This is a genomic window from Neobacillus sp. 204 (assembly GCF_046562815.1).
In the GTDB taxonomy this organism is placed as follows: domain Bacteria; phylum Bacillota; class Bacilli; order Bacillales; family Cytobacillaceae; genus Neobacillus.
In genome coordinates, this window is record NZ_JBJORY010000021.1 from 1 (window position 1) to 55,219 (window position 55,219).

The 55,219-nt window shown below is 35.3% G+C and carries 69 protein-coding genes, 4 pseudogenes, 1 riboswitch and 1 other annotated feature (1 of these 75 cut by a window edge); of the genes and pseudogenes, 54 read left to right on the forward strand and 19 right to left on the reverse strand.

The window, feature by feature from the left end:
• Positions 1-209 precede the first annotated feature (209 nt).
• Positions 210-1,103, reverse strand: a complete 894-nt coding sequence (locus ACJ004_RS27085) for a DMT family transporter (protein ID WP_410896195.1) — start codon at positions 1,101-1,103, stop codon at positions 210-212.
• A 442-nt stretch (positions 1,104-1,545) separates the two neighbouring features.
• Positions 1,546-1,701 (reverse strand): hypothetical protein, encoded by a 156-nt coding sequence (locus ACJ004_RS27090; RefSeq protein ID WP_410896196.1) that lies wholly within the window; start codon positions 1,699-1,701, stop codon positions 1,546-1,548.
• A gap of 336 nt (positions 1,702-2,037) precedes the next feature.
• Here ACJ004_RS27090 and ACJ004_RS27095 point away from each other — a divergent pair, with 336 nt between their 5' ends.
• The 7 genes and pseudogenes from ACJ004_RS27095 to ACJ004_RS27125 all read left to right on the forward strand — a co-directional run bounded on the left by ACJ004_RS27095 (position 2,038) and on the right by ACJ004_RS27125 (position 7,551).
• Positions 2,038-2,457: a nucleotidyltransferase domain-containing protein gene (locus ACJ004_RS27095; protein ID WP_410896197.1), complete on the forward strand. Its 420-nt coding sequence runs from the start codon at positions 2,038-2,040 to the stop codon at positions 2,455-2,457.
• A 143-nt stretch (positions 2,458-2,600) separates the two neighbouring features.
• Positions 2,601-2,699: pseudogene (locus ACJ004_RS27100) on the forward strand (GNAT family N-acetyltransferase); the annotation flags it as partial.
• A 366-nt stretch (positions 2,700-3,065) separates the two neighbouring features.
• Positions 3,066-3,506 carry a cell wall hydrolase gene (locus tag ACJ004_RS27105; RefSeq protein ID WP_410896198.1) on the forward strand — a complete coding sequence of 147 codons (441 nt, stop codon included), beginning with the start codon at positions 3,066-3,068 and terminating at the stop codon, positions 3,504-3,506.
• 708 nt (positions 3,507-4,214) lie between these two features.
• Positions 4,215-4,457 (forward strand) — a binding site (T-box leader).
• Positions 4,458-4,527: 70 nt separating this feature from the next.
• A complete protein-coding gene (locus tag ACJ004_RS27110; RefSeq protein ID WP_410896199.1) occupies positions 4,528-6,231 on the forward strand; it encodes a 2-isopropylmalate synthase in 1,704 nt (567 codons plus the stop codon).
• A gap of 375 nt (positions 6,232-6,606) precedes the next feature.
• Positions 6,607-7,083, forward strand: a complete 477-nt coding sequence (locus tag ACJ004_RS27115; protein ID WP_410896200.1) for a hypothetical protein — start codon at positions 6,607-6,609, stop codon at positions 7,081-7,083.
• A gap of 61 nt (positions 7,084-7,144) precedes the next feature.
• Complete coding sequence (locus ACJ004_RS27120; protein ID WP_410896201.1) at positions 7,145-7,402, forward strand: YncE family protein; 258 nt, start codon at positions 7,145-7,147, stop codon at positions 7,400-7,402.
• On the forward strand, positions 7,402-7,551 hold the full coding sequence (locus ACJ004_RS27125; RefSeq protein WP_410896202.1) for a hypothetical protein: 150 nt from the start codon (positions 7,402-7,404) through the stop codon (positions 7,549-7,551). Before ACJ004_RS27120 ends, ACJ004_RS27125 begins: the two co-directional genes overlap by 1 nt.
• 43 nt (positions 7,552-7,594) lie before the next feature.
• On the opposite strand, the gene ACJ004_RS27130 is transcribed toward ACJ004_RS27125, so the two are convergent.
• Positions 7,595-7,750: a tyrosine-type recombinase/integrase gene (locus tag ACJ004_RS27130; RefSeq protein WP_410896203.1), complete on the reverse strand. Its 156-nt coding sequence runs from the start codon at positions 7,748-7,750 to the stop codon at positions 7,595-7,597.
• A gap of 230 nt (positions 7,751-7,980) precedes the next feature.
• Between ACJ004_RS27130 and ACJ004_RS27135 the strand changes: the two genes are divergently transcribed.
• Positions 7,981-9,000: a patatin-like phospholipase domain-containing protein gene (locus ACJ004_RS27135; RefSeq protein ID WP_410896204.1), complete on the forward strand. Its 1,020-nt coding sequence runs from the start codon at positions 7,981-7,983 to the stop codon at positions 8,998-9,000.
• Between the two features lie 530 nt (positions 9,001-9,530).
• Here the strand turns inward: ACJ004_RS27135 and ACJ004_RS27140 are convergent.
• Positions 9,531-9,746 (reverse strand): helix-turn-helix domain-containing protein, encoded by a 216-nt coding sequence (locus tag ACJ004_RS27140; RefSeq protein ID WP_088087392.1) that lies wholly within the window; start codon positions 9,744-9,746, stop codon positions 9,531-9,533.
• Positions 9,747-9,756: 10 nt separating this feature from the next.
• Complete coding sequence (locus ACJ004_RS27145) at positions 9,757-10,239, reverse strand: DUF2975 domain-containing protein (protein WP_410896205.1); 483 nt, start codon at positions 10,237-10,239, stop codon at positions 9,757-9,759.
• A 588-nt stretch (positions 10,240-10,827) separates the two neighbouring features.
• On the opposite strand from ACJ004_RS27145, the gene ACJ004_RS27150 reads away from it, so the two are divergent.
• The 4 genes from ACJ004_RS27150 to ACJ004_RS27165 all read left to right on the forward strand — a co-directional run bounded on the left by ACJ004_RS27150 (position 10,828) and on the right by ACJ004_RS27165 (position 13,955).
• Complete coding sequence (locus tag ACJ004_RS27150; protein WP_410896206.1) at positions 10,828-11,037, forward strand: DUF7878 domain-containing protein; 210 nt, start codon at positions 10,828-10,830, stop codon at positions 11,035-11,037.
• A gap of 31 nt (positions 11,038-11,068) precedes the next feature.
• Complete coding sequence (locus ACJ004_RS27155) at positions 11,069-11,899, forward strand: alpha/beta hydrolase (protein WP_410896207.1); 831 nt, start codon at positions 11,069-11,071, stop codon at positions 11,897-11,899.
• A 131-nt stretch (positions 11,900-12,030) separates the two neighbouring features.
• Positions 12,031-13,227, forward strand: a complete 1,197-nt coding sequence (locus tag ACJ004_RS27160; RefSeq protein WP_410896208.1) for an ATP-grasp domain-containing protein — start codon at positions 12,031-12,033, stop codon at positions 13,225-13,227.
• A complete protein-coding gene (locus ACJ004_RS27165; RefSeq protein WP_410896209.1) occupies positions 13,218-13,955 on the forward strand; it encodes an esterase family protein in 738 nt (245 codons plus the stop codon). Before ACJ004_RS27160 ends, ACJ004_RS27165 begins: the two co-directional genes overlap by 10 nt.
• A gap of 220 nt (positions 13,956-14,175) precedes the next feature.
• Here ACJ004_RS27165 and ACJ004_RS27170 read toward each other — a convergent pair whose 3' ends face one another.
• Together ACJ004_RS27170 and ACJ004_RS27175 are read right to left on the reverse strand one after the other, a co-directional pair.
• Positions 14,176-14,820 carry a hypothetical protein gene (locus ACJ004_RS27170; protein WP_410896210.1) on the reverse strand — a complete coding sequence of 215 codons (645 nt, stop codon included), beginning with the start codon at positions 14,818-14,820 and terminating at the stop codon, positions 14,176-14,178.
• Positions 14,821-14,835: 15 nt separating this feature from the next.
• Positions 14,836-15,630: a hypothetical protein gene (locus ACJ004_RS27175; RefSeq protein ID WP_410896211.1), complete on the reverse strand. Its 795-nt coding sequence runs from the start codon at positions 15,628-15,630 to the stop codon at positions 14,836-14,838.
• Positions 15,631-15,938: 308 nt separating this feature from the next.
• Here ACJ004_RS27175 and ACJ004_RS27180 point away from each other — a divergent pair, with 308 nt between their 5' ends.
• Together ACJ004_RS27180 and ACJ004_RS27185 are read left to right on the forward strand one after the other, a co-directional pair.
• The gene (locus tag ACJ004_RS27180) at positions 15,939-16,571 is read left to right on the forward strand and encodes a hypothetical protein (protein ID WP_410896212.1); all 633 of its coding nucleotides are present in this window, start codon (positions 15,939-15,941) and stop codon (positions 16,569-16,571) included.
• 147 nt (positions 16,572-16,718) lie between these two features.
• Positions 16,719-16,862, forward strand: a pseudogene (locus ACJ004_RS27185) (tyrosine-type recombinase/integrase); the annotation flags it as partial.
• A 31-nt stretch (positions 16,863-16,893) separates the two neighbouring features.
• Here the strand turns inward: ACJ004_RS27185 and ACJ004_RS27190 are convergent.
• Positions 16,894-17,235 carry a hypothetical protein gene (locus tag ACJ004_RS27190; RefSeq protein WP_410896213.1) on the reverse strand — a complete coding sequence of 114 codons (342 nt, stop codon included), beginning with the start codon at positions 17,233-17,235 and terminating at the stop codon, positions 16,894-16,896.
• 551 nt (positions 17,236-17,786) lie between these two features.
• On the opposite strand from ACJ004_RS27190, the gene ACJ004_RS27195 reads away from it, so the two are divergent.
• The 9 genes from ACJ004_RS27195 (at position 17,787) to ACJ004_RS27235 (ending at position 24,918) form a co-directional block, all read left to right on the forward strand.
• Positions 17,787-18,812, forward strand: a complete 1,026-nt coding sequence (locus ACJ004_RS27195; RefSeq protein ID WP_410896214.1) for a DUF1835 domain-containing protein — start codon at positions 17,787-17,789, stop codon at positions 18,810-18,812.
• Positions 18,813-19,062: 250 nt separating this feature from the next.
• Positions 19,063-19,506, forward strand: a complete 444-nt coding sequence (locus ACJ004_RS27200; RefSeq protein ID WP_410896265.1) for an NUDIX hydrolase — start codon at positions 19,063-19,065, stop codon at positions 19,504-19,506.
• Positions 19,507-19,962: 456 nt separating this feature from the next.
• Positions 19,963-20,046, forward strand: a riboswitch (cyclic di-GMP riboswitch).
• Positions 20,047-20,067: 21 nt separating this feature from the next.
• Complete coding sequence (locus ACJ004_RS27205) at positions 20,068-20,643, forward strand: hypothetical protein (protein WP_410896215.1); 576 nt, start codon at positions 20,068-20,070, stop codon at positions 20,641-20,643.
• A gap of 1,057 nt (positions 20,644-21,700) precedes the next feature.
• Positions 21,701-22,171 (forward strand): hypothetical protein, encoded by a 471-nt coding sequence (locus ACJ004_RS27210; protein WP_410896216.1) that lies wholly within the window; start codon positions 21,701-21,703, stop codon positions 22,169-22,171.
• Between the two features lie 174 nt (positions 22,172-22,345).
• Positions 22,346-22,810 carry a DUF3291 domain-containing protein gene (locus ACJ004_RS27215; protein WP_410896217.1) on the forward strand — a complete coding sequence of 155 codons (465 nt, stop codon included), beginning with the start codon at positions 22,346-22,348 and terminating at the stop codon, positions 22,808-22,810.
• 235 nt (positions 22,811-23,045) lie between these two features.
• Positions 23,046-23,378 (forward strand): ArsR/SmtB family transcription factor, encoded by a 333-nt coding sequence (locus ACJ004_RS27220; RefSeq protein WP_410896266.1) that lies wholly within the window; start codon positions 23,046-23,048, stop codon positions 23,376-23,378.
• A gap of 46 nt (positions 23,379-23,424) precedes the next feature.
• Positions 23,425-23,880, forward strand: coding sequence for a DoxX family protein (locus ACJ004_RS27225; protein WP_410896218.1), 456 nt, complete (start codon positions 23,425-23,427; stop codon positions 23,878-23,880).
• Positions 23,881-23,909: 29 nt separating this feature from the next.
• Entirely contained in the window at positions 23,910-24,428 is a 519-nt protein-coding gene (locus ACJ004_RS27230) for an SRPBCC domain-containing protein (protein WP_410896219.1), read from the forward strand.
• A gap of 109 nt (positions 24,429-24,537) precedes the next feature.
• Complete coding sequence (locus tag ACJ004_RS27235; RefSeq protein ID WP_410896220.1) at positions 24,538-24,918, forward strand: VOC family protein; 381 nt, start codon at positions 24,538-24,540, stop codon at positions 24,916-24,918.
• 214 nt (positions 24,919-25,132) lie between these two features.
• Here ACJ004_RS27235 and ACJ004_RS27240 read toward each other — a convergent pair.
• Positions 25,133-25,408, reverse strand: a pseudogene (locus ACJ004_RS27240) (tyrosine-type recombinase/integrase); the annotation flags it as partial.
• 50 nt (positions 25,409-25,458) lie between these two features.
• The gene (locus tag ACJ004_RS27245; protein ID WP_410896221.1) at positions 25,459-25,560 is read right to left on the reverse strand and encodes a YjcZ family sporulation protein; all 102 of its coding nucleotides are present in this window, start codon (positions 25,558-25,560) and stop codon (positions 25,459-25,461) included.
• Between the two features lie 490 nt (positions 25,561-26,050).
• On the opposite strand from ACJ004_RS27245, the gene ACJ004_RS27250 reads away from it, so the two are divergent.
• From ACJ004_RS27250 to ACJ004_RS27260, 3 genes are all read left to right on the forward strand, one after another.
• The gene (locus ACJ004_RS27250) at positions 26,051-26,266 is read left to right on the forward strand and encodes a hypothetical protein (protein WP_410896222.1); all 216 of its coding nucleotides are present in this window, start codon (positions 26,051-26,053) and stop codon (positions 26,264-26,266) included.
• Positions 26,267-27,001: 735 nt separating this feature from the next.
• Positions 27,002-27,385 (forward strand): YkvA family protein, encoded by a 384-nt coding sequence (locus ACJ004_RS27255; protein ID WP_410896223.1) that lies wholly within the window; start codon positions 27,002-27,004, stop codon positions 27,383-27,385.
• 1,061 nt (positions 27,386-28,446) lie between these two features.
• Positions 28,447-28,887: a cell wall hydrolase gene (locus ACJ004_RS27260; RefSeq protein ID WP_410896224.1), complete on the forward strand. Its 441-nt coding sequence runs from the start codon at positions 28,447-28,449 to the stop codon at positions 28,885-28,887.
• Between the two features lie 246 nt (positions 28,888-29,133).
• Here the strand turns inward: ACJ004_RS27260 and ACJ004_RS27265 are convergent, their stop codons facing one another.
• On the reverse strand, positions 29,134-29,532 hold the full coding sequence (locus tag ACJ004_RS27265; RefSeq protein ID WP_410896225.1) for a YmaF family protein: 399 nt from the start codon (positions 29,530-29,532) through the stop codon (positions 29,134-29,136).
• A gap of 434 nt (positions 29,533-29,966) precedes the next feature.
• On the opposite strand from ACJ004_RS27265, the gene lepB reads away from it, so the two are divergent.
• From lepB to ACJ004_RS27285, 4 genes are all read left to right on the forward strand, one after another.
• Complete coding sequence (gene lepB / locus ACJ004_RS27270) at positions 29,967-30,506, forward strand: signal peptidase I (protein ID WP_410896226.1); 540 nt, start codon at positions 29,967-29,969, stop codon at positions 30,504-30,506.
• A 1,382-nt stretch (positions 30,507-31,888) separates the two neighbouring features.
• Positions 31,889-33,280, forward strand: coding sequence for a DJ-1/PfpI family protein (locus ACJ004_RS27275; RefSeq protein WP_410896227.1), 1,392 nt, complete (start codon positions 31,889-31,891; stop codon positions 33,278-33,280).
• A gap of 174 nt (positions 33,281-33,454) precedes the next feature.
• Positions 33,455-33,640 carry a hypothetical protein gene (locus ACJ004_RS27280; protein ID WP_410896268.1) on the forward strand — a complete coding sequence of 62 codons (186 nt, stop codon included), beginning with the start codon at positions 33,455-33,457 and terminating at the stop codon, positions 33,638-33,640.
• A complete protein-coding gene (locus ACJ004_RS27285; protein ID WP_410896267.1) occupies positions 33,633-33,698 on the forward strand; it encodes a putative holin-like toxin in 66 nt (21 codons plus the stop codon). Before ACJ004_RS27280 ends, ACJ004_RS27285 begins: the two co-directional genes overlap by 8 nt.
• 95 nt (positions 33,699-33,793) lie before the next feature.
• On the opposite strand, the gene ACJ004_RS27290 is transcribed toward ACJ004_RS27285, so the two are convergent.
• Entirely contained in the window at positions 33,794-33,997 is a 204-nt protein-coding gene (locus tag ACJ004_RS27290; RefSeq protein WP_410896228.1) for an alpha/beta-type small acid-soluble spore protein, read from the reverse strand.
• Positions 33,998-34,105: 108 nt separating this feature from the next.
• Positions 34,106-34,714 carry a YczE/YyaS/YitT family protein gene (locus ACJ004_RS27295; protein WP_410896229.1) on the reverse strand — a complete coding sequence of 203 codons (609 nt, stop codon included), beginning with the start codon at positions 34,712-34,714 and terminating at the stop codon, positions 34,106-34,108.
• Between the two features lie 116 nt (positions 34,715-34,830).
• Here ACJ004_RS27295 and ACJ004_RS27300 point away from each other — a divergent pair, with 116 nt between their 5' ends.
• The 10 genes from ACJ004_RS27300 (at position 34,831) to ACJ004_RS27345 (ending at position 40,974) form a co-directional block, all read left to right on the forward strand.
• Positions 34,831-35,283, forward strand: coding sequence for a MarR family winged helix-turn-helix transcriptional regulator (locus ACJ004_RS27300; RefSeq protein WP_410896230.1), 453 nt, complete (start codon positions 34,831-34,833; stop codon positions 35,281-35,283).
• Positions 35,284-35,308: 25 nt separating this feature from the next.
• A complete protein-coding gene (gene paiA, locus ACJ004_RS27305; RefSeq protein ID WP_410896231.1) occupies positions 35,309-35,827 on the forward strand; it encodes a spermidine/spermine N(1)-acetyltransferase in 519 nt (172 codons plus the stop codon).
• A 23-nt stretch (positions 35,828-35,850) separates the two neighbouring features.
• Positions 35,851-36,474, forward strand: coding sequence for an FMN-binding negative transcriptional regulator (locus ACJ004_RS27310; protein WP_410896232.1), 624 nt, complete (start codon positions 35,851-35,853; stop codon positions 36,472-36,474).
• A 210-nt stretch (positions 36,475-36,684) separates the two neighbouring features.
• Positions 36,685-37,152, forward strand: a complete 468-nt coding sequence (locus tag ACJ004_RS27315; RefSeq protein ID WP_410896233.1) for a GNAT family N-acetyltransferase — start codon at positions 36,685-36,687, stop codon at positions 37,150-37,152.
• Between the two features lie 526 nt (positions 37,153-37,678).
• Positions 37,679-37,957, forward strand: a complete 279-nt coding sequence (locus ACJ004_RS27320; RefSeq protein ID WP_410896234.1) for an ArsR/SmtB family transcription factor — start codon at positions 37,679-37,681, stop codon at positions 37,955-37,957.
• 103 nt (positions 37,958-38,060) lie between these two features.
• Positions 38,061-38,444 (forward strand): VOC family protein, encoded by a 384-nt coding sequence (locus ACJ004_RS27325; RefSeq protein ID WP_410896235.1) that lies wholly within the window; start codon positions 38,061-38,063, stop codon positions 38,442-38,444.
• Between the two features lie 335 nt (positions 38,445-38,779).
• Entirely contained in the window at positions 38,780-38,941 is a 162-nt protein-coding gene (locus ACJ004_RS27330; RefSeq protein WP_410896236.1) for a hypothetical protein, read from the forward strand.
• A 140-nt stretch (positions 38,942-39,081) separates the two neighbouring features.
• Complete coding sequence (locus tag ACJ004_RS27335; RefSeq protein ID WP_410896237.1) at positions 39,082-39,621, forward strand: DUF1572 domain-containing protein; 540 nt, start codon at positions 39,082-39,084, stop codon at positions 39,619-39,621.
• Positions 39,622-39,741: 120 nt separating this feature from the next.
• Positions 39,742-39,879: a hypothetical protein gene (locus tag ACJ004_RS27340; protein ID WP_165903271.1), complete on the forward strand. Its 138-nt coding sequence runs from the start codon at positions 39,742-39,744 to the stop codon at positions 39,877-39,879.
• A 903-nt stretch (positions 39,880-40,782) separates the two neighbouring features.
• Positions 40,783-40,974: a hypothetical protein gene (locus ACJ004_RS27345; protein WP_410896238.1), complete on the forward strand. Its 192-nt coding sequence runs from the start codon at positions 40,783-40,785 to the stop codon at positions 40,972-40,974.
• Positions 40,975-41,131: 157 nt separating this feature from the next.
• Here the strand turns inward: ACJ004_RS27345 and ACJ004_RS27350 are convergent, their stop codons facing one another.
• Positions 41,132-41,281 (reverse strand): hypothetical protein, encoded by a 150-nt coding sequence (locus tag ACJ004_RS27350; RefSeq protein ID WP_410896239.1) that lies wholly within the window; start codon positions 41,279-41,281, stop codon positions 41,132-41,134.
• Complete coding sequence (locus tag ACJ004_RS27355; protein ID WP_410896240.1) at positions 41,274-41,807, reverse strand: tubby C-terminal domain-like protein; 534 nt, start codon at positions 41,805-41,807, stop codon at positions 41,274-41,276. The genes ACJ004_RS27350 and ACJ004_RS27355 overlap by 8 nt, the downstream gene beginning before the upstream one ends.
• Positions 41,808-42,013: 206 nt before the next feature.
• On the opposite strand from ACJ004_RS27355, the gene ACJ004_RS27360 reads away from it, so the two are divergent.
• The 5 genes from ACJ004_RS27360 (at position 42,014) to ACJ004_RS27380 (ending at position 44,811) form a co-directional block, all read left to right on the forward strand.
• Positions 42,014-42,202 carry a hypothetical protein gene (locus ACJ004_RS27360; RefSeq protein WP_342043891.1) on the forward strand — a complete coding sequence of 63 codons (189 nt, stop codon included), beginning with the start codon at positions 42,014-42,016 and terminating at the stop codon, positions 42,200-42,202.
• A 322-nt stretch (positions 42,203-42,524) separates the two neighbouring features.
• Positions 42,525-42,926: a hypothetical protein gene (locus ACJ004_RS27365; RefSeq protein WP_410896241.1), complete on the forward strand. Its 402-nt coding sequence runs from the start codon at positions 42,525-42,527 to the stop codon at positions 42,924-42,926.
• A gap of 194 nt (positions 42,927-43,120) precedes the next feature.
• Complete coding sequence (locus ACJ004_RS27370; RefSeq protein ID WP_410896242.1) at positions 43,121-43,375, forward strand: hypothetical protein; 255 nt, start codon at positions 43,121-43,123, stop codon at positions 43,373-43,375.
• Positions 43,376-43,667: 292 nt separating this feature from the next.
• Positions 43,668-44,099 (forward strand): hypothetical protein, encoded by a 432-nt coding sequence (locus ACJ004_RS27375; protein ID WP_410896243.1) that lies wholly within the window; start codon positions 43,668-43,670, stop codon positions 44,097-44,099.
• A gap of 208 nt (positions 44,100-44,307) precedes the next feature.
• Positions 44,308-44,811 (forward strand): hypothetical protein, encoded by a 504-nt coding sequence (locus tag ACJ004_RS27380; protein ID WP_410896244.1) that lies wholly within the window; start codon positions 44,308-44,310, stop codon positions 44,809-44,811.
• A gap of 580 nt (positions 44,812-45,391) precedes the next feature.
• Here the strand turns inward: ACJ004_RS27380 and ACJ004_RS27385 are convergent.
• The gene (locus ACJ004_RS27385; RefSeq protein ID WP_410896245.1) at positions 45,392-45,910 is read right to left on the reverse strand and encodes a hypothetical protein; all 519 of its coding nucleotides are present in this window, start codon (positions 45,908-45,910) and stop codon (positions 45,392-45,394) included.
• A 349-nt stretch (positions 45,911-46,259) separates the two neighbouring features.
• Here ACJ004_RS27385 and ACJ004_RS27390 point away from each other — a divergent pair, with 349 nt between their 5' ends.
• Together ACJ004_RS27390 and ACJ004_RS27395 are read left to right on the forward strand one after the other, a co-directional pair.
• The gene (locus ACJ004_RS27390) at positions 46,260-46,406 is read left to right on the forward strand and encodes a hypothetical protein (protein ID WP_410896246.1); all 147 of its coding nucleotides are present in this window, start codon (positions 46,260-46,262) and stop codon (positions 46,404-46,406) included.
• 156 nt (positions 46,407-46,562) lie between these two features.
• Positions 46,563-47,108, forward strand: a complete 546-nt coding sequence (locus ACJ004_RS27395; protein ID WP_410896247.1) for a hypothetical protein — start codon at positions 46,563-46,565, stop codon at positions 47,106-47,108.
• A gap of 228 nt (positions 47,109-47,336) precedes the next feature.
• Here the strand turns inward: ACJ004_RS27395 and ACJ004_RS27400 are convergent.
• Positions 47,337-48,559 (reverse strand): annotated as a pseudogene (locus ACJ004_RS27400) (IS110 family RNA-guided transposase).
• 485 nt (positions 48,560-49,044) lie between these two features.
• Between ACJ004_RS27400 and ACJ004_RS27405 the strand changes: the two are divergent.
• A complete protein-coding gene (locus tag ACJ004_RS27405; RefSeq protein WP_410896248.1) occupies positions 49,045-49,338 on the forward strand; it encodes a hypothetical protein in 294 nt (97 codons plus the stop codon).
• A gap of 178 nt (positions 49,339-49,516) precedes the next feature.
• On the forward strand, positions 49,517-50,221 hold the full coding sequence (locus ACJ004_RS27410; protein WP_410896249.1) for a hypothetical protein: 705 nt from the start codon (positions 49,517-49,519) through the stop codon (positions 50,219-50,221).
• 178 nt (positions 50,222-50,399) lie between these two features.
• Here ACJ004_RS27410 and ACJ004_RS27415 read toward each other — a convergent pair whose 3' ends face one another.
• Both ACJ004_RS27415 and ACJ004_RS27420 read right to left on the reverse strand, forming a co-directional pair.
• Positions 50,400-51,623, reverse strand: coding sequence for an IS110 family RNA-guided transposase (locus tag ACJ004_RS27415; RefSeq protein WP_410896250.1), 1,224 nt, complete (start codon positions 51,621-51,623; stop codon positions 50,400-50,402).
• Between the two features lie 376 nt (positions 51,624-51,999).
• Complete coding sequence (locus ACJ004_RS27420) at positions 52,000-52,839, reverse strand: tyrosine-type recombinase/integrase (RefSeq protein ID WP_410896251.1); 840 nt, start codon at positions 52,837-52,839, stop codon at positions 52,000-52,002.
• Positions 52,840-53,053: 214 nt separating this feature from the next.
• On the opposite strand from ACJ004_RS27420, the gene ACJ004_RS27425 reads away from it, so the two are divergent.
• The 5 genes from ACJ004_RS27425 to ACJ004_RS27445 form a co-directional block, all read left to right on the forward strand.
• Positions 53,054-53,359 carry a hypothetical protein gene (locus ACJ004_RS27425; RefSeq protein ID WP_410896252.1) on the forward strand — a complete coding sequence of 102 codons (306 nt, stop codon included), beginning with the start codon at positions 53,054-53,056 and terminating at the stop codon, positions 53,357-53,359.
• A 138-nt stretch (positions 53,360-53,497) separates the two neighbouring features.
• A complete protein-coding gene (locus tag ACJ004_RS27430) occupies positions 53,498-53,833 on the forward strand; it encodes a hypothetical protein (RefSeq protein WP_410896253.1) in 336 nt (111 codons plus the stop codon).
• A 27-nt stretch (positions 53,834-53,860) separates the two neighbouring features.
• Positions 53,861-54,184 (forward strand): DUF6980 family protein, encoded by a 324-nt coding sequence (locus tag ACJ004_RS27435; RefSeq protein ID WP_410896254.1) that lies wholly within the window; start codon positions 53,861-53,863, stop codon positions 54,182-54,184.
• Between the two features lie 151 nt (positions 54,185-54,335).
• A complete protein-coding gene (locus ACJ004_RS27440; protein ID WP_410896255.1) occupies positions 54,336-54,752 on the forward strand; it encodes a DUF4304 domain-containing protein in 417 nt (138 codons plus the stop codon).
• Positions 54,753-54,891: 139 nt separating this feature from the next.
• Positions 54,892-55,219, forward strand: partial view of a hypothetical protein gene (locus ACJ004_RS27445; RefSeq protein ID WP_410896256.1) — the 5' portion only. It continues 86 nt past the right edge of the window; only the first 328 of its 414 coding nucleotides appear in the window; it begins with the start codon at positions 54,892-54,894; its stop codon lies beyond the right edge, outside the window.

The following is a 55,219-nucleotide window of genomic DNA, read 5'->3' on the forward strand; positions in this document are numbered from 1 at the left end:
AACAGTAGTGAGTGAATATTAATATTAAACTATAGGGTGCGATTCTTCAATATCGAAGGATTGTTTTTTCTTATTTAAGTAACGGGGCAAGTTAGTTCAACATGAAAATCAGGGATTTTCCAAGATTCCATACAAGATAGAGTGTTGTTTCTAAAAATACTCTATAATATAAAACCGTGGGGAACGAATGCTCCCCACGGTTTATTACATTATTTAGCTGGTTTTTTCATTAATGGTTTTGAAAATTTCATTGATTGATTCTCGCTAACAAAAGTGGAACCTAAAAGCAATGCCCCACCAAACATTTGAATAATTGTCATTTGTTCTTGTAAGATTACCCCTGAAATCAGTATAGCTACAAATGGATCTACATAGCTTAGCATAGCAATACTCTGTCCCTTTAACTGTTGCATACCAGAGAAAAATAACCAAAATCCAATACCAGTGTTAATAATTCCTAACAGTAGTATAAAGGGTATGGATGATCTTGATACTTCCAAGATACCGAATCCCTCCGTAAAAAGCACATATGGCAAGAGAAGTAACGCAGTTGTTCCAAGTTGAATGATTGTAATCTCTAACTTGGATATGTTTTGAATAAATTTATTCAATAACATTAATGCAGCGTAAAATGCAGCTGCAATTAACCCAAAAAAGATTCCAAGAAGATCACCTTTTCCAGATGCACTTATGCCATTTCCAACAATCAATAACATACCTAATATCGCTACACCAATACAAACAATCTTTTTGATAGGTAATTGTTCTTTAAGGATAATTGGTGAGAGAATCATGACAAATACAGGTGCAAAGTAATACGCTAATGTTGCGTTAGTGACTGTTGTATAGTCGTAGGAATGATACAGGAAAATCCAATTTCCTCCTAATGCAATACCAGAAAGAAATAAGACGGAAGCATTAGCTTTCACTAATTTCCACGGAATGGATTTTTTCATCACAAAAAATACGAATATTAAAAATAGGCATCCGATTGAACTACTTAGTAAAGCTGTTTCACTCGAAGATAAATCAATGTATCTTACAACTACACCAATTGTACCGAAAATAATCATTGATAATATAAACTGAATGTTAGATTTCATCGTCTACTCCTTCGAATCTACGAAACAGCTTATATTTCGCAGATTCTTAATCTGTTTTTAATATAAGCTTATTCAGTGCTGATTCAACAGCTGGAGTAAACGGTGGTGGTGGTGATGTTGAAAATGACTTCCAAGTGTATAAATTTATATTTGATAATGGCATAATAATCCCCCTATTTCTATTAGTATATTGATATTATCAATTATACTATATAAATACTTAGTGAACTAACGGCGCAGGTTAATTGAAGAAGGGATGAAAAAACAGAAGGACAGATTAAACTAATCAACCTGTCCTTTAACCATATTGACCAAAGTAAGGAGGCATTTGAAAACACGTTATTTAATTGAATTACCTCTTTCATATGACTGATGGTATAGAAAAGAGCTTTTCTTATCTAAAAATGGGCAATACGAAGGCACCGTTCCTTGATGACTAGCATTAAACTTCATCCTCACGCTTGGTGACTACTTTTTCATGACCACATTGGTTACATATAAACCAAGTCACAATATAACCCCATCCATCGGGTCTCTGATTTGTTTCTTCATAAACGTGATCTTTTAATTTACAGATGATTTTCGCTAAAATACCCATAATAAAAACCTCCTTCAATTAAAAGTTGATTTTTTATTTTTTTTATCTATATGCTCTAATGCTTGTAATCTTTGTTTTAAGTTTTCACTACAATCATTACAAAGAATTAAATTTAGTCGAAGATGAAATGTTTTAATTAACCTTATTTGGAAACGGTTTTATGGAGGGGTTAGTATTAATAATTGAATTGAACTTTCCTATTCTGAAGAAGATGCTCTATGGAAAAAGGTATATAAAGAATTTAAATTTAAACGGCATTTTTCGTTCTTTAACTATAGGTCAGGAAAGTTGAGGAATTGTAAATATTTCCATAACAATTTTAAGGAGCGATAACTTTTGGATATTAAAAAGAAGGCAGATTTACTTCTGGAAAATTTTAAGGAATGGTCTGAGCAACAAAAAAATATAAAAGGTGTAGCAGTTGTGGGTTCATTTGCAAGAGGTGACTTTCACTCAAATTCAGATGTGGATTTAACAATTATTTCTACAAATAAAGACCATACTTTAGAAATTATTAAAAACGAATTTAATTTCGGTAATATTGAGAGTAGTACACTTGAAGAATGGGGGATTTTGACCTCTTTAAGAATCTTCTATGGTTATGGCTTAGAGGTAGAATTCGGGGTTGTAACAGACCAGTGGGTTAAAGAGCCACTTGATGAAGGAACGAAGAATGTGGTTATAAATGGCTTTAAGATCGTAACTGAAAAAGAAGATATATTCTACAGTGTAAGAATGTTTTTGAAAAAATTGTAACTTTTTTAGGGATGAAACCAATGATAAATTACACTATCAACCTATTATTTTAATATTAGTTTTTTGAGGTGAAATTGATGAGTTTAAAACGAATAGAAATAGATTCTTTAACATATTTAGATAAATATGCTAGTGATGTTATAATGCGTGAGAAGTTATATCCATTATTTGATAGAGTTTTTGGTATTAACACAAGTACATTAACCGATTTTTCCAATAAGGGTCTGTGGAATGAAGATTATCTTCCATTTTATACACCATATGGATTTAGGGTAATTGAACAACATTACTTCAAATTTTAAAGTAGAAAAGGACAAGGGTTATATTTCTTTGTCTTTTTTACTTTTTGTTCTTCAAATAATAGCTTTTATGGTCTGATTAAAGAAACTAATTGTGAAGGATTGTACTTAAACTAACAGGTGCAAGAGTTAAAGAATGGAATTGCTCCGGCGATGCTTTTTTCTTATTCATCTAACGGTGCAGTATAGTTGAATAAAGGTATAAAAAGAATGTAATAGTTACATTTTACTTAAAAACTCAGCATTCTTATTATAAAACACTGACATGAATGTAGGCTTTTTTTCATAATATATTTTTGGGGTGATAAAATGCCAAGAGTAAATTACCGAAGTTCGGATGTTGACTTAATGGCAAGGATGATGAGAGCAGAGGCCGAAGGTGAAGGAAAACAGGGAATGTTATATGTTGGAAATGTAATTGTGAATCGTCTTGTAGCAAATTGTTTAGACTTTAAAGGTTTAAGAACAGTTAACCAAGTTATTTTTCAAGTACAAGGCGGAAATTTTTCCTTTGAAGCTGTTCAAAAAGGTAATGTATTTTATCAAAGATCAAGAACTTCTGAAAGAAGATTAGCAACTCAGAATTTGAATTATTGGAGAGACCACCCAGCGAAATTTGCTCTTTGGTATTTTAATCCACATGCTCCATGCCCTCCAACATGGTACGGTCAACCTCGATCTGGTCAATTTAAAGAACATTGTTTTTATGAACCAAAACCTGCAACATGTGATAGTGTTTATAGCGGTTAAGCTTACTCTTTGAGTAAGCTTTTTTACATATTTAGAATATTTACGCAAAAATCTAATAAACAGCTGATTTAGCTTATATTTACTTTTTATATCAGCATATTTGATTGATTTTCAATAAGATCACTCTTCTGCAAAAAGGCCATTTGATTGAGTAAGAGGTTGCATAAATACTTCAGAAGGTAATAACTTTATTTGTAAGGAACTGCTTTAAGGACGGAAGGTACGCTGCGTGCCGATAAAAAAGTACATGTATGTTCGAGATAAAAAGTTATATACAGGAACGAAAAAAGACACCTTTGCCGGAGTCTTTTTTCATTGTGATTAAAAGGGGTTCGTGTCATCCACATTAGTTCAACAAGCTTAGGTTGTTTCGGCAGCCTTTTCTTTATACCACTAACGGAGTTTAGAGAAGGCTTATATTCTCTGTATACACCTCTTTACGACCTTATCTAATTAATTGTATTGTTACCTTTTCTGAATAAGTATGAGGTTATTGAACTAACGGATGCAAGAGTTGAAAATGCAGAGCTGTCATTTTGGCAGCTTTTCTTATTGCATTAAAGAAGCAGAATACTTAAAAAGAGTTTTAAAATATTGGGGTAGATTGTTAAAAAAGAAGTAAAATAAATTAATAGTAATCTTTATTTTCAGTAAATTCAGTATTGACAACTCGAGTTTATCGATATATTATCGTATTTAATTAAATATTAATAAGCAAAGATTGGAAATAGTAAAAGTATTTATAAACTTGTCAGAGAGCCGATGGTTGGTGAGAATCGGTAGTTATAACCTTTGAACTCATCCAAGAGCTACTCCCTGAACATAATCAGTAGGGGATGTCGGTTTTCTTCCGTTATGAAGATAGGTGGTGATTGCCACCGAAAATGAGTGGGTTAATATTGTTATATTAATCAATTAGAGTGGTACCGCGAGCTATGCCTCGTCTCTATATTTTAATAGAGACGGGGCTTTTTTTATTTTTATATAAACGAACAATTATTATGAAAAGGTGGGATTCAGGATGAAAAATATCAATAAGTATTCTAGAGGTTACTTTATGCCCCCAGTGCAAAGCTTGAAATGGACGGAGAAGGAGTATATTACAGAAGCTCCTGCCTGGTGTAGTGTGGATCTTCGTGATGGGAATCAGGCTTTGGTCGTCCCGATGAGTCTAGAGGAAAAGTTAGAATATTTTCAGTTGCTTTTACAAGTAGGTTTCAAGGAAATCGAAGTAGGTTTTCCAGCTGCTTCGGAAACTGAATTTGCCTTTTTACGTACATTAATTGAGGGGAATTTGATTCCGGATGATGTGACAATTCAAGTTTTGACACAGTCAAGAGAACATATTATCAAAAAAACATTTGAAGCGTTACAGGGTGCGAATAAAGCAGTAGTACACTTGTACAATTCCACATCTGTAGCACAGCGTGAGCAAGTATTTAGAAAATCTAAGGAAGAAATTATCGATATTGCTGTAACTGGGGCAAAAATGCTTAAGAAATATGCTGCTGAAACCGAAGGGAATTTCCAATTTCAGTATTCTCCTGAAAGCTTCACAGGTACAGAAGTGGAGTTTGCGCTTGAAATTTGCAATAAGGTACTTGATATTTGGCAGCCAACAGCTGATAACAAGGTAATTATCAACCTACCAGCTACCGTTTCAATGTCCATGCCTCACGTTTACGCAAGTCAAATTGAGTATATGAGTGACAATCTATGCTACCGAGATTATGTAATTCTTTCACTTCATCCACACAATGATAGAGGAACTGGGGTTGCAGATGCCGAGCTAGGAATGCTTGCCGGAGCGCAAAGAGTCGAAGGAACATTGTTTGGAAACGGAGAAAGAACAGGGAACGTGGACATCGTAACGCTTGCATTAAACATGTTCTCACACGGGGTAGACCCAAAGCTGAATCTTGAAAATATCCCTACCATTATTTCAAAATATGAACAATTAACAAGAATGAAGGTTCACGAAAGACATCCATATGGCGGTGAACTTGTCTTTACTGCATTTTCAGGTTCCCATCAAGATGCAATTGCCAAAGGTATGAAATGGCGCGAGGAAAAAGAACGCCAATATTGGACTGTACCTTATTTATTAATTGATCCTATGGATATTGGAAGAGAATATGAAGGAGATATCATCCGAATTAACAGTCAATCCGGTAAGGGAGGAATCGGTTATATCCTACAGCAAAAGTATGGAATCGAGCTACCTACCGAAATGCGGGAGAGCTTTGGATATAGTGTGAAAAATGTTTCAGATCATATGCACAAGGAACTTATGCCGAATGAAATCTATGACATTTTTATCAACGAATATGTGAATATTAACACCCCTGTCGAATTTATCGGTTACAAATACACACAAAATGGTCACTACGAAACGATAGTATCGATCCGGATGAATAATGAAGAACATGAATTTTCTGGTGTGGGAAATGGAAGACTGGATGCTATCAGTAACGCTCTTCAAACCCAACTGGGTATTGACTATACAGATTTGGTCTATAAGCAGCATGCGCTTGAAATAGGATCATCATCAAACGCAGTATCTTATGTAGGAATTACCGCAAAGAATGGTACTGTATATTGGGGTTGTGGAATTGACACTGATATTATGACATCTTCAGTAAAAGCTCTGTTAAGCGCCGTTAACAACATGGTATCCAGCTTACAACTTCCTGTTGAAAAAGAATTTACCCATTCAAAAAAATAAGTGGGAAAATATTATTATCTTTTATGACAAAATATTTTCTTATGCCTGCTCTTCATTTTAAACGCAATTTACTTGATAAAGCCGATAAAATACTACGATATAATTAGTAGAATTATCGGCTTTTTAATTGAACGATTAGTTCTTGTTCAAGAAGCCATAAGGAATATTATGAGTTTTACACTTCCCTTCTTAAAATATCGGAAGCTTTTCTTCAACTCTTTAAGCTAACGGGTTGCTTTACTTCAACAATGAGGTCTTCTTATTCAAGTAAAGGGCAGGATAACTCAATAATTCCTAAACAACGATAACGTCTAGTTTCCATTAAAAGCGCATAGTATTTTAAAGAGAATTAGCACTTTATTTGGAGGTGTTTTGATGGGTGTTAGACCACTTAAAGAAAAAGGATTACTCACTGAATTTGATGGCAGTGTATTACCAGGGACTGATTTCGCTAACCAACCGATTCGATTGACACCTGTTACAATAGGTACAGCCACTTTGCATATCGATGATCCGCGTGATCGCGTGTTGCTGCATGCGTCCATTCAATCTATAAATCCTAATGACTTTCCTTTATTTATAGAATTTTCAATTTATCGCAATGGAACTATGATATACAGTACGATTGATAATATCCCTCCACGAGAAGAATTTATTTCTGCTACAACAACGGGTTTTTCCTTCTTAGATAAAATACCTCTCGTTGACGATCCTCCTTCAGGCTTAGTCCAATATGAACTCAAAACGAAAAACATAAGGAGTGAAGTATTCTTCTTAGTCGGTGGTACCAGCGATACCAATTATATTACGTTTACTGCATCTAAAATCAAAAGAAATCATGCGGCACGATAAAAACACGCTAAATAGAACGAAAAAATGGCTGCTATTCGATGGCGGCCTATTGTGTTAACGGGTGCGTTTCTACAACAAGTGGACTGTATCTGTAATTGATACCGAAAAGAATAAAGTTATAAAGACGATTCAAGTAGGGGAAGAACCTGTCGAAATCGACCTAACTCCTGACGGAAAACTCGCCGTTGTTACAAATTTTGATGATGATACCATATCTGTCATTGATACGAAAAAGAATAAAGTGATTAAAACACTTCCAGCGGGAGACTCTCCTGTCAGTATCGCCATTTTATCTAGGTTCGATGAGGAGGGAAAGTAGTGACTAAGGATGAGCTTCTTTCTATCATTCGTAATGAGTTACAAAACAATCCGAAAGAAACTAGTTTAAATATAGCCAAAAAATACAAAATCCCAATTAACATTGTAGAACTTTTTAAAAGAAGGATAACAAAGGAACAAAAAGAGTGAGCAACTGTAGATGTGTTGCTTTTGTACATATTTGAGCCATAGGTTAAAAATATTTTCTATACAATTCTTGTCTAAGACTTCCACTTAATTGAGCATAAATTTTTGTAGTTTCGCTCTTCTGGTGACCAAGTAGACTTTGAATAACATCAAGAGGTGCTCCATTATTCAACAGATGTGTTGCATAGCTAGCAAAATACATCTCTCCCTAAAAATTCTATTTTTAGAGGAATTATTGACCTGATTATTGAATTTGATACGGTACTGCAATCTTCAACTATCGAAGCAGTTTAATTGAAAAAGGACGGAAATCCTTAACTATCTTAACATTAAAAATATGTTAACTATTAAATACCTGGAAGGTATCCGCTCCCTTTGTAAAGAATTAGATTTAGATAAGATCAAATTTTTTTCAATTGGGAGTGGTTCACTATGTTAGCTTTAGCTCTACAAGGCATTGGGGGAATGAACTCATTTGCGGCAGGGGTACTCCAAACGCTTCGAAAAGAGGGGGTTAAGCCAGATTTGATTTCAGCTACCAGCGGTGCCATATTGTCAACATATTATTTTTTGCAAAAAGACACTAATGCTATTGAAAAACATTATGATGAGTATTTTAAATCCGAAGAAAATGGAATCCCAACTTTGTTCAAATTCATGCAATACGCATACTTGGGTGTTCCTAACAAATTTTCTCCTAATTACCTCAACATTATTGAAAGATTGTCTGACAATTGGCCTTTCTTGAGATCGGAGGAATGGATCAACTTCTGCTTCCCTAACAAAATTTACAAATCTGAATTTCCTCAACAATTTTTTGATGATATCGCCAATTGTTTTTCCACCAATGAGGAAGTGGGAATTATTATGAATGCCTATAATGTTAATAACGATCAGGCAGTTTTGTATGTGAACGAACGTGCTTGGGATACAATGGAATTAACTAAGAGGGGAAATTTTGAGGTCAAACCAATAACTCCGGATGGTGTGAGAGCATGTTTGCAGCTGCTTCAATATGGAGACTTTAAAGGGGAGTATGATGGAGCTTATCAATATAATCCGGTTTTATCTCCGTTGGTAGTAGCCGACGAGATTATTTTGGTGACAGTAGCGCCACTAGGCAAATCTCTGGACCAAATCGATAACTTCTTTGATATCGAAGACTTTAAATTGAAGATGTTATTTAAAAATGCCCTTTATGCAGAGCTTAATGATATTTCTCGGATCAATAAACTTATTGAATACGGAAATAAGCTGGTTCGTCCAGAATCAGAAAATAAACCGTATAAAGAGTACAAATCGATTAAAGTGCCAACAATTCAGCCTACAATTCATCGTGGATTATTTGAATATTTTGTGGAAACCCGTGAATTTTACGAGGATGGTGTGTCTCAAGCGAAAAAGTTTATTGATGATAGTCTAAATAAGCAGATACAGATTGAACGCGGATAAATCCCTCGTATCAATGTTTTAAACGGTGATACTTTTGTATAGGGTAGATGTTTTTATCAGTAATTTTACTCTTTGATTATGTTTGTGAAATAGTGTACTTAAACTATCGGGTGCTTATATACAGTATGATTTTTAACCGTATTCATCATAAATAACGAAACAAAATCTTAGAAGCCATCGTTTAAGTGCCTTACAAGATTGTGCCAACGATATGAAGGAGTCCAGGGAAAGATACAAGTAAATGAAGCTTTGGTTAAATTAAATAGTTTATTGAAAAACCTTTAAATTTTTTCAACTAATGGGGTGCTTATGTTAAAGATGGGATGGCTGCGGCTAACGGGTTCCCTTTTGAGGTGCAAACATTGCAACTCACATCACATTTTTTGTCACAATATCAATGCAATTCTCAATGGAATTCTCTAATTAAATAACAATAATAAACGCAGAGAAGGGATAGCTTAATCGCTATCCCTTCATCTTAATTTCACTATCTAATCCCGTTGGTTGAAGAAAGTTGTTGTCTGTTTTTATTAAGTGTCTTCGTCGCTTTTGTACTCCAAAATATCACCTGGTTGACAATCTAAAGTCTTACATATCGCTTCTAATGTTGATAAACGAACCGCTTTTGCTTTCCCATTTTTCAGAATGGAAAGATTCGCCATCGTAATCCCGACCCTCTCCGAAAGCTCCGTTACGCTCATTTTTCGTTTTGCTAACATCACATCAATATTAATAATAATTGCCATATCCTCCACCTCAGACCGTTAAATCATTTTCTGATTTTATATTAATAGCTTCTTGTAAAAGTCTTTGGAGAACAGCAGCAAAAACGGCGATCACCATAGAGGCGAAAATAATGACCAATCCGATTGGTATGAAACTTGGAGGGTCAACTCTTTCAGCCATGAGATAGTAGAGTGGCATACCTAGCAGGTACAAGGTACTGATCGTGATGGCACAGTATTTTATATTCTTTAAAGCCTTTACCGATAATTCCGAGAACGCTTGGCTCTTATCAATATAGCTTAAAAGTTTAAAAGCTTGATACAGAGCAAAGTAAAAAGGTATCGCTGCCGCATACATATCGATTAAAACGAGAGATTTCATATAAGCAATATCTGGATACAATTCTCCAGCAAAATTCCCGATCTTAGGCACCAAAAATATGCACAATGCAAGAACTGGGATTCCTATAAAAATAACAGCTAGCTTTAAAAAGAGCGTCGTAACTTGTTTCATAAAAAGTACCTCGCTTATTCAATGATAGCATGATTTTAACATATTATTTATCGTTTTACAATAAAATCGTATTGTTTTTTATTATATTATTATTGTTATTTAAATATCCTTTTAATTTTGACAAAAATAAAAAGCATTTCTTATTACAAAGAAATGCTCTTACTTTAAAATGTTAAATTTATAACTTGTTCAACAAAACTTCCAAATAGTTTAATAAAGTAAATCAACAACGAAAGATAACAGAACCTACTTAAAATAAATAATATCCTTCATCGTAAATTGTTTATCGGCAATCCCCATCTTTGAGCTGGTGTAGCCTTCACTTTATCCCATGAATTGTATGGCAAATGGAAGTTGTAGAAAGTAGGAAGGATTGCTAAAGCGTATTGAGCATTGTATTTAACGATTGCTTTGGTGTGTTCAGACACTATCCAGTTAACTTTTTAGTCCTTGGGTTTTCTTAGGTTTAATAAACTCCATATCTGTCCCTCTGCAGGTTAGTGGAAGAAGGAATCGTGATTTTAATGTAGAATATTTCTCTGAGGGGTGATTCTATTGATATAAGATTTTCGTTTGTTTTAGACACAGATGTACCAACTGGACCATGAAGAGGCTATAATCAACTTTCTATATGAGGGTGAAGATAATTGGAGAATTTATTCAATTTGGCAAGAGTTTGAAACAGACAAATACATTTCCACAACTGTATTAGTAGAAGCTGTAACACATTATCTTCACGAATTGAATAAGGAACTTCACTCTATTGATTACTTTGTTACTCTGGATAAGTACCTTTAGTAAGTAATATCAAAGGAGTGAGGAAGGTAAAATGAATCAATCCTATTTTTATTTAAAACTAGAAACACATCAATTACATATGTCTTATAAAAATGAAAAACGTCGCGTGCGTGTTTTATTGCCGAAAAATTATGATAAAGATGAGGCTGAAAATTATCCAGTTGTCTATATGCATGATGGACAAAATGTTTTCTACAGTAGTGAAGCTTATAGCGGGTATTCATGGAAAGTTATTCCGGCAATTAAACAAAACCCCGACTTTCCGAAGATGATTGTTGTTGGGATAGATAACGCTGGACAAGATCGAATTAATGAATATACGCCTTGGAAAATTACTGAAAGCCCACTTCCTGAAGATATTGAACTAGGCGGAAGAGGCGCGGAGTTTGCTGAGTTTGTCATGACAGTCGTGAAGCCGTTTATCGATAAGCATTACCGAACTAAATCGGATAAATATCATACAGCAATGATTGGAAGTTCACTTGGAGGAAATATTTCGGCTTTTATGGGTATTGAATATAAAGATCAAATTGGTGGTTTAGGCATTTTTTCTTTAGCCAATTGGATTACAAGTAAAGCCTTTGACAGTTATATTGCTAGAAAAGAGTTGGATCCTGAACAACGCGTGTACATTCAAGTTGGGACTCACGAAGGCGATGATGCCGATCGACAAATGATGTATGGTAATATGAAGCAGGCATATATCGATTGCTCGCTTAAGTATTATAAACAACTGATAAAAGGCTCTGTTCCAATTGATAGCATTCGTTTAAATATTTTTGCGGATGAAGAACATAATGAAAAAGCTTGGGCAAAACACTTGCCAGAATGTTTACGTTTCTTAAGTGAGAAGTGGTCTTGAATTGTCTGAAATATAGGAATCCATCACTTTTTTCAATATTTTTGGAAGCTTAGAATAATTATAAATTGAAATCATTGTACCTTAGTCGTGGAAATAATGAATTTTTTGATTCTGAGAAAGGAGCTTTTTTTATGAATTATATTTTGATATCACCATATTATCCAGGTAATTTTCAGCCATTTGCTCATCGTTTAAAAGACGCAGGTGTCAATGTTTTAGGAATTGGCGAAGAGCCATATGACCAATTAGGTTCCGAATTACAAAACTCTTTAACAGAATATTATCGTGTAAATAATTTAGAAGATGTAGATGATGTGAAATGTGCGGTTGCATTTTTATTTTATAAACATGGTCCAATTGACCGAATTGAATCCAATAACGAATACTGGTTAGAACTTGATGCTCAGTTGCGTGAGCAATTTAACGTGTACGGCAATAAAACGAATGACTTGAAAAAAGTAAAGTATAAATCTGAAATGAAGAAGCTGTTTAAACAAGCCGATGTGCCTGTTGTAGAAGGAAGAATCGTTAAAATTAAAAAGGAGTTATCTAAAGCCATTGATGAATTAGGTATGCCGGTTATCGCTAAACCGGATAATGGAGTTGGTTCAGCTGCAACCTTTAAATTAAGTTCAGAAGAGGATGTACGTCATTTTGAAGAAGAATGGGGAGAAGCACAAGTGTACTTCTTAGAACCATATGTCGAAGGAGGCGTGCTTTGTACATTTGATGGTTTATTGGATCAGGAAGGGAACATTGTTTTCCAAACAAGCTTTACATATAATGTGCCAACTCTGGAACTCGTTAATGGTCAGTTGGATTTAGCTTATGTGATTCAAAAAGAAATTGATCCAAAGCTCGAAACCTATGGTAAGACGATTGTGAAAGCTTTTGGCATGAAAGAACGCTTTTTCCATATTGAGTTTTTTAAATTAGAAAATGGGGATTATGTTGCACTTGAATACAATAACCGCTTGGCTGGCGGCTACACGATTGATATGTACAATTTTGCGTATTCCATTGATTTATTTGCACAGTATGCTTCGCTTGTGACAGGAGGAGAATTTAAAGAGTCCGATGCCGAAAACCAGTTTTGTGTCGGTATAACACAGCGTGATGCTAATGAGTATAAACATGATACGAATGCTATTTATGAACGATTTGGCGACCGTGTGAAGTTTGAACGGCGCATTCCAGATGCATTTGCGGAACTCCAAGGAAATCAATTTTATGCGATTAATGCAGATTCGCATGAAGAAGTAGATGACATTATCCGTTTTGTACATGAACGAAAAAATTCGGAAAAGGAGATTGTTCTATGCATATAGAACAGTTAAACCATTGGAGTGGCGAATTAGGACGTGAAATGCTGTTGAACAGATATGGACACAGTGGCATGCCAATCGTAGTTTTTCCTTCATCTGGAGGGACGCATTCTGAATACTATGATTTTGGAATGATTGATGTGTGTCATGACTTTATTGAATCCGGAAAAGTTCAATTTTTTACATTGGCAAGTATAGATATTGAAAGTTGGCTGCACGACTCAAAACCGGCGCATGACCGTGCATTAGCTCATGAGGCATATGACCGTTATGTGATTTCAGAAGCTATACCATTTATTAAACATAAAACAGGTTGGTTTGATCCAATGATGACAACGGGGTGTAGTATGGGGGCATATCATGCGTTGAACTTTTTCTTGAGACATCCGGATGTCTTCCAAACAACCGTTGCACTTAGCGGTGTTTACGATGTGCGTTTCTTTTTTGGGGATTACGGAAATGATCCGCTTGTATACGAAAATTCACCGAATGATTATATATGGAATCAAAATGACGGCTGGTTTATTGATCGATATCGTTCAGCAGACATCATTATTTGTACCGGGTTGGGTGATTGGGAACAGGATGGGCTGCCTTCATACTATACATTAAAAGAAGCCTTTGAAGAAAAACAAATTCCAGCATTGTTTGATGAGTGGGGCGAAGATGTTTCGCATGATTGGATTTGGTGGCGACGCCAAATGCCTTATTATTTAGGCAAATTACTTTAATAATATGTCAAAAAAACATCAGTACGGTTGAGACTAACGGGTTCGGTTTTGAAGTACAAAATTATAAATAACATAGCAATTAACAACAAAAATAAGCAATAAATCATCAAACAATTAGCAATTGAATTAGCATAGAAAAGAGCATTGGCTTTATGCAATGCTCTTTTTAATATTCAAACATTTAATTTTTTATATGTTTTAACCATTGGACCGAAATTGTTTAAACCCATTCTCTAAATGTATTAAGATTGTTAATCTTGTAAAGTGTATACTCTGGATAGTTATCATAAGGAGTAATGAAATCAAAAAAATGGTCAGAGGCATACATATGAACTTCACTAGATTGAATATGGTACATCGTAACATTCCCATTGGCTTCGAAAGCAAATGATATATAATCATCGGGCTTTATTTTTACTTCTACTCCTTCTTCCTGACACATTTCATTAAATAAGTCTTCAAATCCGTTAAAACCAATTTGTGCATCTTCATAGGTTAATGCGTTATTTAAATTCATCAGCCAAGTATCTTCAGGTTCATTCCATCTTTCAGTTATCCCACCAAAATTTTTTAATAAAAGGATATGGTCAGGATGAAGGGGCTTATCAACTTTTATTTTGGTTTCTAAACAAAGCCAACCAAATGACTGAGAAGCTAAATTTGTCCAACCATATAGTTCATAATTTTGACCTTTGTATTTAATTTTTGTAATTCGTGCTTTTTTGAGTAATTTTGTTAAGGAAGGAAATTTGTCTTCAAATTCTTTAGAACAAATAAATGATTTTTCCTCAATTACTTCTATTTTTTCGTTATCGCTAAAAAACCAAGATATATCGGTCAAAAAGTCTGCCAAATCATTATTCATACAATCCACCCACTATTATCTAAGATATAATACATCATTAATATTAAATTTTTTAGTTACAAGTCCTAGTCGCTGTGCCGGTGTAGCGATAGTTTCTGTTTTCCCTTCTTTCGTCTTATACGCTAAACAGAAATTGTAATATGTCCGAAGGATTGTTAAAGCCATTTGAGCATATTTAGGATTGAAATTAGAGTAAATATAGCTCTTTCCATCACCACGAGCGGTTGTCAGTGGTCGTTCTAAAATAGATAATCTTCTACGAATATGTTGGATAAATGTATTTGTGGCATTGTCATTTACATTTAAAATTAGTGACGCAATATCTTTTGGTTCAAGAGAAGAGAGGTCTGTGGTGCAATCAACGGAACGATAACCTCTATCAGGTGTAGCTAAAGGGTGTTCAATTGGATTATCTGCATATTCGTTATGGGAGCTTGTTCCATCAGAGACCTCTTTATGAAACCGATGTGTTTCAAATAAATCAGTTAAATAAAGGTATGCCAATTTCCGTAAAGAGTTAGTCCCAAAATCTCTTAAAGAACCCCATTCTAATAAATTCGCTTTGGCTTCTTTAAATTCCTCGTATGCTTTTTTACGAGATTTTGTTTTGTCCGTTTGGCATAAGAAGAGGTGCCCATCAGTCCGACGAATTTCTTGTGAGAAAACACGATGTATAGAATTGATTAAAGACCTGTCTTCATCAGTTATAAAACGCCATTCTGAAGCCTTTACAAGCTGTTTAATCAGCCAAAAGTGAGCAGTGGTGGTATAGGCACCCTGAAATAAATGGAGGTGCTTCCATACCTGCAATTATTGCTGTTCTGGCAACAACTAAATCTGATCTAAGTGCAACAAGTCCACCAGCTAATGGATCAACGTCATCACTATCACTACCGACTATAGAAGTATAAATTGTGGTGTTTTTCTAAATTCTTTTACTTTAATAGAATTGTTACTTAAGTAACGGGTATTTGAGTTCAAGATAATTAATGTCTTTTGGGTAGCTTTTTCTTGTTCAGCTAACAAAGCAGAGACTTGAAGAAGGTATTTTTTAATTTAATGGTGAAATAATTAAAGAATTGTTAATAAAACTTAATTAAACACAGGGGAAATTATGTATGAGCAAAGAAGCTATTTCTTATGATCACCTCGTAAATGATTTACAGGGAAAAGGAAAAAACGATAGAGCGTTAGGAATTCTTATCGGTAATCCAAATTGTGAGTTTGTAAAGAATAATATAATTAATAAAATTGCTGAATATCATCATAGATCAAATTACGGAATTGATTTTTATTTTCCTGGTTACGGTACTCTTTGGGGTGGACTCTATGGGCTCTACCCAGACGTTGAGAACGTGTGTAAAATTAAAGGTGAGGTCTGGGCTTTTAGTACTCAAAGTTTTTGTGAATTTATAGATAAATTAGAAGATTGCTCTATATGGAAGTATTCAGGTGAAACTGAGCTCATTATCCTTAATTTTAAAAATGGAGAATTAGATTTTAGTGAAGTATTAGTCTTTTGGTTAGATAGAATGGTAAAAGAAGATGTTATATCCTCTCCGAGTAATTTTTTTCAGGATATTTTTAGAATGTTTAAACATAACGCTTCAATTGAGCGTATTAGGGATAAACTTAGTTTTAACCAACTTGGTACTACAATTATTAATTCTATTAAAAATAGTATTCCATATAAATTAGGAAAAATCTATGATGACGCTAAGTACTTTTGTACGAGGAATTTAAGTAAATAACCTACTTTACTAACTGGGTGCAATAGTGTAAAAAAAGCAGCGGATATCCGCTGCTTTTCTATACTTTTTCTAAAAATACACTAGGATTTATGCTCAATTAAGTGGGGGTCTTAGAGGAGAATTTTATAGAAAAAGTCGTGCTGGGATCAACTACGCCACAGCTATGCTACACACCTATTGAACAATGGAGCTCCTATTGACGTTATTCAAAGTTTACTAGGTCACGAAAAGAGCGAGACCTCTGTAGCACGTTTTATTTACTGTCTTGTTTCTGACAGAATTTTGACATAGGTTATGAACTTTGAATATGGAAGGTAATGAATCACAAACCATTCATCAGATTTTGAGTTTGGAATGCTTGGTGGTAATTTAAGTTCTTCATTCTGAATTTCAACGGTAGATAACGACCAGCTTCGTAAGGGCTTCTGTACTCAAATTCAGTCGGAACACCTTCAACAACTTTATAATTATTTGTTAAGTAAGCAGGAATATCTAACCAATGAGGATAAACAAACATTAAAACTATCGTGACGATTGTATAAAGAATACGTTCTGCTAATTTAAAATTGTTGTTAAAAAGAATGATGCTACAAGAAAAAGCAAGGAGAAGTGTGCTTTTAGAGATAATCCAAAAAATTTCCTTTATCTCAAATTTGTATTGCAATATCAATCCTATTGAACCGATAGCAAGGGAAACATACCAAATACGTCTAATAAGTTTACTAAATGGATTTAAGGGTAACTTTTCTTGTTTTCGGATTGTTTGTTCATTACTTTTATCCTTTCTTTTTTTCTTACCTTCCCATAACTTTTATGTATTTATTCTTTGATTAGTGATTGGAAAAGGTGATAAAGAAAGGGAAGTCTATTTTAATATACGTTGTGAAATCTGGCTGAGACGATACATAGACCTACGCCAGGATAAAGATCCAGCTATTTTTGTCACTGAACGGCACCCACATAAAATGAGCATTGCCCAGATGAGATACATTATAAAGCGAATTTCCGAGTTGAATATTGGGATTACGGCAGCGTTCCCTTTTCTTGTTGTGCTAACGAAGCAGGTTAGCTCAAGAGGAATCGCTGAGGCGATCCTTTTTTGTTATGGAGCTAACAGGCAGGTTAAGCTAAGAATATTTGGGAAAAATAACTTCAAAAAGAGACATTTTTTATTTATGTTTAATACCTTTAATCGATTATAGAAGGAGTTTTTAGGTGGATATTCTCGATATAAAGAATATAGTAAAGGACTTGCCAGAACAGGAAGTAAGGTCATACTTGCAATTTATTCTTTATAGGATTGCATTGTTGGAGGATAAAGAGAACTCTTTAGTTGAGATTGCAAATGATCTTAAAGAAATTTTTAATGAAATTCTCTATCCAAAAGTTACACAATCAGATCCATTTGGAAAAAGTAATTACAAAAAAGTTCATATACAATTTGGATACCCATATTTAAGACAACCATTAAAAGAATTGAACCTACTAGAAGAAGAGTTTATTATTGCTTACCACGACAATTTCTCTATTGCTCCTATTTATAGTTTAGATACCGAAAAGGGACAAACAGATAGATTTGATTGGTTAAAAAACAACTTATCTAATGAATATGAAGTTGAATTTTATAAAGAAAGTTTGCCGAAAGTCATTTCTCAAGTATTATCAATTCCTAATGATCTTCCAATTTACATCTGGGTATCAGAAAATGCAAATGAACAAACAGCACTTTTTTTTACACTGTATTTGTTGCGGGAACAAAAAAACAATATTTCAATCATTGATACCGCAACATTGTATAGAAAATTGTTTGATAAAAAGGCTAAGAAGTATGTACCCTTTTTTTCGGGTGAAATAATTTTAGAAGAATTACAAACCATATATAAATATAGCCAAGAAAACAAGCAGATTTTATCAGACATAGAGTGTAAGCATTTTGAAAAAGAGTGGTTAGACCTCTCAAACAATCCTGGTACATTAAGAATATGGGAAAACGGAGAAATAAAAGTTGTACCTGAAGACTATTACGATGATTTTATAATTGAAAAAGCTAAGAAGCTGATTGGGAAGAAAAAGGGCTTTATTATGTGTGCAAGATTAGTTGGTGAAGTTTATGGACATATTCTTCAATTTATCGGTGACAGCTTTTTGGAATATAGGGTTAGGAAATTAATCGAAAAGGGAATTTTTGAATATGAAGGTGGCCTAGAGGCAATGCGTTATTACGGGATTAAATTTAAGTAAATCTTTTATTGAAAAGCAAAGTGAAGAGATACATTAAGAGAAACTCAGAAAATGAGGTTCTCTTTATTAATGGTCTTTATAACTTTCGTAAAATTGTTTGTGAAGAAATGTACTTAAGCTAAAGGATGCAATAGTTAAAGAAAGTGATCGCTGCAGTGACCCTTTTTATTTAACTAACAGTGCAGGATTGTTGAATAGTAAAGGAGAATTTTCTTGGGATGATAGCTTTCAACTGGAAAAAATGGCTTAAATTGGGATTGTTTTAGTTGTTAGTGTATCAATATTCAGAGATGATGAAGTCTTAATGATAAGAGAAAATAAACCAACTGCCATTGAAATGTGGAACTTTCCGAGTGGACGCATTGAAAACGGTGAAGACATTCTCTTTTCAGCTCGTAGAGAAGTAAAAGAGGAAACAGGCTTTGATGTAAAACTTAATAGCACAACTGGTGTATATAATTTTGTCAGTAGCACAAATAATCAAGTTATTTTATTTCATTTTACTGGTGAGGTTACTGGAGGTTTATTAAAACTAGAGGAAGAAGAGATTTCAGATAGTAGATGGGTTAAGGTAAGTGACCTTGTAAAATTCGATGATGAGGAATTACGGGAACCAAGTGTATTAAAGCAAATAATAGTTAACTTATTAAAAGAGGAGTTACACTCAATTAGTATTTATAATGAACAACTTTAAACTCGTAATAAGTTAAGTATGTGAAAGAATACATTTTAAGTAACGGGTGCATTAGTTGAAGATCCAGCTGCCAGTTACGGCGGCTTTTCTTATGCAACTATAGGGGCAGGTTTGTTTAAGAGGGATTAGGTCATTTCACATAACCTACTTTTATATCTTCTTTCATCTAATCATTTTTTGATGATGCCTGTCTTTCTGAAGGGCAGTTTTCGCAAAGTTTATCGTTTTTAGCTTAAATTCCCCCAAATTAAACACTCGACTAAACACAAAAAATTGGCATTTTTTGTGTGTTTTTGATAAAAATAATTATTATTTTCCCGATTAATTTCATAATTCTACATTTTTTGTATCAAATCAATAAAAAATAGTATATAAAGCCTATAGAAAATATTCGAATTCCCCCAATTTACTTAATTTTCTAAAACATTTATAATTCAAATTGCATACGAGGGTTCTCGGTGTAAAGGGAGCGAGGAAATATGGTTCGTAAATGGACACTTGAGCCATATGGAGCTAGTAGTGTAACCCACCTTTAATTATTATTTTATAGGGGGAATATATATGAAAAAAATGACGAGTTTAGCTTTAGCGGGTATCCTATCAGTAGGACTTGCGGTTAGTTCTGCAAGTGCAGCAGTATCGGTTGACGCAACAGGAACAGGTTTTGTAGGTAAAGGTGATGTACAATTGGCATATGAATGGAGTAATTCTGCTTTACAGAAAAATGCAAGCGGTCTTACTTTTACTTATGACACTCAAGATACTTATGATGTAACAGAGGTATGGGACACTTCAGCAGGTAAGAAAACTGTACATCATGATATCACAGTACCAAAACATGTATCTGTTAGTGCTAGTGTAGGGTATGATGCTCGTACAAGCAAACAAATCACTGGCTTTAACTTAAAAGGTATTGATCCACTTTCAGTAATAATTGAAGGAACTGTACCAGTTGCAGGTGACCCTTTAACTGGCAATCGTCACGTTATTGATCCAGAAACTGGAGCTTGGGTAGAAGCAATTATTACAGACGTTCAATTAACAAAGAGCGAAGGTGGATTATACGCACACTATAATGGAGTAGATGTTGCAATGCCAAATACACCAGTAGCACCAATCGTTGTACCTATCCAGTGACATGTAATGTAATAGTGCGGAAAGCAGTCATTAAATGGCTGTTTTTTTTTTGGTTATGCAAATGAGGGTAGATGGAATTATACCAACCATTTTTCCGACAAATTAAGATACCGTAATGATCGAGATAGATGTAATTTTAAGTGATTTAAATAATGAATTAGAAAATTATTAGATAGGATTGCATTTCACAATCTGAGAGACGATTGTTTTCTACGTACAAGATTGTGAAATAATGTACTTAAACAAACGGGAGCAAGAGTTTAAGATCAGTGGCAGCTTCGGCAGCTTTTTTTGCTTGTTCCACTAACGTGGCATTATAGTTGAAGAAAAATTACAAAAAAACAAAATAAGTGAACCATTAGTGTTAAACAACACAATCAAAAAGTGAAACAGCCTTTTTTATCAAATTTAATTATGTAAAAATTTAATCGGATTTTCTGATTTAAAGAACGTAAAAGCAATCACTCAAGTCATTCGGTGTAAACAACGGCGCCAATTGTCCAAACCATGTAGTAATCTTTCAGGTGGCTTTTGCAGCCACTTCCTAGTATATCAGCAATGTAAGCGCAAACCAACTGGTTAATGTTGGACAATAACAGTGTATGAAAAGCTAAGAAAACAGGAGAAAAACTGAGTTTAACCAATTGGATAAATTCGTTATTTCCCAACCTTCAGCGATTACCAAAATGGTCGAATTTGACCAAAAATGAGATTTGACCTATAAAGCCCAATAATGGCCCCCACATCGAATTTTAATGCCGCTCCCAATTTTTACACCCTAGAACAAACAGAAAAAGCCCATACAAGCCAAATATGAAAGTCGATTTTAGGTCACACAGCGAAATCGAAGATAGATTGCTTGTTTATTGAGTATGAGGTCATTCTTGCTAAATAAATTTTATGATTGGATAAGATTGTGAAGAATGTACTTAAAGTAACGGGTGCGATTGTTCAATAAGGACAGTCGCTTTCCTTGTTCCACTAAAGGTCAGGATAGTTAAATAACGAAGGAGATATAATAAGTTAAATGATTCCTTTTAGATAATGGGGTATTAATATGTCAATGAAAAATAAGTGGTTATTTAATATTGCAATGGTATTACTCTCATGGATTACAGTTTCTTTTTTGGAAAGGCGAAGTATAAAGAGATTTTTTCCAGCCTTTATCTTTGTATTCTTAATAAATTGTATTGATGTTCCGATTGGAAAGAAACGTAGATGGTGGTCTTTTTATAATAAACCACATTCCTTTTTTCATAATGAATTTCCTTTTTTAATAGGTCCAATGTTGGCGGTGGCTTTATGGTCATTAAAATGGACATACGGAAATTTCAAAAAGTTTATCTTGCTAAATGCTCTTTTTCAATTAATTTTTACATTTCTAGCTAAAAGTTTATTTGCAAAGATAAAATTATTTAAATTAGTTCGACTTAATGCATTTCAATTCTTCCTATACTTCTTCTACAAGGCTTTTTTCTTATATGGATTTCAATTCATTTATGAAAATAAAAAGAGATTATTCAACTAAAGCGGGCGATACTTCAACAAAGGTATCGCTTTTTCCTTATGCAACTAACGAAGAAGGTTAGCATTAATAATCGCTCTTTTTCATGTTAACTATTTTGTACGTGGTAACTATAAGTTATAAGAACCCATCTTACCTGAATATACCTAGGTATAGACTGTAAATGGAGGGCTGTTTATGGCTTTAGTTTCAATTTATACTGTTGGTAGGCTAAATCACCCCTATGACCACCCTGCATCTCGTGAGTTTTATGAAATGGGATATAAAGTAATGCGTCAGGCATCTGTATCAGGACATCTTATAGAGGAGTTTTCATCAGATGGAGTGCCTTTCCCTGAAGAAGCTAAAGGGAAAGGTTACCCTGTCCTGACACTAACAGTATGGAAAAGCCTTCAATCCTTATATCGTTTTACCTATTCAGGTAAGCATAGCCAAGCGTTGCGAAATAGGAGCAGATGGATGGAGCCTTATCAAGAGAGACACCTTTCATATGTAGTGTGGTGGACAGAAAAGGTGAAGGATGTCTCATGGGAGGAGGCTTTCAAGAGATACAACTATTATTTTCAACATGGACCCACTCCTTTTGCGTTTGACTTTAAGCACGCGTTTGATGAAAAAGGGGAGACGTGTATGCTTAAGTAGCAGGGTGGTCTCTTATTAACGTTTAGGAAGCTGAGAAAATCACTATTCTTCTTTCTTGACATATCTGGTGAATCAAATAGGTTAGTATATGATAATAGACGCTCTTGCTATTGGTAAATATTTTTTGTTCGTGTTAATGTCCTCTATCCTTTTTATCGAACATCAGAAAACCGTTGCTAAAAAATATTTTGAATATTCCTTGACAGGAATATTCCTTTTAAGGTATATTGAATTCATGAAAACAACTTTGAATGCTCTTGCTGAGCCCAACCGGCTACACATTGTCGAACTCTTGCGTGACGGCCCTCTCACTGTAGGGGAAATTGCTGACCGACTTGGGCTAAACCAGCCTCAAGCTTCCAAACATCTTCGTGTACTAAGTAATGCAGGACTCGTCGAGGTGAATGCAATCTCCAATCGACGGATCTACAAGCTGAGGGCCGAGCCGTTTAAAGAGCTTGATTCCTGGTTGGAGTCCTACCGCAACATTTGGAACGAGAGATTCGACCGCTTGGACGATTACCTGCAGGACCTACAAAGAAAGGATGTGAACCATGACGACAAATAGGAGTCCTGCCAAAGATTTAAAAAAATAATATTGGAGGTATGAGATCATGGAAAACCTTTTGACGTCTGTAGAAGATCGGAAACTCATCAGGAATGACAAAGCCAATGAAGAAAATAAGGTATCTCTGAAGAAAATAACAATAGGATACTGGTTTTTTACGGGCCTGTTGATAGCATTAATGCTTTTAGGTTCTATTCCTGATATAATGTCTGCCCCTGAAGCAGTTGCTTTATTCAAACATTTAGGGTACCCTGCATACCTTCTTCCCTTTATTGGCGTTGCCAAACTGTTAGGTGTAATAGCGATTCTGATGCCTGGCTTTCCGCGAATTAAGGAATGGGCTTATGCCGGGTTTGTCATCGATTTGACGGGTGCCATGTACTCAACTATAGCAGTGGGCGATCCTTGGGTATTTTTCATTATTGGGTACATTTTGATTGCAGGGTCCTATGTTTTTTACCATAAAAAACGAAATGCCGTTTCATTAAGTAATTCGAAATAACTTAACAAAAATTATTGGGAGGAATGGAAATGTCAAACAACACTATGATTTCAAGGGTGGAGAACGATCGGGTACTTGTGCTGGAGCGGATTTTCGATGCGCCGCGCGACCTCGTGTTCAATATGTTTAAAGACCCCGAGCATCTCAAACGCTGGTGGGGGCCCAGAGGCTGGGAGCTTCCTGTATGCAACGTGGATTTCCGGTCGGGTGGTGTTTGGCACTACTGCATGAAGTGCGTCGATCAAAACCAAGGTGAATTTTTCGGTATGGAATCTTGGGGAAAAGGGGTTTATAAGGAGATTATCGAGCCTGAGAAGATCATCTACGTCGATTTCTTCTCGGATGCCGAAGGCAATACGAATGATGCCATGCCATCGTCTGATGTTACATTGGAATTCATCGATTTGGGCGGCGGTAAGACGAAGCTGATCAACCGTGCTGAATATGCGTCGGCGGAGACCCTCAAGACCGTCACTGACATGGGCATGATGCAAGGAATCACCGAAACTTGGGACCGCCTGGAAGAAGTTCTTCAGCACCTGAAGTAAGGAAATACCACGCGCACGGCAGGCCGGTTCAGTTAAGAAACCAGTATCTATAGTAATGATTAGGAGCATGGAGTATGGTAATTACTTAAACAAGGGAGTGGAAAAATCAATGATTAATAAAGTCGGTCAAATCATGTTGTATGTAAATAACCAAGATGAGGCAGTGAATTTTTGGACAAAAAAAGTAGGGTTTAGTGTAATTTCTGAAGAAAATAACGGTCAAGGAATGAGATGGATTGAAATTGCTCCAACAAATGGCGCAGAAACAAGCATCATTCTGCACAATAAGGAATTCGTTGCTAAAATGTCACCTGGATTAAATCTTGGTACACCTTCGTTAATGTTTTTCTCGGAAAACTTTGATGAATTATATACCGATTTATCCAATAAAAATATCAAAGTCGGTGAAATTGTAAATATGCCTTCTGGTAGGGTATTTAACTTTGCCGATAATGAAGAAAATTACTTTGCAGTCATGGAAAAAAAGTAAACCCACAAAAAAAATAATTAAGTAATTCATACACCGTTCATTGTTGGACGGTGTTTTGAATTTATAGTAATAAAGTTAAACTAATCCTATATATTAATTTTCTATCTTCCTAAATTAATATTAAGCGTCTTATTTCTTATTGAACAAACGGGGGCTTTTCAGGAATAAACAGTGCATATATCCTAGTCGTCTCACTTTTCTCATGTCCCAATTAGCTCTGTATGACTTCAAGAGGTGCACCATTATTCATCAAATGAGTAGCATAGCTGTGTCTCAGCTGGTGCGGATGAATGTTTTTGTTGATTCGTGCTCGACCAGAAATTCGCTTGATGATGTATCTCATTTGGGCAATACTCATTCGATGGGGATACCATTCCGTTACAAAAATAGCTGGATCGCAATCCTGGCGTTGATCAAGGGAGCGTCTAGGCCAAATATCGCAGCGGATATTAAAATAAACTTCCCTTTCTTTTTCCCCTTTTCCTCTAACATCTCACCTATGCTCATTTTGACTTTGCTCAAACATTTGGTTTATTAACATTAGCAGACACTGAAAAGTACGATGATTAACAGAATAAACCATACAACGATTAATACAAAAGTACTGCCGCCATAATCGAAACCGCCACTTAAGCCCCACATATCATTTCACCTCCTATTGGAATATCAGAAGGAAAAAACTCTCACTAGGTATATATATTTCTTAAGATGGATTGGACAATTGTCATAATGGTTAGGACAAAATATGCGTTTTGCTTAAACAATTTCTAAAAATAAAAAAGCGTCTGCAATACATGCAAACGCCTTTTCTGAGGTAATTATATATGTCTGACGGGCTTAATAATAACATATGCACTCAGAATAAAGCTGAATGGGACAAGTGCTGATTATTAAAGCCAAGTCCCTAAGAAGGGCTTTTTTATTTTTATCTTTTGTACGCACAGGTACTTACGAAGAAATAGTAAATAAAACCCACGATATAAAAAAGCATTAACACTAGTTCAATGAGGAGTGTGACTATACCGCAAATAAAAATAATAGCCAAGAAGATACTTAAAATAGGCAAATATCTATTCCTCTTTAAAAATGGACACATACACTATTTTTGAAACAATTTGAGGAGGAGATATAAATGGAAAGAGATTTCTTTGGAAGCGGTATGGGTTATGGAGGTTATCCTGGTTATGGCATGGGTTATGGCGGCTACCCATTCCATCATGGTTATGGTGGTTACCCATTCCATCATGGATATGGCGGCTATCCATTCCATCATGGATATGGCGGATATCCATTCCATCATGGATATGGCGGCTATCCATTTCATCATGGTTATGGCGGCTGCTGCTAGAGATGGTTCTTGCTAGACTATTAAATTAAAATTAGTTAATTTTGCACATGACGTTAAGTTAAAAATGAACATTTGTCTTATCGGGGGATTTTTCCACCTATCCTGCTATTTATGTCGGGAAAAACCGTTTTAACAGATGTGACAGTAGTGCAAAACAACGATATAGTATTGGATGTGGAAGCAGCTGTTAAGATCATGGTAAACGCACAAAATAGGTGATAAATGGGTTAAACAGGCTAATCAATAATATGAAAAAAGAGCAAATGGGATTAGCCTGTTTGCTCTTTTTAAGATTCCCAACTGCCTTTTTATTGAACTGACTGTTGATTTAACGAAAAACCAGTGCTGTCTAAGTGGCAGCTTTTTCTTATTCAAGTAACGAAGCAGGTTAATTAAAGAAGGAAAAACAGTAAACAAGGAGGATATTTTAAATTAATAGACGGTTCGGTATCGTGTTCAGGAAGGGAAAAGAAATCCAAATGAAATCTAAAAAATCCGTTATTATATATGATATTATCTTTCTTGTCTTACTTTGGGGATATGGATTGTATCGATTGTTTGTGAAAAATGATGAAGTAATGGTTATTATAATTCCATTATTTACCTATTTGTTATTTAGAAAAATAAAGCAAAAACCATAATTCCTTATTGAAGTAACGAAGCAGGTTAGTGCAATAATAATCCATCTTATTTTGTTATAATGGAAATAAAATCTTAACTATTATTGGAGATAAAATGTTTAAGAAAATTAAGGCTTGGGCGAGGAATTTAAAACGGCAGATATTCATTCTTTACTGTGCTTATAAAGATGAAAGAGTACCTTGGTATGCTAAATTATTTACGGCTTGTGTTGTAGCTTATGCATTCAGCCCGATTGACCTAATACCTGATTTTATACCCATTCTTGGCTACTTAGACGATGTAATTCTCGTTCCATTAGGGATAATGATTGCGTTAAGGATGGTACCAAAGAGTGTAATATCTGACTGTGAAGTTAAGGCAGAAGAAATGATGAAAAACGGTAAGCCGAAGAATTGGATAGTCGGTTCAATAATAGTATTGATTTGGGGTTTAATTATAATTTGGGCTATTATAAAAATTTATACCTTCTTCAGTTAACGGGTGCAAGAGTTTAAAATCAGTGGCTACTTCGGCAGCTTTTTGTGCGACGGGCAGTCGCATAGAGTGTTGACTCAGTCAACACTCTTCTTTTCTTTATCTAACAGAGACGTCATTTCGATGAAACGACTGGTTGAGGATAACGAATTTGAATCCAAGATGGTGAAAATCCATACCCGAGGAGACTGACCTAGCTCGGGAAGCTTAATCTAGGGCAACATCGTGAGGTGTAGTCTGAAGGAGATGCGGAAAATTGAGAGATCCGTAGGCGAATAAGTAGACCCTAATGCAATAAGTGTGAAGCACGGCGGCGGGATAAGTTGGCAACTTTTCGAAAAGTAAGGAAGCCCACTCATTAGGCATTTTCTTTAGAAGTCAGAACGAGAAAATGTGACTTATTACGTGATGGTGCAGGGTATGCTTAGAAGGGAAATGTGATGACCCCGTGAGAACTCCACCTTACCGAACAGGCAGGGTTCTAGTCTATAAGGGTAATCCAAATGATGAAGAACTGGTGGAGTAGTCAGACATTCTCATAGTACGGGAGAACTTGATGACCATAACATCAAGTGAACGGAAGGGGAGTGACCTATAGCTCCAAGTCATGAACAAGATGTAATGCCAACAATCATGTTACTGCGGTAAAACCGTTTGAATATACATCAAGGAAAGGCGTGGAATACGCAATGAATCAAGAGTGGAAATTTAAATTACACAGTGTTTTGGACAAATATTGTTTGACCGAAAACTAACTCAAAGCTTCGAACAGGTAAAAGCAAACAAAGGAGCAGGCGGAATTAACGGAGAAACAATAGAAGCTATGACGCTAAATTAGAAGAAAACGTCATGGTACTTCTAGATAAATTAAGGTCAAAGACCTGTAAAGCTCAACCAGTCTGAAGAGTATACATTCCAAAGATTGAACAATGGCTGAAAGCAGGACACATGGAAGAGGTATATTTTACTTAAAAACTGTATGCTATAAAAACTAAGCATTCTTATTATATAAACAATAACATGAATGTAGGATTTTTTTCATACTATATTTTTGGGGTGATAAAATGCCAAGAGTAAATTATCGAAGTCATGAATTAGACGAAATGGCAAGGATGATGAGAGCAGAGGCCGAGGGTGAAGGAAAACAAGGTATGCTATATGTTGGAAATGTAATAGTGAATCGTGCAGTAGCAACCTGTCTAGACTTCAAAGATGTAAGAACGATTCATGATGTAATATTTCAAATTCAAGGAGGAAATTATTCTTTTGAAGCAGTTCAAAAAGGAAATGTTTTTTATCAAAGATCAAGAACATCTGAAAGAAGATTAGCAAAACAAAATTTGAATTATTGGAGAGATCACCCAGCGAAATTTGCACTATGGTATTTTAATCCACATGCTCCATGTCCTCCAACATGGTACGGTCAACCTCATTCTGGTCAATTTAAAGAACATTGTTTTTATGAACCAAAACCTGGAACATGTGCTAGTGTTTATAGCGGTTAAGCTTACTCTTTGAGTAAGCTTTTTTACATATTTAAAATTTTACACAAAATTAAATAAAAACTTTTAATAATAGTTTTTATCCAAGAAAGAAAGATTGTGAAATATTGTACTTAAGCTAACGGGTGCAAGAGTTATAGATGGAGATCGCTGCGGCGATCCTTACTGAAACACAATTGTAGAGTAATAGAAAAGGTGAAACACTAGTAGGTGCTCACCCTTGTCCTCCTTAAAGGTAACCTTTTCCCCTTATACAAGAGGCTTTTCAATTAAAGTAGCAAATTCAAGCTCATGGACATGTCCATCATCTAGGGTAGTGATACCTTTGACAAAGTGTACATGCTTACCATTGCCAACTGGGATAGCAGGACCTGTTTGTATTCCTACCTCATGATGATGATCTAAAAAGTCGGTATTAGTTAATATTACATGTACATGACTATCACCCTTTGGAATTACTTCACTTGTAACCCCTGCAAAACGATGATTATGTCTGTCCTCTCCTTCTTCAGCTAATTTGGTACTTGCCAAAAATTCATGAACATGCGTTTGTTCTGATTCTTCAGAATTTGTTTTTTTGTTAGACTGCTCTTCTTTTTGAGATTTTTTTCTTTCATAATTTTCTCTTCCCTTTTGAGCTTTACTCATAAAATGGAACCCCCTTTTAAATTAGAGTACTGTTAATAATATTAGTAATGGTAAGGTTTTATGAAAAAAAGATTTTTCCACCCCTTGGATAGGCATGACGAAGGAATGAGAGGGCAAATAACCCGTTGAGACATGGGAGGGAAAGCCTCCAGGGGCGGCGTGGAGATGTACATTATATGGTAAAATATGGAGTAATAGCTAACTCCTTTATTTAACTATACCTTCACGAAGCCAAATGATCTGAATTTATTCCATTTACCAGTCATTCTATTTATATGGGTTATGAAAACCTGCGAATAAGTGAGCATTCAAGAGATATTCGTATCAAACTGAGGGAGTTGAATAGTAAAGGAAGAATATGACAATAAAAAGGTGTTTTAATCGTAAATGGAGAATGTTTTATTAGGAGAAAAATTAAGGAGTTGGGTTAACTAATGAAATTAAATTCAAATGGGGAATTGAAAAGTTGGGGCAAATCGTTGTTCATTGCATTTGGAGTAGCATTTGTTGTAAGAACATTCCTATTTACACCATACGTAGTAGATGGTGCTTCAATGGAACCTACGCTACATAATCAGGAAAAAATCTTTGTAAACAAATTAAATTTGACAGATAGTTTTAGTAGAGGAGAAATTGTCATTATTAAAGGGAAGGAAGCAAACTATGTAAAAAGAATCATCGGACTTCCAGGAGATACCGTTTTAATGAAAAATGATAATTTATTTATTAATGGTATTTTATTCAAAGAACCCTATCTTTCACAAAATCGTGAACTTGCTAAACAAATGGGTAGTCAATTAACTGGCGACTTTGGACCAATTACAGTACCTAAAAACAAATTTTTTGTTATGGGTGATAATAGATTAAAAAGTAAGGATAGTCGTAATGGCTTAGGGTACTTCACAAAAGAAGAAATAGTAGGGCAAAGTGAGTTTGTTTTTTTCCCATTCTCACAAATTAGAGATACAGAGTAATTTTTCTTTAGCTAACGGGTACTAGAGTTTATGTACTTATTTTAACATATATTGGGTTATTTCCCATTTAACCTTGTGATAATTTATTCAAATAACGGGTGCAAGAGTAAACATGGGAGTTGCTGCGGCAGTTCTTTTTCTTGTTCCACTGATGGGCAGAATAATATGGAAGGGATTTTCTTAATTCAGGAGGAATTATGAAACATTGAAAATGGAATAACACAGCCAGAGGAGTACTACAAAAATCGTTAGTTTTTTATTCAACTACGGGTGCGATAGTTCAATTAGAAGTTAAAAAAATCAGCCTGTATCAATGTTTACTTGGTAATCGATGATACAGGCCTTAATTATCGGAATTTTATTGTACTTATATATTTAACTTTAGGGTCCTTCTTATTTATAATTTAAATTCTATACCGTTTTCTATATAAATTGTGTTTTGTAAGCCGGTTTGGTTTACCAGATATTCAAATACACTTTTTGCAGTGCTCCTGATTAACACTCTCAGAGCTAAGTTGTCAAACACTCGTGCATAGCAGCGGATTATCAACGTATCATTTTCTTTAAACAGATGAAAATAGACGGTTTCTTTCTGTATTTTTGAAAAACTGTGTATAAATAGATATTCATCTGTTGGTTCGATTCCTTTTATCAAAAGTTTTTTTTGAACTATTCGTTTTATTTCCGCGATTTGTTTCTTTGATAAATTTATTCTCATACCAGCTTCACCATCTTATTTTTTGATCTGCATTCTGTATTCCATCTGTATTTATTATACGAAAGTGCGAGTTCACTGTCACAAAAAGGAAACGATACCTTTTTTCATTGTTGAGTAGTTAAAACATCAATTTTATTCCTCTATCGGTTAATTCATTTCAATAAACGAGTCTTTTATTATATAGGGGTAAATTATAATCCCTTAAATTCATATTTGATGTAAAAAGCGAAGTAATTATTTATAATTCAAATTTCGGTCTATTTCTTAAACTTGATATCGGTTTTTATAGCAAGATCTTTGGCAGAGACTATTTCAGTCTCTGTCTTTTTTATGGTTTGAAACCAACTAAATCTAAAGTCTGATATAAAGATCAAGCCCGAGCACAATTATAAAGGCCTTAGAAAAAAGGTAATATGAAATCCAGATACAACAAGTACCCTGCGGGGGTACCACAAAATTTTACGGTATTACCCAAAAATCGTGCGGTTTTTATCATGGTCAAACTAAGTAAAATGAAACACAAGGGTATTCAATAACAAATAACCACATTTTGGAGGTAGAAAATGATATTTGTTCAGGATGTATCAAAAGTTTATTTATTGGAGTCGGGAGATTTTGTCGCGTTAAAGAATAACAACATTCATATCCGGAGGAGGAATTTAAAATGAAAAGGTTAGTGGTTCGTTTAGCAGTTTATGTATTGATTTTCATTGTGTTTGTGGGGGGAATCGGGTTCTATGGCGTTAAACGTCATCAAAAAGATTTTTACTTTAACGTCCGCCATGAGCCAGTTCCTTCGCTACATGGAGTGAATATCCCTCAATACGATCCCAATAAACCTACAGTAGCAGTCGTATTAGCGGATTCAAGTATACCAACCGAAGACTTTGATTTTCTTATTCCCTACGAACTGCTGTCGATGACAGATGCTTATAATGTATACGCCGTTGCACCGGACAAAAACGTGAAGTCCTTATCAGGCGGACTGGATGTAATACCGCATTACTCTTATAAAGAACTGGATAACTTATTAAATAAAAGTCCAGATATTATTGTGGTCCCTTTTATGCCTGGAGTAGATGATCAGAAATATCAACCAACTCGCGAATGGATTCAACAACATTCCAGCAGTAACACCACCACTTTTTTAAGCATTTGTGGTGGGTCGCAGAATCTTGCCGATGCAGGTTTATTAAAAGGGAAATCAGCTACCTCACACTGGCAATCCTTACCAATATTAATGAAGCAATATCCTGATACACATTGGAAAGAGGATGTGAGGTATGTTCACGAGGGAAATACCTTAACTTCAGCTGGTCAAAGCGCAGGTATCGATGCAGTACTTCACCTGATATCTCAGAAACTAGGAGAACCCGCGGCTGCAAAAATATCTAAGGAAATTAGTTATCCTTCTTACCACTTCGTTCAAAATCCAAAAGTAGACCACCCTTTTTACGTGGATATAAAATTTGCAACATATTGGCTAAATCTTGGATTCCATTGGAATAAGAAACAAATGGGGGTACTTCTGTATAAAGATATGGATGAAATAGCTTTATCTTCTATATTTGATTCTTATGGTGACACCGGAACGACACAAGTCTTGACCGTTTCTAGTTCAGATGCACCGATTACTACGAAACATCATCTAAATATACTAGCTAGACATCAAATATCTAATGCTCCAAAATTAGACAAAATGATCATACCAGGTGGCGACTCAAAATCACTAGCGGCAGCAGATGTAAGACTTTGGCGTGAAAAGGGTAATGCTAATGAGACCCTCTTTATTCATAGTGATACACCAAACAGATATGTATTCGAAGCACCATTAGAAGACTTAGCTAAACAAGAAGACCTTTTAACTGCCAATCACGCTGTAAAACGATTTGAATATCATTCGAATGGTATCCATCTTGAGGGCAAACCATTTCCTCTTGAAACTTACGGCAATGTACTTCTAATCGGCTTACTAGCTTTGTTTGTAATCTTCTGTATTGACAGACAATTCATTATGAAGAAACCAATTTTTAAATCGTATAAAGAAGCGAACTAATCATTACCGCCTTTGGGCGGATACAGTTTGTGAAGAATTGTAGTTAAACTTGGCAAAAATTTTTAGATTGAGCTGCCGTTATGGCAGCTTATATTTTTGGATCTAATTTATCATTTGTCCGAAGTTCATAAAGTTATTGAAAATATAGATGATTTTTTATGAAACAACAAATCAGTGGATGTGATTACATTTGAAATGCTTTTCGGGTATGTAGAAGGGAATCCGACCTATGAAGCTGTGTGGGGCATCTTAATTTATTTTTTTATACCCTGGTATGGGACAAACTTGGAACGGGGAAGGATAGAGGTAAGGAGGCGATTAGTAAATGGCTACATTCGAAGTTTTGTCCTTGATGCTTAGTTTTGGCATGTTTGTAATCGCTGTTTTGAAATTTCACGATAAAGATAAGAATTCCTGAACACGTCGTAAGGGGCGTGTTATTTTTTTGCCCCTGGAACGGGAGACGTTTTACAAAAAAACCGCTAGAAAACAATTCTAGCGGGCATTTTTGTATTAACGGAAAGTTCCACCAAATTGTTGTTCAGCCATTCTTACTAAGCGTTTTGTAATTTCCCCACCAACAGAACCGTTGGCTCTTGAAGATGTTTCGGCTCCTAGCTGCACACCAAATTCCTGTGCAATTTCATACTTCATTTGTTCAAGGGCTTGTTCTGCTCCTGAAACTACAAGCTGATTGTTATTGTTGCTTCGTGCCATATTGTTTCATCTCCTATAGGATAATATGTTTACATTATTATATTGGAAATAGATAGGTTAGATTATTCCTAACATAGAGTTGGTAAGTTTTGGATACGCTTTTGGATTTTAAATGACTGTATTCAACAAAATGCGGTCTAATACTTTTTCAGTAATTGGCATAAAGTAATTAAGTATTAGCCCCCCTAAACAAACGGTTAATAGCGTTCCAACGCCAATTGGTCCATTTAAAATCATTGCTATTATCAAGAATACGAGGTAAATGAATGTTCTCGAAAAATATATATTTGTTCTAGTTAATTCTTGTATGATTAAGGTTAATCGGTCAATTGGAATCGGTGCAAAATTTGTGTGTAAATATGTTGCAGTTCCTAATCCCATAGCAACTAAGCCGATTCCAAAACAAACAACTTTACTGTACCATAGTTCAGGTGTGATCAAATTGTGCAATAAAAAAAGCCACATATCAATACCAATACCTGTTATAAATGCTGTTAACAGCCCCAAAACTTCTGGTCTTTGTCTTTTTAAAAATGAATTACAACATATTAATAGTAAAGCTATTATTATTTCCCAACTTCCCACAGTAAGCCCCACATTTATGGACAGTCCTACCAAAAGTGCATCAAAAGGTGAAGTTCCAAGGTCTGATTGTATAGTGAAAGAAATACCAAGGGTTAATATTAAAATTCCGAATACATAAAAAACATATTTCACTTTACTCGACCTCTTTATCATTATTTTTTTGTTGCAAATGCAACAAAGTTAGGTTAAATTTAATATATATCCTTTTTATTGCATTTGCAACAAAAATATGTGCTAAGGAGTTAATTATGAAGGAAATTCTTCGTGAAATTGGAATGATAGCAAGGGCATTAGATTCTATAAGTAATATAGAATTTAAAGAATATGACCTTACAAAAGGGCAGTATTTGTACCTGGTGCGAATATGTGAAAACCCAGGAATCATTCAAGAAAAGTTAGCTGAGATGATAAAAGTAGATCGAACAACAGCAGCTCGTGCTATAAAAAAACTTGAAATGAATGGCTTTATTGAAAAGAAAGAAGATCAACATAACAAAAAAATTAAAAAACTCTTTTCAACAGAGAAAGGGAAAAATGTTTTTCCTTTTATTAAAAGAGAAAATGATTATTCTAATATCGTTGCATTAGAGGGATTTTCTGAAAGAGAAGTAGAAACCATTTTCAATCTTCTTCAAAGAGTAAGAAAAAATATAGAAAAAGACTGGGAATTTGTAAAAAAGGGAAACAAGAGAAATTATTGATTATATAAAGGAGCGACATATTTAAATGACTATAAATATAAAAAAGTGCACCCTTGAAGACTTATGCATACTTCAAGAAATTAGTTATGAAACATTTAATGAGACATTTAAGCATCAGAATTCACCTGAAAATATGAATGCCTATTTGGAAAAGGCATTTAACTTAAAACAATTAGAAAAAGAATTGTGCAATATTTCTTCGGAATTCTTTTTTGTTTATTTTAACAATGAAATCGCTGGATATTTAAAGGTTAACACCAATGATGCTCAGTCAGAAGAAATGGGTAATGAATCACTTGAAATCGAGAGGATTTATATAAAGAACAAATTTCAAAAACATGGGCTTGGTAAATATCTGCTAAATAAAGCTATGGAAATTGCGATGGAACGTAATAAAAAGAAAATCTGGCTGGGTGTATGGGAAAAAAATGAAAATGCTATTGGCTTTTATAAAAAAATAGGGTTTGTTCAAACAGGAGCCCACTCTTTTTATATGGGTGATGAAGAACAAATGGATTTTATAATGACCAAAACACTTATATAACTTTTCAGAAAAGGTGGATAATTATGTATATACCTAAATATTTTAAGGTCACAGATGTTAATGAAATTTTGGAATTTGTTCAAACAAACTCTTTTGGCACGATTGTCACAACAGAACAAGGGAAACCAATTGCTACTCATTTGCCATTGCAGTTAATTAAAGAAGGAGATACTTACTACATAACGGGGCATATGGCTTATGGGAACCCTCAATGGAGAACATTCGAGACCTGTCAAGATGTATTGGTTATGTTCCAAGGACCACACGCTTATATCTCTTCTTCCTGGTATGAAGAGGAAAATGTCCCGACATGGAACTATCAAGCTGTACATGTATATGGTACAGCCGGGATTTTGGACGAAGAAGAGTTAAAACAAGACCTTACTATGTTGCTGCAAAAATACGAAAAACACCGTAAGAATCCAGTTCTATGGGATAAGCTCTCTCCTCAGTTATTAGAAAAACAACTAAAAGGTATTGTGGGATTTAAGATTAAAGTACAAGAAATTCAAGCTGCTAATAAACTAAGTCAAAATCGTAATGAAAAGGACTACCATAACATCGTTAATAAACTCTTTGAAGAAAAAGATTTGAATTCTCAACAAATGGCACAATTGATGGAGAGGAAGTTAAAAAAGGACCAATAAGTATTATGTTTCTTTTTATAAGATTTTTTCTTTATTTGATGAAGTTTGTCAAGAAGCGTACTTAAATGATAAATAATTTTTTCAAAAGGAGAAAACAGAGGAACCCGAAATGTACCTCTGTTTTTTTTATAAAATATTAAGACTAGCCTTAAGAAGGAAACCTATCTAATTGAGAAGAAATACTATCTTATAAACAAAGGGGATGATGATTTGAACTTTCGGACAATTGATATAGAGAAAGATAAGGATGTGATTATTAAATTCAGAAAAGATTCTTATGTTGTAAGTTTTGGATCTGATGAAGGTTTTGGGGATGAAATTGCTTACATTAATCGGATTAAAGAAAGAGTCGATAAATTCCCAGATGGACAGGTAATCATTGAAAAAGACAATTTACCAATTGGGCAATTGGAACTGCAAATTCGGGAATTTGCTGGGAAAGAAATTGGATATGTAAATTTATTTTACCTGATTCAGGATTATCGTGGAAAAGGTCTTGGAAAGGATTTAATACGTTACGCAGAAGCTTTCTTCAGAAAATCAAATGTGAATGAATATCATTTACGAGTTTCTCCTGATAATCAGAGAGCCATTCGTTTATATACTAAATCTGGAATGGAGAAGGTAGGTGAAGAGGTTGAAAAGTATCTGGTATTAAGAATGAGAAAGGTATTGTAGCCTAAAAAGCAAAATAGTTCTTTCTTCGTTCACTAAAAACACAAGATTATCCCTTGGGGGATTGAGATATATATTTTATATACCAATCCTCCCATCCTTTATTGGTGCGTTGTTGTTTCATCCATTTGAATACAGCCTTTTCACAAATCTTTATACACAAGACGACTTAGGTGCAGGAATTCTTATGATTATGATTGCCTTTCCCCACTGGGGTGCTATGATAATATCCTTTTTGTTGGCGGATATATTAAAAATGCGACGAAAAGTAGGGTGAATAACTTTGTACAACCATGTGCAAGAGAAAAAATTAGGTATTGCTACAGCAGTACCTTTTTGTTTATTGAGCTACGGAGCAGGGATCGTTGAATAGGAAATGTTCTTAAGGCCTAAAATTTACTAAGAATGAGGGAATAAACGTGGTAGAGGAAGTATAGAAGCTTTTAGAAATGGAGTTGGTTCCTATTTTACGCAACCATACAGTTACTTATGATTGACAAGCAACCGTAGAGTTGCTTATACTTGAGATATGAATTGTGACAAAGACGCTATATTCAAAGCACTCGGCGACTCGACTCGACGGCTTATATTAGACGAACTATCCGAACGCAATGAGCTGACGTTGTATGAACTTACGGTACGTCTCATTATGAAGCACGACCTTTCTATTTCGCGACAGGCGATAGCTAAACATCTTTCTGCATTGGAAGTTGCAGGGCTCGTAAAATCAAAACGAAAGGGAAAATATCGAGTACTTATATTCAACAACGAACCACTTAAAAATTTGCTGAAGGGTTGGATAGAGTAATTTTAGTAAAAAAACATCTGACGAATGTATGGGTTTTTCTGCTTGGAGCCAAATTGTTAGCAGAGCACCATACCTCGTAAATATCAAAGGAGGCAATAACATTATGAAAATTATTGTTACCAGTTTATTTGTACAAGACCAAGACAAGGCACTGGAATTTTATTCAGAAAAGCTGGGATTTGTAAAAAAGCATGACGTTCCCATGGGGAAATTTAGGTGGATTACGCTTGTTTCTCCCGATGAACATGACGGTACCGAGCTTTTACTTGAACCGAATGAGCATCCTGCCGCAAAGGAGTATCAAAAGAAGATATTTGCCGAGGGCATCCCAGCAACCATGTTTGGTGTTGCAGATATTCATAAAGAGTACAAACGATTATTGGAAAACGGCGTGAAGTTTACTATGGAGCCGACAAAAATGGGCGAACTCACAATAGCTGTCTTCGACGATACATGCGGCAACCTTATTCAGATAATGCAGCAGTAACTTTATGACGAATTTAACTATTTTCTAAACTATTTTTTGTGAAAGTTCTGAGCTCGGTGAATTGTTTTTTATCAAAAATCAAAATCAAAAATTAACCAGGTTTATGATAACCCTGTCCTAATTTTGGGACAGGGTTATACATGTTTAAGGTATAAAATTAAATAACTTTGTAAATTAGTTTACTTAAACTATCGGAGGCAAGGGTTGAAGATCGGAGCTGTCATCGAGGCAGCTTTTTTTGTTGAATTAACATGGCAGGATAGTTGAAGAAGGAAAGCGAATAAAATAGGCATAAAAGCTTTTTTTAATTGTGTTCTAAAATGGGGGGGTTACCAATGAGTTCCATCAAAGGAAAATTGGACTTATTACATAATAAAATAAAAAAAATGGGTGGGATAATAGACTTAGACTGGTGTGACGAATTGTTGTACCCATATTTTGAATACTTTAATGATGAAAATTTGAGATATAGGGTAGGTTCACTTATTGCTTTTTAGGGGCTTCTCTTAGAGTGGAAAGACGAAAGTGGGTTTCCATTCTGTACAGGTGTCGAAGAATACGACTGTCACGATTTTGATAAGTACCTCCAAGAGTTTCTAAAATAAAGAAAATTTTTAATTTTGTGGAGGCGATGAATGTGAATATTGGAAACGAATATTTGAGAATTGTAATTGAAAGATTTAAAAGTGTAAAAAGCCTTGGTGATAAGACAATAAATCAATTATCGGAAGAGGAAATACATTGGACTTATAATAACGAGTCAAATTGTGTTGCAATAATAGTAAAGCATTTAAGCGGAAATATGGTTTCAAGGTGGACGGACTTTTTAACTTTAGATGGGGAAAAAGAATATAGAAATCGTGATGAAGAATTTATTGATGATATTTCTTCTAAATCAGAGTTAATTAGTGTTTGGGAAAAAGGTTGGAAAGTCTTAATTGCTACACTAACTGGTTTAAGTGAGCAAGATTTATTAAAAAATATATACATTCGTGGAGAAAGTCATTTGGTTTTAGAGGCTATTGAAAGACAAATGGCACATTACGCTTATCATATTGGACAAATTGTTTTTATTGGTAAACAATTAAAGGATAGTAATTGGAAGAGTCTCAGCATTCCAAAAGGGAAATCTGGAGAATACTTAAAGGAAATGCTTGAAAAACACCAAGATAAATAGATGCCATATAAAGTCACCCTGTGGTAAAGCCATGCGGGTCTGACTATGCGGGCATAAAATCTTGGTTACTGCTACATACTATATTTATCAAAATATTTTAATGAATTGAGGTTTTTGAAAATGGATGAAATGAGAACTACTAATCAAGTAGAAGAAGTAAATAAACACCTTAAAGAAATTCCCAAAGAAGCCGAAGAAAGAAGAATTGAAAATCAGCCTCAAACTGGTAAAAATGAGAAAGCCATCGAGCCGTTTTAAGCACAAAAGACCTGTAGGAAAGCCGCAGGTCTGATCTGACGTGGATAACAATAAACAGAGTAGGGGAAATTTCCCATACTCTGTTTTATTTTATGGAATTGTTTGCTTTACACTGCTGGGGCTCTGTAAAAGGAGACTTTTATCTAAATCATAATAAAAAAACTGGTGCATTATTTCTAGTTGAGGCTAAAAAAGTATGACCGTCAATGTGGCGGTCACTTTTTGTTGTTGAACTAACGAAGCAGTTGTGCTGCCGAGCCTAGGTCGTATCATATAACGGGTGGGATTCCCGTCGAGTAAGAATTAGCCATTCGCTCGTAGCGAGTCTTGGAGGACTAAAGGTAACTTTAGTTTTTAAGCGTAGACAGTTAGGTGGCGGGCCGAAAGCCAAATGGTTGAAGGGATTGAGCTCCATAATGTTTGTAAACCGAGAGGGCTGATGCCTTAACTGCGGCAGAAAGCTACATTATCTCCATCGTTAAAGGCAAGATGGATATAACCTCTCTGGAGTCAGAGACCTTGGCACGTTACACATTGATATGATACGGCAACTCGGGAGACCCTACCGGTCTTTTCTTTTTTAGAAGAGTATGGTGTACAAGCGATAAAAAGTAAGGAAACCAAATGCCGATGTAGGGAGTCGGATAGCAGCGTAGTACCTATGAAGTTGGGTAATGCCAATGGAGGAAAGGCTAGCTACCAGTTATCACCCTTGCTAGGGAAACATTTACTACATGGATTGGAAATTCAATTAACTTTAAACTTTGTGAAAAATGGCACTTAAAGTAACGCGGTGCGGTGATCCCGTTTTCTTATTGTGCTAACGGAGCAGGTTAGCTGAAGAATAGCAAGGTAAATCTATATCACTTTATCTAGTTATTTCGAGGGAAGGAGAAGTTATCAATGGGAATGACATACGAAGATTGTAAAAAAGTTATTAGAAATATGGAAGAAAGACTGGATTACCACAAGATGTTAGCCAGGTACACAAAGCAAACAGTAAAGTTAAAAAAACATCAAACTGACATAAAATACTGGGAAGAAGCTATACAGCAAGTAAAAGAGGATTTTGGCTCTGTTTACGATAATAGATAAAACAGATGAACGGTCTTCAACTACCATGAAAGTACAAAACAGTGAAAATCTAAAAATGACAATACTAAAGTAGACCCAGCAATTTAAATTTTTTAAATCTGAGCCGTAAATTAAATCTCATGTGGCCAATATCAGTATGACCACAAAAACCCTACTTTCATTCTCTGTGGTGCAGCAACGATTTTTCTGCTGCATGGATGGCTATCGGGGTAGATGCTTCAATAACGAAGGATAGCTTTTTCTTATTGAAGTAACGAAGCAGTTTAGTTGAAGAACAGCTTGATTTTTGTAAATTACTTTTAAGCATCGTAATAATAAAACGTATGAAATAATACGGCAGCAAGACCAGCTACTTCCTGCGTCGTTGACCGTATAATAATAGTATCCAATTCCAATTTTTTGAACAATGAAATATCTGTTTTAATAGGCATGGAAACAATGGCTACTTGGTTATTGTCGCATTTTAAGTAACCAGCACCCGTATGGTCTTTTTCAAAAAGAAATTCATGGTTATCTATTCTAAAATGAAAGCCTTTTTCAATTAATTGAACTCTATGTGAAGCAATCGAAACGGTTTGGGAAGATAAATGGTCAGTCATTTTGTACCCAATACCAGGAAACGCACAGTCTATGGTATAAAGTGGTTCTCCATTCACGTTGGCTATTTTGTAACAATAGGGTAAGCCATAGCGTATTGAGTTGTGGACGATACGGGCAAGAAATTTATGTTGCTTTTTTCTTATTTCGAATACAGCTTCCCCATGTTCGTTTATTATTGGTAATATTGTTGAAATATGAACCTTTTCAGGTACTTGATAAGTAAACTGTTCCATAGTTTCCCCCAGCACATTCGATTTATCATTTATTATTATATAATAAAGTTTCATTAAGCAAAGCCTCTTTTATTAGCTTTCTTCTTCAACTAATGGGTGCTTTAGTTGAAGAAGCCAAAAGGACCTAAATGGTCCTTTTTATATTTGGTAATAAAATACGAATTTCATTTATTGTATTGGAAATACTATCTGTCGAGGTGAAATAAATGAGCAGATTTAAAGTTGTGTTTGAGAATACAATCCAAAGTGGTGGGTTTTCATTGGAGCAGTATTTGATAACATTACATCAAGAAAAAGATATGTTGGATTCATTTGATGGTCATGATGATTACGAGTTGGACATGAGGTTATTTGAAGGGGAGATTCAAAAAGTTAACGGATTGTTGGAGAGCTAAGGCTCTCTTTTTTATTTATAAAATAAAGATTTTATTTTCTTCTTCAACTACCATGAAAGTACAAAACAGTGAAAATCTAAAAATGACAATGCTAAAGTAGACCCAGCAATTTTAATTTTTTTAAAGCTGAGCCTAAAAATTAAACCTCATGTCGCCAATATCAGTATGACCACAAAAAACCTACTTTCATTCTCTGTGGTGCAGCAACGATTTTTCAGCTGCATGGTTGGCTAACGGGCAGAATAGGTGAGGAAGGAAAAAAGTTATGCAAGGCAAATAGATTACTTTTAAAGTTCTAAACTAACGGAGGTTTAAGTTCACGATGGACCCAAGGAAAGTATTTTTAATTGAACTACACGAAATAATTAAAAATAGCTCAGAGATACGAAATCAACTTGCAGACCCATCCGAAGATAACATTGTTTGGGATGAGTTTAAGTTGAGCGAAGAAGAAGTAAATGCTTTAAAAAACTATAATTTTGATGATGTAGCCTTATCAGCTATTGAAAAAACGGTCAGAGACGCTATTCTAGGAGCATTCCACGATGCTTTAGCCCTTTTGGACGCTGTTAGAGACCCAGAAATTGTTGAGGTTGATGAGACTTGGCTGGGATTAACACTAAGTGAGCCTAATAAGGAAGAAGAGAATGAGGAATTTCTGCACGATGAGATTTATGGTGCTTATTGGGATTGGTTGGAACAGAGAAATAAAGATGAAGAATAATAATGAATAATCACTTTAGCTCGCAATAGTTTGTGAAATTTTGTACTTAAGCTAACGGGTGCTTGAGTTTAACAAGGGGCTTGCTGTGGCAATCCTTTTTATTCTTCAACTAAAGAAACAGGAGAGATGAATAAGAATGGTTATAAAGGTAATTAGGCAGAATATGTAATATAAACGTTTAAGGAGGTGATAGCTTGAAAAAAGAGCGAGTTATGTTAATAGGTAGCATAGCTTTTCTGTTTCCAGTTCTTGAATTCTTCTTTAAAGACAATTTCTTTAACTTCTATGCACATACAGCAATTGTTGCTGTCGCTGTGGGAATTCTAGTATTTATATTCCAATATATAAAGAAATTTTACTTGGGACTAGCAGTCCTTACATTACTTTTAGTCTTTTCCCTTACAAGTTGGACTGGGAATTGGCACGAAGTTGGTGCTTTATTCCGTTAAGCCTGTTTATTCCTATTAAAAAGGAACTTCAAGTTGAAGATCCTTTTTTTATTGCGGATAATGACGATTATGTAAACAAGCTTTGCATACAATATTCACGATAAAAAGAAGTAGATCTTGTTCAACTAACGGGTGCAAGAGTTGAAGATGAAGAACGCTGCGACGGTCTTTTTGCTTCTTCAACTAAATAGCAGGATAGTTGAATAATAAATGTTTTGTTAATTAAACATTGAATTTGCTTTATTTCAAGGTTAATGTAGAAGTGGCATAAAAAAACGAGGAGTACAATTAAATGAAATATATTCTAAAAATCTTACTAGCTATTATACTATCTGCTCCTATTGCATTAATAATTCAATTACCATTTATGCATATCTTTACTCCTGAATTCTTTGCAGAAGATAATTGGGCAAATCGAGGTTTTTATATAGCGTTTCCTTACTATTACATGATTATTTACTTTATTTTAGGCATGCCAACTACATTTGTCGCAGATTTTATTGCTACGAGGAAAGTGTTTAGTAATATAGATAAAGCTAAATACTTCATCCAAATTGGTACTTATACATTAGCAGGATTGTTGATGACTGGATTTCATTTAGACATGAATGCTCTAATCTATATATTTATTCCAGTTTATACTTATTTAGTTATTTTGAGTATTCTAAGAATGCTATTTAAGAAAAAAAATGATTTTTCTATCTATACTTCAAAAATGAGTTGAATGGAAATTAGCATGGCATTTTAGATTAATTTATTGGTACTGCTTATTAAACTAACGGGTGCAAGAGTTGAAGATCCAGCTGCCATTTTGGCGGCTGTTTTTATTACGCTAACTGGCAGTTTAGTTGCATAAGAAAATAGAAGAATTCTCAAAGCATTTATGGAATATATTAGTAATTATATAAGCCTACGAAAGTGGGGGTGAGAGGTTGAAAAAAAAATCAATAATAATCGTATTTTCTTCAATCCTATTTCTTGCAGGTGTTGGTTTCTTTAAATTTGTTCAATTAAGTAACCCTATTCGTATTGATGGGATTTCTACTTACACTAAGGAAGATGGAAAAGAGGAAGTCGTTATTCAAATTTATAACAATGGTCTTAAGAGGATAACAATAAAAGAAGTCACTTTAAATCATAGGAAACATCCTAAAGAATTGGCATTAGGGGTTAGTTATAGTGGACATTTAGTACAAAGTGGTACTGATGATCCAATGATTAAGTTTATGAAAATTGACGCAGCACCCATTTATCCAAAGTTAAACCCAAAAGAAATGACTGAAGCTATTAATAGAAAAGAAAATACACCAATTTATTATGGAATTAAAGTGGAGTTTTATAAGGGACCAATCAAAAGTATGACTGTTAAATATAAGTATTTTGGGTTTTTAGTTACCAAAAAATATAATTTAGAATCATGGTATATAAATAACTAACGGAGTGCAAGAGTTAAAGAACGGGGTTGCTGCGGCAGCCTTTTTTCTTGTTCCACTCCCATGAAAATTCAAAAAGCCAAAAATCAAAAAAAGAGCATAACAAAATAGACTCAGAAAATAGCTTTTTTAAAAAAAGGCTGAGCCTTTATAAAAAATTCTTATATTTAAATGGTAAAAGCTTTAAAGAATGAACCATCCTTTAAATGTTATAGAAAAAGGCTTGGCTGGTGCAACAACCAGAAAAGGATTAATCTCCCATACGTGCTACCCATATAGGGCGCGACAGTCAGTGGTGCACCGTGGTCGCCGGAGTCAGACTAACGGACGGGCTCTATGGCACCATAGTGTATCGACCTTCTTCGCCAGCCATTAAAACAGTATAGACTGCATAATCCATTTTCATTCTCTGTGGTGCAGCGACAATTTACCGCTGCATGGATGGCTAACGGTCAGGTTTGTTGAATAATGGGCTAATTGGCGTGCTAAAGAAATAAAGAGAACAGGGGTTCCTCGATAAAATAAAGTGCCACAGGTACCTTTATTAAAAAAACCTAACGGTAACCCGTTAGGCTTATGATCCCTATTCAATCTTAATAGTTGGATTCCATGGGGAGAAGATGCCTGTCGGGTTCGCATGCCATAGCCAGACATGCAGGTCGTAATGCCTGTTCATCGGGTTGTTGATTTCCTCTTCAGAAAGGGTCGAAGGATCAAGATCATGGTTCAGCATGCTGCCGTCAAACGGATGACCTAAAAGGGACGGATGCTCATTCGCCATAAAGGCAGGCATGTAATATTCTACCGCCACCAACTTGTATCCGCCATTTTCAGCAGGGATGTAGAGCAATACCTCTGGTTTTTCAGGATACAATACGCCGTCAAACATCAAAGCAGGGTTCACAAAATGGATCCCCATGACTCCTTCAGGACTCCTTGCCACTTCATGGGTGTTGATATATCCATCCTTCTCAGCCACTTGATAATCGTGGTATTTTTCGGTCGCTTGGCGAACTTGTGCCAACTGTTTATTCGCATCACTGCTGTTTTCATTACCTGGTGCTGCAAGAGCGGAACCAACTATACTAAGGCTTAAAGCCAACCCTCCAATACCAGCTATGAATTTTTTCTTAAACATTATACATCTCCTCCTTTTGTGCTTTATAAAGAAATTTTCGAACTTTATAAAGATTATATACTTAGGACTCGGCATGTATGTATTTTCTTATCGACAAAATGTAATTCTGTCTTGTGCGACTCCTAGTAAGGCAGACCCCTATTGTGACAGAGAAAACAACCTCTTTCATTGGTACTGAACTAAAAATAAACAGGATAGTTGTATTACATATTCAAGAGAGTAATTTAATAGTTCATGACGAATATGAAAAAAAATAAATTGAAGAACATAAAAAGATCCAATCGTTAATCGAGGAGAATCTATAAACCGTTCAATGTTTGGTGACTCGGAACCTTCAGCAAAAGGAGGGAGTTACTTATCCCTTCACGATGTTCATTATCAATTAACGGGTGCAAGAGTTAAAGATTTGGATGGCTGCGGCGATCCTTTTTTTCATTGCACTAACTGGCAGGATAGTTGAACAAGGGTTGGGTCAACAGCCATTCACTTTGTACAAATTGTGCATTTAGAGTGAAAAAGGGCGAAATTCCCCCAAATTACAAAATAATACTATTCATATACAATTAAATAGTCGAAATAATACGGCTAGGATACAACCTTTGGAGGGAAAATTGACATGAAAAAAGTGATTCTCGGAATTTTATCAGTGTGCGTGGTATTAGTAATTGTTGGACTGGTTCTTAGACCTATCTTTTTTGTGCACGGTAATAATAAAGAAAATATTATTAACGTTATTAATTCGAGTGATTTATTTAAAAACAAGGAATCGATTAAAATCTTAAAAATCATTGACGACAAAAATGAACGAATCGTTCCGTTTTTGTATAACAATCATCCTTCGTATATTCTTTTTTATAAAGATAAATTTGGAAACTACAAGTTTGAACACTCAGAAACAAAGTCAGGCGAATCCTTATCGGTTTTCCCTATAAAACTTAGTCTGGATAGAGTAATTATCGTATCGAATTATTATAATAACGTCACTAAATTAATCATGAAGGCAAACGATGTAAAAATACTAGAAGATGAAATTAGTGTTCCTAATGAAACAGCTTCATTTTACAAAATACATAACTTACTAATACAAAGGGATCATGGCTACCATGTGGAATATGAGCTGTACGACAAAGAAGGTAAACCAGTCAATAAAGATGTTGATTAAGAAAAAAGGACTGAAAGGGTAGTCTTTTTGTTTTGCTGGCGGTAATCATCTGGTGTCAATTCACAACTGATTCTGAGAGCAATTATCCATAGCATCTTGTTGCACTACCATGAAAATTAACTTCTGTAACTCCGATAAAAAGGCAATACTAAAGAAGACGCAGCTCATTCATTTTTTAATAAGGGGAGAGCGCCTAAATCATTGATCTATGGAATACAGTTGAATAGATTAGGATGCTTCAGGTTCTTGTAGAGTAACCCTGTATCCTAAACCTTCAAGTCTTCGAAGTGAATGCCGAACAATGGATTGCTGTCTCTGTTTATCAAAGTAGTCTTCGCCTAAGTCTACATACATTTCTTTTCGTGTTAAGAGATAATAAGAGATACGTAACATGGCATGTGCGACCACAATTCCGGCTCGCTTTTTGCCTTTTCGTGATGCTGTACGCCTATACAGTGCTCCGAGATAGTTCTTCGAACCTTTTACGGAATGAGCTGCTTCCGTTAATGCTGATCTTAAATATTTATTTCCTTTTTTGGTTTTAGCTGATTTCCTTTTCCCGGCACTTTCGTTTTGTCCAGGAACCAAACCTGCCCACGAACACATATGGGCTGCAGTTGGGAACTGTTTCTTCACATCAGTTCCGATTTCGGATAATATTTGCTCAGCCATTCTGGTAGCTATGCCAGGAATGGAGTCCAGTCGTTCAATATCTTCTTGATAAGGACTCATTCTTTTTGCCACTTCCAGATCCAGCATCTCTATTTGCTCAGTCAAAAAGTCAATATGACCTAAAATGGTTTTCAACATAAGTCGTTGATGCGAATGGATATAACCTTTAAGGGCGCGTTCCAGCTCGTCTTTCTTTTTTTTCATAGAACGTCGAGCAAAGTTTGCTAGTTTTTCAGGATCTTCTTCACCTTCGGCAATAGCGTCAAGCATATCTCGCGCCGAAACTCCCATGACATCTGAAACAACAGATCCCAACTTTATGTTCGCTCCTTCTAACACCTTTTGGATTCGATTATGTTGTCTGGCACGCTCTTCAATAATACTCCGACGATAGCGAACGAGTTCGCGCAGCTCACGTTGATTACGGTCAGGAATATAACTAGCTTTGAGCAGCCCATGTCGAAGCAGTTTGGCAATCCATTCTGCATCCTTCACATCGGTCTTTCGACCGGGAACTGCCTTCATATGTTGGGCATTGACCACTAAAAACTCCATTTCCTCAGCCTCTATTAAATTCACAATAGGCTTCCAGTAGACACTGGTACTTTCCATCGCGATGTGTGTGCAGCCGTTCAATTTAATCCAATCCACCAACTGTAGTAGAAATACAGTTTTAGTGGAAAGGTTTTATTCTCCTTTCCTTCAGGGGTGATAATGCAGGCAGTAATGTTATCCTTATGAACATCCATACCGCATGCTCTTTCAATGACTACATCCATTGAAAACATCCTTTCTACGGCTCTAAGATAATTAGAGGCTGGTGCAGCAACCAGAATGGGATTAATCTACCATGTGTGCTTCCCGTAAGGGAGCGACAGTCAGTGGTGCACCGTGGTCGTTGGAGTCAGACTATCGGATGGGCTCTAACGCACCATAGTTCATCGACCTTCCTCTCCCAGCCGTAGAATCAGTATTGACGGATTGAGACCATTTTCATTCTCTGTGGTGAAGCGCCGATTTTTGCGCTTCATGAATGGCTATCGGGTGCATTAGTTAAGGATCAGGGGTGTCTTTGCGGCAGCCATTTTTTCTTGTTCAGCTAACGAAGCAGTTTACTTGAAGAAGACCTGCATTGGCTTGCCAGATTATTCGTTGAGAAAACACTGGCGGAAACTGCAAATTCCCCCAAATTACAGAAACAGACAGATTCGGTATAATTAGTTTGTAGCTGGAAATGCCAAATAAAATTTCAATGAGGAAAATTATGAAAATTATTTACAGAATTTCTCCGTTTGTATGTAGTCTAATTACTATGGTTGGTGTAGGATTGAGAATTGATTGGTTTTTCAATTTAGGTATGTCATTATTTGCTTTTTGGTTTGCATTAGGAGGAATTAAAGGATTGATAGACCCTCGTAATTTTAATTGGCTTAAAGATGTGGAAATTCCTAAAAGTCCTAGAGGAATAAGATGGTACATAGCTTTTGTGAGGTTTACTTCAATTGTATTACTAGTTTTTAGCGTATTCCTAATTTATTTAGTGATAACAGGAGGATAGAAAAATTCCTATTGAAGTAATGGGTGCAAGAGTTAAAGATCAGAGCTGTCATCGATGCAGCTTTTTCTTGTTGAACTAACGAAGCAGGTTAGTAGAATAAGGAATGAGAAGGATATCCTTAGACTATCCTAGAATTATTAAAGGAAGAAGGATTGTAAAGATTTTGGAGGGTTAAAATATGCAAATTTCACAAGTTAAGCCAACTTTTATAATAGATGCAGACCAAGTTGAAGAAGTAATACATTTTGATGTTTCTAGAAATCAAAATGGTTTGTTCTATACAAAATATCGTTATTTGACTACAGACTTTCAGGGACGACCAATTCTTGAGGAAGATAAATATATAAGAATAAAATCTCTTTGGTACTCAGATTTAATCAATGAACATACTGAAGAGCTGGTTCCCAGTGGTTCATATGATATTCAGGAAATTCATATTGCTGAAAATTATGTGTATTTTGTCAAAATACTAGATAAAGATGGTGACGGACTTTTAGTGGAAGATTATAATACTGGAGCCGAAATTTGGAGAGTTAATAAAACCCATAAGACCTTGGAGTTCTGTTTTAATTGTAAAGATAAGTACACTCACTTCTCTTTTGAAACAGCAAATGACAATGTAGTTGTGTTTAGGGATGAGGATGAGATAACTGAATTGTTTTTTGTTGATTTATTAAATCATCGACTTGCTTCTCTATCGGTCTCGTATGATGATGATGGTAATAACTTTGACTTTAGGTTTGTAGAAGATGATAAAAACAATCCAACACATTTTGTAACAAAAAAGTGGATTTTTGAAGCTGAACCGAGTTCTCAAACGCATACATTGAACTGTGTAAAATGGACTGAATTAATGACTCAAATTGAATGGAAACCATATTAATAAATTCGTTACTTAAAAAGGTAGTTCAATTTGTGAATGAATGTACTTAAACTACCATGAAAATTAACTTCTACTAAATAGGAAAAAAGGCAATACTAAAGAAGACGCAGCTCATTCATTTTTTAAAAAAAGGGGAGAGCGCCCATTTCAATGGTTTATTGTTTAAAAGTGGACTGGATTAAGATACTTTGGGCTCTTGTAATGTCACTATATAGCCTAAACTTTCGAGTCTTCTTAATGAATGCCGGACAATGGATTGTTGTTTCTGCTTGTCAAAGTAATCTTCTCCTAAATCTACATACATTTCTTTTCGGGTTAAGAGATAATAAGAGATACGTAACATGGCATGAGCGACTACAATTCCTGCGCGTTTCCTGCCTTTTCGTGATGCTGTACGCCTATACAGTGCTCCGAGATAGTTTTTGGATGCCCCTACAGAATGAGCTGCCTCTGTTAATGCTGATCTCAAATACTTATTGCCTTTTTTGGTTTTCGCTGATTTCCTTTTCCCAGCACTTTCATTTTGTCCCGGAACCAAACCTGCCCAGGAACACATATGGGCTGCAGTTGGGAACTGTTTCTTCACATCAGTTCCGATTTCGGATAATATTTGCTCAGCCATTCTGGTAGCTATGCCAGGAATGGAGTCCAGTCGTTCAATATCTTCTTGATGAGGACTCATTCTTTTTGCCACTTCCAGATCCAGCATCTCTATTTGCTCAGTCAAAAAGTCAATATGACCTAAAATGGTTTTCAACATAAGTCGTTGATGCGAATGGATATAACCTTTAAGGGCGAGTTCCAGCTCGTCTTTCTTTTTTTTCATAGAACGTCGAGCAAAGTTTGCTAGTCTTTCAGGATCTTCTTCACCTTCGGCAATAGCGTCAAGCATATCTCGCGCCGAAACTCCCATGACATCTGAAACAACAGATCCCAACTTTATGTTCGCTCCTTCTAACACCTTTTGGATTCGATTATGTTGTCTGGCACGCTCTTCAATAATACTCCGACGATAGCGAACGAGTTCGCGCAGCTCACGTTGATTACGGTCAGGAATATAACTAGCTTTGAGCAGCCCATGTCGAAGCAGTTTGGCAATCCATTCTGCATCCTTCACATCGGTCTTTCGACCGGGAACTGCCTTCATATGTTGGGCATTGACCACTAAAAACTCCATTTCCTCAGCCTCTATTAAATTCACAATAGGCTTCCAGTAGACACTGGTACTTTCCATCGCGATGTGTGTGCAGCCGTTCAATTTAATCCAATCCACCAACTGTAGTAGAAATACAGTTTTAGTGGAAAAGGTTTTAATCTCCTTTCCTTCAGGGGTAATAATGCAGGCAGTAATGTTATCCTTATGAACATCCATACCGCATGCTCTTTCAATGACTACATCCATTGAAAACATCCTTTCTACGGCTCTAAGATAATTAGAGGCTGGTGCAGCAACCAGAATGGGATTAATCTACCATGTGTGCTTCCCGTAAGGGAGCGACAGTCAGTGGTGCACCCGTGGTCGTTGGAGTCAGACTAACGGATGGGCTCTAACGCACCATAGTTCATCGACCTTCCTCTCCCAGCCGTAGATTCAATATTGACTGATTGAGACCATTTTCATTCTCTGTGGTGAAGCGCCGATTTTTGCGCTTCATGGATGGCTAACGGGTGCAAGGGTTTAACACCCGGCTACCATTTTGGTGGCTTTTTATTAGATAAGAGTTAAACAAAGCAACACTCTTTAGAAGTGCTGCTTTTGTACATATTTAAGCAAAGGGTTAAAAATATTTTCTATACAATTCTTGTCTAAGACTACCACTTAATTGGGCATAAATTTTTGTAGTTTCGCTCTTCTGGTGACCAAGTAGACTTTGAATAACATCAAGAGGTGCTCCATTATTCAACAGATGTGTTGCATAGCTATGTCTTAGTTGGTGTGGATGAATTACTTTACTAATCTCTGCCCTATCAGAAATCCGCTTAACAATGTATCTCATTTGAGCAATGCTCATTCTATGTGGTTTCCTTTCTGTAACAAAAATGGCCGAATCATTATCCTGACGATTATCTAAGTACCGTTTAAGCCAAATTTCACAACGAATATTAAAATATACTTCTCTTTCTTTATCACCTTTACCCAGAACTATCGCTGATCGGTTTGCCCAATTGATCCTGTTCTTGTCTAGCGAAACAATTTCACCTATTCTACAACCTGTTGAAAACATAAATTCGAATAATGCCTTTTCCATAGGAGTTTTACAGGCTTCCCTTAAGTGTTCGATCTCTCTTTCAGTCAAAAATTTTGGGATTCGTTTTCCTACTTTAGGTTCTTTTAATTTTGCAGCCGGATTCTTGAAAATATGTCCTTCCTCGTATGACCAACGGAAAAGTGATTTTATAAATCGTATTCGGTGAGCTAAGCTGGATGGCTTTAGATTTTCACTTGACTTTGCCAAGTATTCTTTTAATTTGATAGTAGTAATGGTTTCGAGTTTTACATCTTCAAAATACCGTATCACCAACAACGCTTGAAGTTTATAGGCCTTTAAAGTCTGTTGGGAAAACCCTTCAATCCGTTTATCAGATTCATAAATTTCCCAGGCTTTTGATAATAGCAAAATAAATCTCTCCCTAAAAATTCTATTTTTAGAGGAATTATTGACCTGATTATTGAATTTGATACGGTACTGCAATCTTCAACTATCGGATGCAGGTTAATTGAAGAAGAGTATGGAAAATTATCCACTAGTAAATGGGTTGTTTTTTGTTAGAATTGACTGAAGGGATAGATGAATTCTAGAGGAAGATTTCTAATAAAAGTTGGTGATACAAATGAAAATAAAAGAATATTTTTTTCTTGTTCTAGTACCATTAATCGCCTTGGTAGCCATTATTTTACGTCTAACTCATACTCTAAGTAGCAGTACTTTCGGGACAATTGGTTTCATTTTAGCTATCTTAGGATTTGTAAGTTCTACAAGTTCAGATACTTTGAAAAAAGAAGAACGTCCAATCAAGGATTTAAAAGAACATTTTAATCCGATTAAAAAGCGATATAATTATGTTGTTGGATGTGTAATATTTATAGGGGTTTTTTACTTATTAATTCTGATTCTTAGCATTTTTGGTCAATTGTGATTTTTCCTTAGTACGAACGGGTGCTTTAGCTTTAGGAGGACTGTGTTTCTGCAGTCCTTTTTCAATACCCGTTATTCAACTAAGGGCAGGATAGTTAAACAAGATTCGGTTAAAATTGATAGCAAGAGGTGATTATTGATGACAATTAACTTTACTAAAGAAGAAGAACGAAAACTTTATGCTGGAATGTATATTCTTTTTAAAGGGATAACCGTATTGGACAGTGTTAGAATAGATGTGTTTGATAGAATAATGGACGCTGAAAATGAAATTGAGAAAAAAGAAGCGAAGCATTTTTTTGAAATGATTTTGAAAGTTTCAGCAGCAAGGGCACGAATTGATGAGGAATATATTTTTACGGAGGATGAAACTGAATCTGAACGTAGACTACAAATTGAAGAAGAAATTAATGAATGGCTAGAGGATAATGTATTTAATGATAAGCTGAAAATATTTTTATCAATTAAAGATTGAACTTCTTCCACTAACGGGTGCATAACTATGAAAAGGAGAAAATTAATGAAGGAACATTGCTGTGAAACTATGACACAACAGGTAAACTTTAAATGCGAGGAACATTTTAGTCCATTTGATTGTCCAGATAATCTAATATATTACAACAACAAGTTTGATGAGTATGGGTTAATAATTCACTATGGTGGAACATCTAGTTTACAAATAGATTTTTGCCCGTGGTGTGGTACGAATTTGCCCGATTCGAAAAGAGATTTATGGTTTGACACTCTTGAACAATTAGGTTTTGATGAGCCGTTTGAACAAGAAATCCCCAAGAAATTTAAGACAGATGATTGGTACAGAAAATAAAACAGGTGCTTATTAAGCTAACGGGTGCAAGAGTTAAAGATTGGATGGCTGCGGCTATCCCTTTTTTTATTGCATTAACGAAGCAGGTTACTTGAAGAAGGATAATGCTAAAATAGAGAGTAGTTTTGATCATTTTTGGAGGTAAATACATATGTCTACTGAACGAGATGCAATGGTTAAATCTTTAAAAGAGGTCGTAATTCCAGTATTAAGAGAACGTGGGTTTAAGGGTTCCTTCCCTCATTTTTATAGGAAATTAGAAAATCAAACAGATTTAATAATGTTTCAATTTAGTATGTGGGGTGGTGTTCTATATGTGGAAATTTCCAAATGCCCTTCTGAAGGTTATACTAACATTTCAGGTAAACATATTCCTCCTAATAAAGTAAAGGTCTATCAAGTAGGTGGTGGGGGTTCTCCTTTTAATAGACCCCGTATTGGAAAAGAAACAAATTACACATTCGAATTTAATAAGGATAATACTGGAGAAGTTTCTCAAAAAATCTTTAATTCTTTGGAGGAAGCAGAAGAATGGTGGAGTTCATATCCAAACTGGTGGAACAATTAAAGTTTTAAAGCTTATTAAGCTAGGTGCTTTACTTTCACAAGGGTAAAGCGTTTTTTGTCGTTCCATTAGGCGTAAGCAGGTTACTTAAAGGTTTTTCATTTAAAATCAGCAATAACTTTTATTTTGGGAGGGAAAAAACTTGCATATCAAAGGAGAAGATAAACTTTCCTATATCAAAATTCACGTCGATAAAGAGGACGAGATGGGAGTCTGTTTCAGTGTTGAAACTCATTCGAGGGGTATATCAGCCTCATTGGGTGGCTTTTATATTGTAACCACAGATATAACTAAATTTATTGCAGAACTAGGTACACTCGAAAATAAGCGAAGTGGAGTAGCTTGTTTACTGTCTGCATACCCAGAGGAATTTAGCCTTTCCATTCGGTGCGTTAATCGTCGGGGACACGTTATAATTTCATTAAGAATGAAAGACATAAGTTATTATGAAGAATTGATGACTCCTTGTT

Excerpts from the sequence above, each read along its gene's own strand:
- ACJ004_RS27245 (WP_410896221.1), bottom strand. The coding sequence starts at position 25,560 with ATGTGGGGCTTAAGTGGCGGTTTCGATTATGGCGGCAGTACTTTTGTA.
- ACJ004_RS27360 (WP_342043891.1), top strand. The coding sequence starts at position 42,014 with ATGAGCAGATTTAAAGTTGTGTTTGAGAATACAATCCAAAGTGGTGGG.
- ACJ004_RS27085 (WP_410896195.1), bottom strand. The coding sequence starts at position 1,103 with ATGAAATCTAACATTCAGTTTATATTATCAATGATTATTTTCGGTACA.
- ACJ004_RS27155 (WP_410896207.1), top strand. The coding sequence starts at position 11,069 with ATGAATCAATCCTATTTTTATTTAAAACTAGAAACACATCAATTACAT.
- ACJ004_RS27210 (WP_410896216.1), top strand. The coding sequence starts at position 21,701 with ATGTCAATGAAAAATAAGTGGTTATTTAATATTGCAATGGTATTACTC.
- ACJ004_RS27320 (WP_410896234.1), top strand. The coding sequence starts at position 37,679 with ATGAATTGTGACAAAGACGCTATATTCAAAGCACTCGGCGACTCGACT.
- ACJ004_RS27180 (WP_410896212.1), top strand. The coding sequence starts at position 15,939 with ATGAGCAAAGAAGCTATTTCTTATGATCACCTCGTAAATGATTTACAG.
- ACJ004_RS27375 (WP_410896243.1), top strand. The coding sequence starts at position 43,668 with ATGAAATATATTCTAAAAATCTTACTAGCTATTATACTATCTGCTCCT.
- ACJ004_RS27425 (WP_410896252.1), top strand. The coding sequence starts at position 53,054 with ATGAAAATAAAAGAATATTTTTTTCTTGTTCTAGTACCATTAATCGCC.
- ACJ004_RS27325 (WP_410896235.1), top strand. The coding sequence starts at position 38,061 with ATGAAAATTATTGTTACCAGTTTATTTGTACAAGACCAAGACAAGGCA.
- ACJ004_RS27255 (WP_410896223.1), top strand. The coding sequence starts at position 27,002 with ATGTTTAAGAAAATTAAGGCTTGGGCGAGGAATTTAAAACGGCAGATA.
- ACJ004_RS27340 (WP_165903271.1), top strand. The coding sequence starts at position 39,742 with ATGGATGAAATGAGAACTACTAATCAAGTAGAAGAAGTAAATAAACAC.
- ACJ004_RS27290 (WP_410896228.1), bottom strand. The coding sequence starts at position 33,997 with ATGGCACGAAGCAACAATAACAATCAGCTTGTAGTTTCAGGAGCAGAA.
- ACJ004_RS27165 (WP_410896209.1), top strand. The coding sequence starts at position 13,218 with ATGCATATAGAACAGTTAAACCATTGGAGTGGCGAATTAGGACGTGAA.
- ACJ004_RS27395 (WP_410896247.1), top strand. The coding sequence starts at position 46,563 with ATGAAAAAAGTGATTCTCGGAATTTTATCAGTGTGCGTGGTATTAGTA.
- ACJ004_RS27145 (WP_410896205.1), bottom strand. The coding sequence starts at position 10,239 with ATGAAACAAGTTACGACGCTCTTTTTAAAGCTAGCTGTTATTTTTATA.
- ACJ004_RS27230 (WP_410896219.1), top strand. The coding sequence starts at position 23,910 with ATGTCAAACAACACTATGATTTCAAGGGTGGAGAACGATCGGGTACTT.
- ACJ004_RS27355 (WP_410896240.1), bottom strand. The coding sequence starts at position 41,807 with ATGGAACAGTTTACTTATCAAGTACCTGAAAAGGTTCATATTTCAACA.
- ACJ004_RS27300 (WP_410896230.1), top strand. The coding sequence starts at position 34,831 with ATGAAGGAAATTCTTCGTGAAATTGGAATGATAGCAAGGGCATTAGAT.
- ACJ004_RS27350 (WP_410896239.1), bottom strand. The coding sequence starts at position 41,281 with ATGCTTAAAAGTAATTTACAAAAATCAAGCTGTTCTTCAACTAAACTG.
- ACJ004_RS27105 (WP_410896198.1), top strand. The coding sequence starts at position 3,066 with ATGCCAAGAGTAAATTACCGAAGTTCGGATGTTGACTTAATGGCAAGG.
- ACJ004_RS27260 (WP_410896224.1), top strand. The coding sequence starts at position 28,447 with ATGCCAAGAGTAAATTATCGAAGTCATGAATTAGACGAAATGGCAAGG.
- ACJ004_RS27170 (WP_410896210.1), bottom strand. The coding sequence starts at position 14,820 with ATGAATAATGATTTGGCAGACTTTTTGACCGATATATCTTGGTTTTTT.
- ACJ004_RS27135 (WP_410896204.1), top strand. The coding sequence starts at position 7,981 with ATGTTAGCTTTAGCTCTACAAGGCATTGGGGGAATGAACTCATTTGCG.
- ACJ004_RS27160 (WP_410896208.1), top strand. The coding sequence starts at position 12,031 with ATGAATTATATTTTGATATCACCATATTATCCAGGTAATTTTCAGCCA.
- ACJ004_RS27220 (WP_410896266.1), top strand. The coding sequence starts at position 23,046 with ATGAAAACAACTTTGAATGCTCTTGCTGAGCCCAACCGGCTACACATT.
- ACJ004_RS27235 (WP_410896220.1), top strand. The coding sequence starts at position 24,538 with ATGATTAATAAAGTCGGTCAAATCATGTTGTATGTAAATAACCAAGAT.
- ACJ004_RS27110 (WP_410896199.1), top strand. The coding sequence starts at position 4,528 with ATGAAAAATATCAATAAGTATTCTAGAGGTTACTTTATGCCCCCAGTG.
- ACJ004_RS27440 (WP_410896255.1), top strand. The coding sequence starts at position 54,336 with ATGTCTACTGAACGAGATGCAATGGTTAAATCTTTAAAAGAGGTCGTA.
- ACJ004_RS27150 (WP_410896206.1), top strand. The coding sequence starts at position 10,828 with ATGTACCAACTGGACCATGAAGAGGCTATAATCAACTTTCTATATGAG.
- ACJ004_RS27140 (WP_088087392.1), bottom strand. The coding sequence starts at position 9,746 with ATGGCAATTATTATTAATATTGATGTGATGTTAGCAAAACGAAAAATG.
- lepB (WP_410896226.1), top strand. The coding sequence starts at position 29,967 with ATGAAATTAAATTCAAATGGGGAATTGAAAAGTTGGGGCAAATCGTTG.
- ACJ004_RS27130 (WP_410896203.1), bottom strand. The coding sequence starts at position 7,750 with ATGTATTTTGCTAGCTATGCAACACATCTGTTGAATAATGGAGCACCT.
- ACJ004_RS27215 (WP_410896217.1), top strand. The coding sequence starts at position 22,346 with ATGGCTTTAGTTTCAATTTATACTGTTGGTAGGCTAAATCACCCCTAT.
- ACJ004_RS27345 (WP_410896238.1), top strand. The coding sequence starts at position 40,783 with ATGGGAATGACATACGAAGATTGTAAAAAAGTTATTAGAAATATGGAA.
- ACJ004_RS27250 (WP_410896222.1), top strand. The coding sequence starts at position 26,051 with ATGGAAAGAGATTTCTTTGGAAGCGGTATGGGTTATGGAGGTTATCCT.
- ACJ004_RS27330 (WP_410896236.1), top strand. The coding sequence starts at position 38,780 with ATGAGTTCCATCAAAGGAAAATTGGACTTATTACATAATAAAATAAAA.
- ACJ004_RS27365 (WP_410896241.1), top strand. The coding sequence starts at position 42,525 with ATGGACCCAAGGAAAGTATTTTTAATTGAACTACACGAAATAATTAAA.
- ACJ004_RS27405 (WP_410896248.1), top strand. The coding sequence starts at position 49,045 with ATGAAAATTATTTACAGAATTTCTCCGTTTGTATGTAGTCTAATTACT.
- ACJ004_RS27265 (WP_410896225.1), bottom strand. The coding sequence starts at position 29,532 with ATGAGTAAAGCTCAAAAGGGAAGAGAAAATTATGAAAGAAAAAAATCT.
- ACJ004_RS27310 (WP_410896232.1), top strand. The coding sequence starts at position 35,851 with ATGTATATACCTAAATATTTTAAGGTCACAGATGTTAATGAAATTTTG.
- ACJ004_RS27225 (WP_410896218.1), top strand. The coding sequence starts at position 23,425 with ATGGAAAACCTTTTGACGTCTGTAGAAGATCGGAAACTCATCAGGAAT.
- ACJ004_RS27410 (WP_410896249.1), top strand. The coding sequence starts at position 49,517 with ATGCAAATTTCACAAGTTAAGCCAACTTTTATAATAGATGCAGACCAA.
- ACJ004_RS27090 (WP_410896196.1), bottom strand. The coding sequence starts at position 1,701 with ATGGGTATTTTAGCGAAAATCATCTGTAAATTAAAAGATCACGTTTAT.
- ACJ004_RS27435 (WP_410896254.1), top strand. The coding sequence starts at position 53,861 with ATGAAAAGGAGAAAATTAATGAAGGAACATTGCTGTGAAACTATGACA.
- ACJ004_RS27205 (WP_410896215.1), top strand. The coding sequence starts at position 20,068 with ATGAAAAAAATGACGAGTTTAGCTTTAGCGGGTATCCTATCAGTAGGA.
- ACJ004_RS27415 (WP_410896250.1), bottom strand. The coding sequence starts at position 51,623 with ATGGATGTAGTCATTGAAAGAGCATGCGGTATGGATGTTCATAAGGAT.
- ACJ004_RS27390 (WP_410896246.1), top strand. The coding sequence starts at position 46,260 with ATGTTTGGTGACTCGGAACCTTCAGCAAAAGGAGGGAGTTACTTATCC.
- ACJ004_RS27275 (WP_410896227.1), top strand. The coding sequence starts at position 31,889 with ATGAAAAGGTTAGTGGTTCGTTTAGCAGTTTATGTATTGATTTTCATT.
- ACJ004_RS27430 (WP_410896253.1), top strand. The coding sequence starts at position 53,498 with ATGACAATTAACTTTACTAAAGAAGAAGAACGAAAACTTTATGCTGGA.
- ACJ004_RS27115 (WP_410896200.1), top strand. The coding sequence starts at position 6,607 with ATGGGTGTTAGACCACTTAAAGAAAAAGGATTACTCACTGAATTTGAT.
- paiA (WP_410896231.1), top strand. The coding sequence starts at position 35,309 with ATGACTATAAATATAAAAAAGTGCACCCTTGAAGACTTATGCATACTT.